The sequence below is a fragment of the Hymenobacter sp. DG01 genome (assembly GCF_006352025.1).
GTDB lineage: Bacteria > Bacteroidota > Bacteroidia > Cytophagales > Hymenobacteraceae > Hymenobacter.
On the sequence record NZ_CP040936.1, the window covers coordinates 457,531 to 513,910 of the forward strand.

53 protein-coding genes and 2 pseudogenes (1 of these 55 cut by a window edge) are annotated in these 56,380 nt (G+C 59.7%); 29 read left to right on the forward strand and 26 right to left on the reverse strand.

Annotated features, from left to right (window positions below; genetic code table 11):
- Positions 1-246: 246 nt before the first annotated feature.
- On the forward strand, positions 247-786 hold the full coding sequence (locus FGZ14_RS01900; RefSeq protein ID WP_139920638.1) for a DUF1573 domain-containing protein: 540 nt from the start codon (positions 247-249) through the stop codon (positions 784-786).
- Positions 787-862: 76 nt separating this feature from the next.
- Here the strand turns inward: FGZ14_RS01900 and FGZ14_RS01905 are convergent, their stop codons facing one another.
- From FGZ14_RS01905 to FGZ14_RS01925, 5 genes are all read right to left on the reverse strand, one after another.
- Entirely contained in the window at positions 863-1,240 is a 378-nt protein-coding gene (locus FGZ14_RS01905; protein WP_139920640.1) for a DUF423 domain-containing protein, read from the reverse strand.
- Positions 1,241-1,356: 116 nt separating this feature from the next.
- Positions 1,357-2,019, reverse strand: coding sequence for a YggS family pyridoxal phosphate-dependent enzyme (locus FGZ14_RS01910; protein ID WP_139920642.1), 663 nt, complete (start codon positions 2,017-2,019; stop codon positions 1,357-1,359).
- Positions 2,020-2,219: 200 nt separating this feature from the next.
- On the reverse strand, positions 2,220-3,269 hold the full coding sequence (locus tag FGZ14_RS01915; RefSeq protein WP_257883318.1) for a VWA domain-containing protein: 1,050 nt from the start codon (positions 3,267-3,269) through the stop codon (positions 2,220-2,222).
- A gap of 78 nt (positions 3,270-3,347) precedes the next feature.
- Positions 3,348-4,295, reverse strand: a complete 948-nt coding sequence (locus FGZ14_RS01920) for a hypothetical protein (RefSeq protein ID WP_139920644.1) — start codon at positions 4,293-4,295, stop codon at positions 3,348-3,350.
- On the reverse strand, positions 4,288-5,187 hold the full coding sequence (locus FGZ14_RS01925) for a DUF58 domain-containing protein (RefSeq protein WP_139920646.1): 900 nt from the start codon (positions 5,185-5,187) through the stop codon (positions 4,288-4,290). The genes FGZ14_RS01920 and FGZ14_RS01925 overlap by 8 nt, the downstream gene beginning before the upstream one ends.
- A gap of 37 nt (positions 5,188-5,224) precedes the next feature.
- Between FGZ14_RS01925 and FGZ14_RS01930 the strand changes: the two genes are divergently transcribed.
- Positions 5,225-5,641: a DUF4296 domain-containing protein gene (locus tag FGZ14_RS01930; RefSeq protein WP_139920649.1), complete on the forward strand. Its 417-nt coding sequence runs from the start codon at positions 5,225-5,227 to the stop codon at positions 5,639-5,641.
- Here the strand turns inward: FGZ14_RS01930 and FGZ14_RS01935 are convergent.
- The 6 genes from FGZ14_RS01935 to egtB form a co-directional block, all read right to left on the reverse strand.
- A complete protein-coding gene (locus tag FGZ14_RS01935) occupies positions 5,638-5,970 on the reverse strand; it encodes a tRNA-binding protein (protein WP_139920651.1) in 333 nt (110 codons plus the stop codon). The two genes, FGZ14_RS01930 and FGZ14_RS01935, sit on opposite strands and share 4 nt — an antisense overlap.
- Before the next feature lie 214 nt (positions 5,971-6,184).
- Complete coding sequence (locus tag FGZ14_RS01940) at positions 6,185-6,751, reverse strand: DUF922 domain-containing protein (protein ID WP_139920663.1); 567 nt, start codon at positions 6,749-6,751, stop codon at positions 6,185-6,187.
- 122 nt (positions 6,752-6,873) lie between these two features.
- A complete protein-coding gene (locus tag FGZ14_RS01945) occupies positions 6,874-8,247 on the reverse strand; it encodes an MATE family efflux transporter (protein ID WP_139920666.1) in 1,374 nt (457 codons plus the stop codon).
- A 98-nt stretch (positions 8,248-8,345) separates the two neighbouring features.
- Positions 8,346-9,467, reverse strand: a complete 1,122-nt coding sequence (locus FGZ14_RS01950) for a pyridoxal phosphate-dependent aminotransferase (protein ID WP_139920668.1) — start codon at positions 9,465-9,467, stop codon at positions 8,346-8,348.
- Between the two features lie 43 nt (positions 9,468-9,510).
- Positions 9,511-10,530, reverse strand: coding sequence for an L-histidine N(alpha)-methyltransferase (gene egtD / locus FGZ14_RS01955; RefSeq protein WP_139920670.1), 1,020 nt, complete (start codon positions 10,528-10,530; stop codon positions 9,511-9,513).
- Positions 10,531-10,616: 86 nt separating this feature from the next.
- On the reverse strand, positions 10,617-11,870 hold the full coding sequence (gene egtB / locus FGZ14_RS01960) for an ergothioneine biosynthesis protein EgtB (RefSeq protein WP_257883319.1): 1,254 nt from the start codon (positions 11,868-11,870) through the stop codon (positions 10,617-10,619).
- 305 nt (positions 11,871-12,175) lie between these two features.
- Here egtB and FGZ14_RS01965 point away from each other — a divergent pair, with 305 nt between their 5' ends.
- From FGZ14_RS01965 to FGZ14_RS01985, 5 genes are all read left to right on the forward strand, one after another.
- Complete coding sequence (locus FGZ14_RS01965) at positions 12,176-12,406, forward strand: KGG domain-containing protein (protein WP_139920672.1); 231 nt, start codon at positions 12,176-12,178, stop codon at positions 12,404-12,406.
- 187 nt (positions 12,407-12,593) lie between these two features.
- Positions 12,594-13,667 carry an o-succinylbenzoate synthase gene (locus FGZ14_RS01970; RefSeq protein WP_139920674.1) on the forward strand — a complete coding sequence of 358 codons (1,074 nt, stop codon included), beginning with the start codon at positions 12,594-12,596 and terminating at the stop codon, positions 13,665-13,667.
- Between the two features lie 84 nt (positions 13,668-13,751).
- On the forward strand, positions 13,752-15,047 hold the full coding sequence (locus FGZ14_RS01975) for an aspartyl protease family protein (protein WP_139920676.1): 1,296 nt from the start codon (positions 13,752-13,754) through the stop codon (positions 15,045-15,047).
- A gap of 158 nt (positions 15,048-15,205) precedes the next feature.
- On the forward strand, positions 15,206-16,387 hold the full coding sequence (locus FGZ14_RS01980) for a hypothetical protein (RefSeq protein WP_139920677.1): 1,182 nt from the start codon (positions 15,206-15,208) through the stop codon (positions 16,385-16,387).
- Positions 16,388-16,562: 175 nt separating this feature from the next.
- On the forward strand, positions 16,563-18,251 hold the full coding sequence (locus FGZ14_RS01985; RefSeq protein WP_139920679.1) for an AarF/ABC1/UbiB kinase family protein: 1,689 nt from the start codon (positions 16,563-16,565) through the stop codon (positions 18,249-18,251).
- Positions 18,252-18,260: 9 nt separating this feature from the next.
- Here the strand turns inward: FGZ14_RS01985 and FGZ14_RS01990 are convergent, their stop codons facing one another.
- Together FGZ14_RS01990 and FGZ14_RS01995 are read right to left on the reverse strand one after the other, a co-directional pair.
- Entirely contained in the window at positions 18,261-19,307 is a 1,047-nt protein-coding gene (locus FGZ14_RS01990) for a hypothetical protein (RefSeq protein WP_139920682.1), read from the reverse strand.
- A 162-nt stretch (positions 19,308-19,469) separates the two neighbouring features.
- Positions 19,470-20,588 carry a hypothetical protein gene (locus tag FGZ14_RS01995; RefSeq protein WP_139920684.1) on the reverse strand — a complete coding sequence of 373 codons (1,119 nt, stop codon included), beginning with the start codon at positions 20,586-20,588 and terminating at the stop codon, positions 19,470-19,472.
- Between the two features lie 267 nt (positions 20,589-20,855).
- On the opposite strand from FGZ14_RS01995, the gene FGZ14_RS02000 reads away from it, so the two are divergent.
- Positions 20,856-21,923, forward strand: a complete 1,068-nt coding sequence (locus FGZ14_RS02000; RefSeq protein WP_139920686.1) for a hypothetical protein — start codon at positions 20,856-20,858, stop codon at positions 21,921-21,923.
- A 91-nt stretch (positions 21,924-22,014) separates the two neighbouring features.
- On the opposite strand, the gene FGZ14_RS02005 is transcribed toward FGZ14_RS02000, so the two are convergent.
- Positions 22,015-23,751 carry a phospho-sugar mutase gene (locus FGZ14_RS02005; protein ID WP_139920688.1) on the reverse strand — a complete coding sequence of 579 codons (1,737 nt, stop codon included), beginning with the start codon at positions 23,749-23,751 and terminating at the stop codon, positions 22,015-22,017.
- 439 nt (positions 23,752-24,190) lie between these two features.
- Between FGZ14_RS02005 and FGZ14_RS02010 the strand changes: the two genes are divergently transcribed.
- Positions 24,191-25,504, forward strand: a complete 1,314-nt coding sequence (locus FGZ14_RS02010; protein ID WP_139920690.1) for an APC family permease — start codon at positions 24,191-24,193, stop codon at positions 25,502-25,504.
- Between the two features lie 79 nt (positions 25,505-25,583).
- Positions 25,584-26,753, forward strand: a complete 1,170-nt coding sequence (locus FGZ14_RS02015) for an LLM class flavin-dependent oxidoreductase (RefSeq protein WP_139920693.1) — start codon at positions 25,584-25,586, stop codon at positions 26,751-26,753.
- Positions 26,754-26,957: 204 nt separating this feature from the next.
- On the opposite strand, the gene hppD is transcribed toward FGZ14_RS02015, so the two are convergent.
- Complete coding sequence (hppD, locus tag FGZ14_RS02020; RefSeq protein WP_139925985.1) at positions 26,958-28,091, reverse strand: 4-hydroxyphenylpyruvate dioxygenase; 1,134 nt, start codon at positions 28,089-28,091, stop codon at positions 26,958-26,960.
- A 321-nt stretch (positions 28,092-28,412) separates the two neighbouring features.
- Here hppD and FGZ14_RS02025 point away from each other — a divergent pair, with 321 nt between their 5' ends.
- The 4 genes from FGZ14_RS02025 to FGZ14_RS02040 all read left to right on the forward strand — a co-directional run bounded on the left by FGZ14_RS02025 (position 28,413) and on the right by FGZ14_RS02040 (position 30,765).
- Complete coding sequence (locus FGZ14_RS02025) at positions 28,413-28,799, forward strand: hypothetical protein (protein ID WP_139920695.1); 387 nt, start codon at positions 28,413-28,415, stop codon at positions 28,797-28,799.
- An 88-nt stretch (positions 28,800-28,887) separates the two neighbouring features.
- On the forward strand, positions 28,888-29,238 hold the full coding sequence (locus FGZ14_RS02030; protein WP_139920697.1) for a DUF952 domain-containing protein: 351 nt from the start codon (positions 28,888-28,890) through the stop codon (positions 29,236-29,238).
- A 106-nt stretch (positions 29,239-29,344) separates the two neighbouring features.
- Positions 29,345-30,115, forward strand: coding sequence for a hypothetical protein (locus FGZ14_RS02035; protein WP_139920698.1), 771 nt, complete (start codon positions 29,345-29,347; stop codon positions 30,113-30,115).
- 293 nt (positions 30,116-30,408) lie between these two features.
- Positions 30,409-30,765 carry a DUF952 domain-containing protein gene (locus FGZ14_RS02040; RefSeq protein ID WP_180754458.1) on the forward strand — a complete coding sequence of 119 codons (357 nt, stop codon included), beginning with the start codon at positions 30,409-30,411 and terminating at the stop codon, positions 30,763-30,765.
- Positions 30,766-30,980: 215 nt separating this feature from the next.
- Here FGZ14_RS02040 and FGZ14_RS02045 read toward each other — a convergent pair whose 3' ends face one another.
- The 6 genes and pseudogenes from FGZ14_RS02045 to FGZ14_RS02060 all read right to left on the reverse strand — a co-directional run bounded on the left by FGZ14_RS02045 (position 30,981) and on the right by FGZ14_RS02060 (position 35,497).
- Positions 30,981-31,508, reverse strand: a complete 528-nt coding sequence (locus FGZ14_RS02045; protein WP_139920702.1) for a DUF2911 domain-containing protein — start codon at positions 31,506-31,508, stop codon at positions 30,981-30,983.
- A 167-nt stretch (positions 31,509-31,675) separates the two neighbouring features.
- Positions 31,676-32,086, reverse strand: a complete 411-nt coding sequence (locus FGZ14_RS22290; protein ID WP_374221711.1) for a hypothetical protein — start codon at positions 32,084-32,086, stop codon at positions 31,676-31,678.
- Positions 32,087-32,236: 150 nt separating this feature from the next.
- Positions 32,237-32,554: pseudogene (locus tag FGZ14_RS22295) on the reverse strand (ATP-binding cassette domain-containing protein); the annotation flags it as partial.
- 204 nt (positions 32,555-32,758) lie between these two features.
- Positions 32,759-33,574: pseudogene (locus FGZ14_RS22300) on the reverse strand (ABC-F family ATP-binding cassette domain-containing protein); the annotation flags it as partial.
- A gap of 78 nt (positions 33,575-33,652) precedes the next feature.
- Complete coding sequence (locus FGZ14_RS02055) at positions 33,653-35,176, reverse strand: hypothetical protein (protein WP_139920707.1); 1,524 nt, start codon at positions 35,174-35,176, stop codon at positions 33,653-33,655.
- Between the two features lie 87 nt (positions 35,177-35,263).
- Positions 35,264-35,497, reverse strand: coding sequence for a hypothetical protein (locus tag FGZ14_RS02060; RefSeq protein ID WP_139920709.1), 234 nt, complete (start codon positions 35,495-35,497; stop codon positions 35,264-35,266).
- Between the two features lie 109 nt (positions 35,498-35,606).
- Here FGZ14_RS02060 and murI point away from each other — a divergent pair, with 109 nt between their 5' ends.
- The 11 genes from murI to FGZ14_RS02115 all read left to right on the forward strand — a co-directional run bounded on the left by murI (position 35,607) and on the right by FGZ14_RS02115 (position 49,370).
- Positions 35,607-36,437: a glutamate racemase gene (gene murI, locus FGZ14_RS02065; protein ID WP_139920711.1), complete on the forward strand. Its 831-nt coding sequence runs from the start codon at positions 35,607-35,609 to the stop codon at positions 36,435-36,437.
- Between the two features lie 146 nt (positions 36,438-36,583).
- Positions 36,584-37,276 carry a hypothetical protein gene (locus FGZ14_RS02070; protein ID WP_139920713.1) on the forward strand — a complete coding sequence of 231 codons (693 nt, stop codon included), beginning with the start codon at positions 36,584-36,586 and terminating at the stop codon, positions 37,274-37,276.
- Between the two features lie 59 nt (positions 37,277-37,335).
- Positions 37,336-38,520, forward strand: a complete 1,185-nt coding sequence (locus FGZ14_RS02075; RefSeq protein WP_139925986.1) for a glutathionylspermidine synthase family protein — start codon at positions 37,336-37,338, stop codon at positions 38,518-38,520.
- A 446-nt stretch (positions 38,521-38,966) separates the two neighbouring features.
- Positions 38,967-39,593, forward strand: a complete 627-nt coding sequence (locus tag FGZ14_RS02080; protein ID WP_139920716.1) for a CsgE family curli-type amyloid fiber assembly protein — start codon at positions 38,967-38,969, stop codon at positions 39,591-39,593.
- A gap of 77 nt (positions 39,594-39,670) precedes the next feature.
- The gene (locus tag FGZ14_RS02085) at positions 39,671-40,096 is read left to right on the forward strand and encodes a curli production assembly/transport component CsgF (RefSeq protein ID WP_139920719.1); all 426 of its coding nucleotides are present in this window, start codon (positions 39,671-39,673) and stop codon (positions 40,094-40,096) included.
- Between the two features lie 19 nt (positions 40,097-40,115).
- Entirely contained in the window at positions 40,116-41,513 is a 1,398-nt protein-coding gene (locus FGZ14_RS02090; RefSeq protein ID WP_139920721.1) for a CsgG/HfaB family protein, read from the forward strand.
- Between the two features lie 233 nt (positions 41,514-41,746).
- On the forward strand, positions 41,747-42,715 hold the full coding sequence (locus tag FGZ14_RS02095) for a hypothetical protein (RefSeq protein WP_139920723.1): 969 nt from the start codon (positions 41,747-41,749) through the stop codon (positions 42,713-42,715).
- A gap of 239 nt (positions 42,716-42,954) precedes the next feature.
- Positions 42,955-43,500 (forward strand): hypothetical protein, encoded by a 546-nt coding sequence (locus tag FGZ14_RS02100; protein WP_139920724.1) that lies wholly within the window; start codon positions 42,955-42,957, stop codon positions 43,498-43,500.
- Between the two features lie 160 nt (positions 43,501-43,660).
- Entirely contained in the window at positions 43,661-43,999 is a 339-nt protein-coding gene (gene csgH, locus FGZ14_RS02105) for a curli-like amyloid fiber formation chaperone CsgH (RefSeq protein ID WP_139920726.1), read from the forward strand.
- A 43-nt stretch (positions 44,000-44,042) separates the two neighbouring features.
- Entirely contained in the window at positions 44,043-45,572 is a 1,530-nt protein-coding gene (locus FGZ14_RS02110) for a carboxypeptidase regulatory-like domain-containing protein (protein WP_139920728.1), read from the forward strand.
- 648 nt (positions 45,573-46,220) lie between these two features.
- On the forward strand, positions 46,221-49,370 hold the full coding sequence (locus FGZ14_RS02115) for a T9SS type A sorting domain-containing protein (RefSeq protein ID WP_139920730.1): 3,150 nt from the start codon (positions 46,221-46,223) through the stop codon (positions 49,368-49,370).
- A 420-nt stretch (positions 49,371-49,790) separates the two neighbouring features.
- Here the strand turns inward: FGZ14_RS02115 and FGZ14_RS02120 are convergent, their stop codons facing one another.
- From FGZ14_RS02120 to FGZ14_RS02135, 4 genes are all read right to left on the reverse strand, one after another.
- Positions 49,791-50,117: an iron-sulfur cluster assembly accessory protein gene (locus FGZ14_RS02120; RefSeq protein ID WP_110978003.1), complete on the reverse strand. Its 327-nt coding sequence runs from the start codon at positions 50,115-50,117 to the stop codon at positions 49,791-49,793.
- Between the two features lie 96 nt (positions 50,118-50,213).
- Positions 50,214-50,624 (reverse strand): hypothetical protein, encoded by a 411-nt coding sequence (locus FGZ14_RS02125; protein ID WP_139920732.1) that lies wholly within the window; start codon positions 50,622-50,624, stop codon positions 50,214-50,216.
- Between the two features lie 94 nt (positions 50,625-50,718).
- On the reverse strand, positions 50,719-51,135 hold the full coding sequence (gene iscU, locus FGZ14_RS02130) for a Fe-S cluster assembly scaffold IscU (protein ID WP_054412183.1): 417 nt from the start codon (positions 51,133-51,135) through the stop codon (positions 50,719-50,721).
- Between the two features lie 94 nt (positions 51,136-51,229).
- Complete coding sequence (locus FGZ14_RS02135) at positions 51,230-52,444, reverse strand: IscS subfamily cysteine desulfurase (protein WP_139920734.1); 1,215 nt, start codon at positions 52,442-52,444, stop codon at positions 51,230-51,232.
- A gap of 154 nt (positions 52,445-52,598) precedes the next feature.
- Between FGZ14_RS02135 and mce the strand changes: the two genes are divergently transcribed.
- The 4 genes from mce (at position 52,599) to FGZ14_RS02155 (ending at position 55,639) form a co-directional block, all read left to right on the forward strand.
- Positions 52,599-53,003 (forward strand): methylmalonyl-CoA epimerase, encoded by a 405-nt coding sequence (mce, locus tag FGZ14_RS02140; protein ID WP_139920736.1) that lies wholly within the window; start codon positions 52,599-52,601, stop codon positions 53,001-53,003.
- 93 nt (positions 53,004-53,096) lie between these two features.
- Positions 53,097-53,678: an L-threonylcarbamoyladenylate synthase gene (locus tag FGZ14_RS02145; protein ID WP_139920739.1), complete on the forward strand. Its 582-nt coding sequence runs from the start codon at positions 53,097-53,099 to the stop codon at positions 53,676-53,678.
- A gap of 145 nt (positions 53,679-53,823) precedes the next feature.
- On the forward strand, positions 53,824-54,105 hold the full coding sequence (locus tag FGZ14_RS02150; protein ID WP_139920741.1) for a hypothetical protein: 282 nt from the start codon (positions 53,824-53,826) through the stop codon (positions 54,103-54,105).
- A 118-nt stretch (positions 54,106-54,223) separates the two neighbouring features.
- The gene (locus FGZ14_RS02155) at positions 54,224-55,639 is read left to right on the forward strand and encodes a CCA tRNA nucleotidyltransferase (protein ID WP_139920742.1); all 1,416 of its coding nucleotides are present in this window, start codon (positions 54,224-54,226) and stop codon (positions 55,637-55,639) included.
- Positions 55,640-56,196: 557 nt separating this feature from the next.
- On the opposite strand, the gene FGZ14_RS02160 is transcribed toward FGZ14_RS02155, so the two are convergent.
- A protein-coding gene (locus FGZ14_RS02160) for a PspC domain-containing protein (protein ID WP_139920744.1) crosses the window boundary here: on the reverse strand, positions 56,197-56,380 show its end. It continues 2,453 nt past the right edge of the window; only the last 184 of its 2,637 coding nucleotides appear in the window; its start codon lies off the right edge, out of view — the gene reads right to left on this strand; it ends in the stop codon at positions 56,197-56,199.

Here is a 56,380-nt window from a genome sequence, read left to right on the forward strand (position 1 = left end):
TCAACACGCTCAAACCCTGCCGGGCAGGCGCCCGTTCGGAGCCAACTGGTCGGATGCCTTTGGTATTGGACCAGGGGTAGGGCACAAGGCGAAAAACTCCGGCTGAAAAGAACGGAACAACGTCCCTCGTGCGTTGTTATTCGTGTCGGCTGCGGAGGGGCTGGGGCGAAAACTGGCACGTAACTTGGCGCAGCCCCCGAAACTTGTATTTTTGACTACTTCCAACGCTTTTCAGCAGTTCAACCCATGAAAAAAGCACTTCTTCTGGCTCTTTCCCTGTCCGTGATGGGTTTCGCGGCTCAGGCGCAAACGGCGGCCGTGAAGCCGGCCAACGCTCAGACCAAAGTAGCGGGCCCGCAAATCCAGTTCGAGGAAATGAAGTACGACTTCGGCTCCATCCGCACCGGCGACGTGGTAGAGCACACGTTCAAGTTCAAGAACGTAGGCACCCAGCCGCTCGTGATTTCGAATATTGGTGTAAGCTGCGGCTGCACTACCCCCGACTGGACGAAAGAGCCCGTGATGCCTGGCAAAACCGGCACCGTAACGGCTAAATTCAACAGCGCCGGCAAAATGGGCATGCAGAACAAAGTGCTGACCATTGAGTCGAACTCGGCTGGTGGCAACGCCATGGTGGCCCTGGTAGGCGACGTGAAAGACGCTAACGCCGCCATGACGGCCGCCCCGGCTTCCACCGACGTATCGGCCCCCGCCGACACTAAAGACGCCAAGCAGAAAACCAAGATTGGCGACAGCAAGATCAAAGCCAAGAAGAAAGCTTCCTAAGCACTGGGCTTCCATAGAAAAGCAAAAAGGCTTGCCATCTGGCAAGCCTTTTTGCTTGTAACGGGGGTAGGAAATGCTACACCTGCCGGGCGGCCAGCAGCAGCACAATCCAGCCGGCAATAAGCAGCACGCCGCCGATGGGCGTGATAGCGCCCAGCTTGGTAATGCCCGTCAGGCACAGCACGTACAGCGAGCCGCTGAACACCAGCACCCCGCTCAGCCACAGCCAGGCCGTGGTGCCCAGGCTCTGCAGCTCGGGTTTCACGTGCCATAAAATGCCCACGGCCAGCAGGGCCAGCGCGTGGTAAAACTGGTAGCGCACGGCGGTTTCAAAGGTTTCGAAGCGACCGGAGGCTTCCAGCATCTTGCGCAGGCCGTGCGCCCCAAAGGCCCCGATTCCGACGCCCAGACCGCCCAGTAAGGCGGCCAGCTGAATAATAAGTCGAGCTGTCATGTAGTTGAATTGTCAGGTGTGAGTTGCCCGTTATCAGTTGCCAGTTGCCAGTTCGTTCTTGCAGCTCTGATGACTCAGTACTGGCAACCGGCAACTGATAACGGGCAACTAATAAGTTACCGTGAGCCAAAAATAGCGCTGCCGACCCGAATCAGGGTGCTGCCTTCGCGCAGGGCCAGCTCGTAGTCGGAGCTCATGCCCATGGAAATTTCCCGGAACGACTCATCTTCAGCGAAGTACAGGGCTTTCAGCTTGTCGAAATAGCCGCGCAGCTGCCGGAACTCGCGGCGCAGCTGGTCCTCGTCGGGGGTGTTGGTGGCAATGCCCATCACGCCGGCCAGGCGCACGTGCCGCAGGGCCCGGAACTCGGCCGACTGCAGAATTTCTTCCGCCTCGGCCAGGGTCAGGCCGGTTTTGGTTTCCTCATCGGCAATATGAAACTGCAGCAGACCCTCAATTATGCGGTTGTGCTTAGCCGCCTGGCGCTCAATTTCCAGCAGCAGCTTCAGGCTGTCGATGCTCTGGATGGTGTGCACGAAGGAGGCAATGTACTTTACCTTGTTGGTTTGCAGGTGCCCGATGAGGTGCCACTCAACATCGGGGGGTAGCTCGGGCTGCTTGGCGGCCATTTCCTGCACCCGGTTCTCGCCGAAGATGCGGGCGTCGGCTTCGTAGGCCTCGCGCAGGCGCTCCACGGGGTGGGTTTTGGTAACGGCCACCAGCCGGGCGGCCGTGCCGGTGAGGCGTTGTTGAATGCGGTGCAGGTTGTCAGAAATCACGGAGGTATGCTGATTAATTGTGATTTCGCTGATGCAGATAATCAGGCAAAATCAGGAGGTAAGAGAAGATCGGAAAAGCCGGAGAGCAAAACTAGGCTCTTAGAAGGTAAAACCCAGCCAACGCCTGATTGTCTGCCGCCAAAGCAACCCGACCGAAAAATCAGCGAAAAGGAATCTGTGTAAGCAGAAAAATCCGTGATTCAATCTTCCAGAGCATTCGTGAGGAAGGTGTTTTTCAGGCCTAGCCACACCAGCCACAGGCCCAGGCACCAAAACAGGTAAATGCGGTAATAGTCGCGGGTGTTGCGGTAGCGGGTCTGCTTGATTTCTGACTTCTCGTAGCGGTTGATCTGGGCGAAGGTCTGCTGCAGGGCGGCGTTGTCGGTGGCGCGGAAAAAGCGGCCCTCCCCGGCCTGGGCAATCTGGCGCATGGTCGTCTCATCGAGGCGGGTGCTGACGTAGGTGGGACGACCCGCGTCGTCGGTGCCGTAGGGTACAATGCCATCCTGACCCAGCCCGATGGTGTAGAGCTTGAGGCCGTAGGCGTGAGCCAACTGGGCGGCCGTGAGCGGATCGAGGGAGCCAGCCGTGTTTTCCCCGTCCGAAATCAGAATGCAAAGCTTGGTGCGGGAGCGGGAGTCGCGCAGGCGGTTGGTTGCCACGCCCAAAGCGGTGCCGATGGCCGTGCCATCGTTCGGAATCATGCCCAGGCGCAGGCCCTGCAGATTGTCGCGCAGCAGGTCGTAGTCGGTGGTGAGCGGAGCCAGAGAATAGGCGTCGCCGGCAAATACCACCAGCCCGATCCGGTCGCCCTGGCGGCCATCAATAAACTCGCGGGCTACCCGCTTGGCGGCCTCCAGGCGGTTGGGGCGCAGGTCCTGTAGCTCCATAGAGCCCGACACGTCCAGCACCAGCAGAATATCAATGCCCTCGCCGGTTTGCACTACCCGCTCATCGGTGCGCTGGGGCCGGGCCAAGGCCAGAATACCGAACCCCAGACTCAGGGCCAGCACCACATCGGGCAGGAAGCGCAGCACCGTGCTCCAGTCGCGGGGGAGCTGGCCGGCCACGAAGGCTACGCCGAGGCGGGAGCGGCTACGGCGGGCCAGGGCCCAGCGCACCACAAACAGCAGGGGCACCAGTGGCAGCAGCAGCAGCAGGCGGGGCTGCTCCCAGGTGTAGCTGGCCAGGGTAGCGTAGCGCACGCTATCCAGCACGGGAGCCAGTACATCAGTCCAGAGCTGAGGCATGCGGTAAAAGTAGTGAATACGGGGTTAGAGCTACAACCAGGCCGGTGTAGCCCCTTAGAGCCCGGACTAAACTCCGGACTACACTGAGCCGCTGGGTGCGGGCTCGCCCAGCCGCGTCAGTACCTGCGTGTACTGGCGCTCGGCAAAGCGCCGCAGCAGCTCGAAGGCCAGGTCGGTTTCGGTGTCGTCTTCGGAAAACTGGTTGCCGTAAATCACCCGGTCGGCCAGGCGCAGGGCCAGGCTCACATCAGCGTCGTTCTGATAATGAGCCACGATTTCGCGGGTGGTAAGGCTGGTGATGTTGCTGTCTTGAAGGGTAGAGAGGTAGTTTTTCCAGAGCGTGATGGCGCGCTCCATGTTAGTAGGCGAGCGGGACAAGGTGAAACGCTCTACGTGGCGGGCATACTGGGCCAGAAAGTACGCGTGGTTTTTGCGCAGCCGGTAGCGGCGGTAGCGCTGGCGCAGGCTGCGCCGGAAGCCCAGCACGATGCTGCCCGCCAACCCCAGCAGCACGGCCGCTCCGGCCAGCCAGTACGGGTAGTTGAACTGCGGCTCAACGGGTAGCAGCCGCAGGTTCTGGCGGAGCGGGGGCGCCGTGCCACCCTGGGCCGGCGGGGCCGTGCGCAGCAGCCGGACTGCCGCCGGAGTGGTAGGCAGCAGCAGCGTATCGCGGCCGCTGAGCACAGTAACCGGCAGCACCAGGCGCTGCACCGAGTCGAGGGCGAAGGTGCGCAGCAAGTACACGGCCCGGTCGAGGCTGCGGCCTTGGCGGGTGCGGGTAGGGTAGTAGCGCCGACCCACGTACTCGAAGGGAGCAAAGTCAGCAGCTGAATCGGGGAAGATAACCTCCAGGTCGGGGGCATGCGTGTACGTCAGCTCGTAGGCCAGAACTTCGCCGACCCGCACGCCGGGCCGCTGAAAGCGACCCGTGGGTGCGGGCTGCGCTACCCCCAGCGCCGGCAGCAGTAGCAGGACCAGGAGCCACGCACAGCCGCGTAGCCTCAGGAAAGCAGGCGGGCTACCCACGGCCGCCGCGCTGGTTACGCCGCCGGAACAGATTGACCAGCTGGGGCACAAAATCGGTATCGGTGGCAATGGAGAGGTACTCGGTGCGGTGGCGGCGGCAGATCTGCCCGATCTGCTCCCGGTTTTGCTCGTAGGTGGCGCGGTAGCGGGCCCGGAACGCCGCCGACGACGTATTCACCCACACCGTGCGGCCCGATTCCTGGTCGTGGAGCGGAATAATGCCCAGGGGCGGAAACTCCCGCTCCCGCTGGTCCAGCAGCTGCAGCACCACCAGATCGTGCTTGCGGGCCAGCATGGTCAGCTCCCGCTCGTAGTCGGCATCAATAAAGTCGGAAATCAGCAGCACAATGGTACGGCGCTTCAGTTGCCCCAGGGCCTGCTTGATGCCCGCTGCCACGGCTGTGTGCCGGCTGCGCGGCTCTAGCTCGAACAGGCGCTTGATAAGCGTGTAGGCGTGGCGTACGCCCTTGCCCGGAGCCAGGTACAGCTCTTTCTGATCGGAAAAGGCCAGAATACCCAGCTGGGCGTCCTGGCGGGCCGCGGCCAGGGCCAGCACCCCGCATATTTCGCGGCCTACATCAATCTTGCGGCGGGTGGTGGCGCCTACTTGCTGCGAGGCGCTGACGTCCAGCAATAAAAGCACCTGCTGCTCGCGTTCTTCCTTGTAGGTTTTCACGAAGGTGCCGTGTCCCTTGCTGGATACGGCCCAATCAATGGCCCGCACCTCATCCCCGTACTGATACAGCCGTACATCATCAAACTCCAGGCCGGTGCCTTTGAAGACGGAATGAAAATCGCCCTGCAGCTGGGCATCCACGGCTTTCAGAATGCGGATTTCCATCTGCCGAAGCTTGCGGACGAGGTGCTGAAAAGGCGAATCGGCGGGTTTCATTCCGACTAAACTACGGGTTCCTCCTAACTTTGCCGCCGTGAAAAAATTTTCGTTTCGAGTAACAACGTGGGTAGGGGCGCTGGCCCTGCTGCTGACGGCCTGCCAGAAGGCGGAGGATATAGCGCCGCCCCGCCAGCTTATTGCCCGCGACAAAATGGTGAGCCTGCTCATTGAGCTGCACACGCTGGAGGCCCGCGCCGACGCCGCCGGCCTACCCCTCGACTCGGCTCGGGCCTTGTTTCTTGAGGCGCAGAAAAACCTGTACTGGCGCTACGAGATCAACGACTCTTTATTTATGCAGAGCTACCGCTACTACGCCGTGCACGACAAAGACCTGGACGGAATTTATGCCCAGGTAGTGGACAGCCTGGCCCTGCGCGAAGTGCAGCTGCAGGCGGCCAATGCCGCCGCCGCGGGAGCTCCCACGCCTGCCCCCATACCGCCCCGCAACTAAACCAGGCGGCTGCCATTGGGCACGGGGGCGGCCACGGTGGCCAGCACAATATGGCCCTCGGCATCGGGGGTGCCCGTTACCAGTACTTCCGACATAAACTTGCCGATTTGCTTGGGCGGAAAGTTGACCACGCACAGCACCTGGCGGCCCGGCAGCTCGTGGGGCTGGTAGTGGTGGGTAATCTGGGCGCTGGATTTTTTCAGGCCAATTTCGGGGCCCAGGTCAATGAGCAGCTGGTAGGCCGGCCGCCGCGCCCCTACAAACTCGCGGGCTTCCAGTATCGTCCCAACGCGCAGATCAACACGCTCAAATTCGGCCCAGGTTAGCATAAGGTCAGATAGTAAAATGGTGAGAGGGGGAGGTGGCGTTTCGGCGACAACAAACCCACCGCAACCTAGCGCATATAGCGGAAAAGCCCCAGCGGGGCGGCCTGAACCAGTCAACGGTTCGTGCCGCCCCGCTGGGGCTTTAAGCAAAATAGAGGGGTAGGGCGGTTAACGGCTTCCTCTGCCAGAACCAACGTCGAACCCACCCATTCACTACTTACTTCAGGGCAAAGGCTTCGAGCTGCTGAAGGCGCTGCTGCGTCTGCTGCTCCCAGGCCTGCTGGCGGGGTAGGTTCAGGCCGTGGTTGGTTTCCTGGTCGTAGCGGGCTTCTTCGCGCTGCCAGGTCAGGAAGGCTACCTTGGTGAGGTTGTTGAAAGCGGGCTGCAGCTTCTCGCAGTCGAGCTTGACCAGGCTAAGCTTCTGGCGCAGCAGGCGGGCGTGCACTTCCGTCAGGTCGAAGTGGAGCTGCTCGTGGCGGAGCAGCTGGGGGGTAGCCCGCTTGGGATCCCGCACCCACGACTCCATGGGCACGAAAACCGCCTGCACCTGCGCGGAAAACACATAATCGACGCAGCCTACCTTGGCATCAATGCTGGAGGAAGTCAGCGCAGCCAGCTGATCGGTAGCGGGGCGGCTCCGGAAGTCGTCCCAGGTAAGGGGGCGGTTGGCGCGCCACTCAATTTTGGCGGGCGGCTGAACTCGGGCCGGAGCCGGCGACGACGGACCCTGGGCCGCCGCAGAAAACAAGCCGAGGATGAAGGGCAGCGAAAAAGAAAACAGCATAGAGCGCTATAGCTATAGAAAAGACCAGTGGAAAACAAAATGCAGCGGGGTAACACAAGCGCTATAATCGGGCCAGCCGGGCGCAGGCTTCTGCCTTGCGGCTACCACACCTACTGCGCCGCTTAACGCACGGTGAGGGCGGCTTCGTTCACTGGCACAGCCGTTGGGATGGGTCGGCGCCAGAAGCGCAGCAGCAGCACACCCGCCACCAGGCTCAGGCCCGTGAGCAGGCCTACCCATACGCCCGTAGCACCCCAGCCCAGCCGGAAGCCCAGCACGTAGCCCAGCGGTAGGGCTGCGGCCCAGTAAGCCAGCAGGGCCACCACGGAGGGTACCTTCACATCTTCCAGGCCCCGTAGCGCCCCCAGGCCCACTACCTGCAGGCCATCGGAAACCTGGAAAGCGGCGGCAATCAGTAGAAGGGAGGCGGCCTGAGCTACCACGGCGGGGTCGTGGTTATAGTACAGCGGAATGGTGTGCCGCCCCAGCACCAATAGCACACCCATCAGGCTCATAAAGATGAACGTGAGCAGGTAGGCGGCCAGGCCGGCCTGGCGGGCCCCGGCGGCATCCTGGCTGCCCAGGTGCTTGCCCACCCGAATGGTGGCGGCCGCCGCAATGCCACTGGCGGCCATGTAGGTAACGGAGGCCACGTTGATGGCAATCTGGTGGGCGGCTAGGTCGGTGGCGCCCAGCCAGCCAATCATGATGGCCGAAAAGCTGAAGGCGCCCATCTCAAACATCATCTGCACGCCAATGGGGGAGCCCAGCCCCGTCAGGCGGCGCAGGCCGGCGGCATCGGGGCGAAGATTTTCGCGGGCGGCTTCGCGGTAGGGCTGCAGGCGCACGGCGCGCAGCACGTAGCCAGCCATGAGCACGGCCATGAGTACGCGGGCAATCAGGGTGGCCCAGGCGGCGCCCATCATGCCCAGCTCCGGCAGGCCCAGCTTGCCAAACACCAGCCCGTAGCACAGCACCGCGTTCAGCACGTTGGCCTGCACCGACAGCAGCATGGCCTGGCGGGTGAGCCCCAGGCCTTCGGCGAACTGCTTGAAGCCCTGAAACAGCATCAGGGGCAGCAAGGAAAGAAACATTACCCGCACCCAGGGCGTGGCCAGTGCCACTACTTCCGGGGGCTGGTGCAGGTAGGGCAGCAGGGTCGGTACCAGCAGGCCGCTCAAGGCCAGCACTACCCCGGCTACCAAGCTCAGCCACACCCCGTTTACCAGCAAGCGGCCCAGGGCGGGTACGTCGCGGCGGCCGTCGGCGGCCGCTACCAGCGGGGTGATGCCCATGGTCAGGCCCATACCCAGCACCATCACCACCGTATTCACGCTCACGCTCAGCGACACCGCCGCCAGGGGCACCTTACCCGTTTGGCCCACAATCATACTGTCGCAGACGTTGACCAGCACGTGGCCCAGCTGGCTAAGCATGACGGGATAAGCCAACTCAAGGGTGGGCAGCAGATGAGAGCGAAGCGCGGAGCGAGACATGGGCAGCGGTAAAAAGAACCACAAAGGTACAACACCCCGCCCCGCGCGCCTTTATATACTCCACTGCCGTTACGCCGGCCCGCATATTTTTCCTGTTCTTAGTAGGGCAACGTACTCAGGGCCTGTTGCAGGCGGGCCAGGGCCTCGCGCAGCACCGGCTCCGGCACGGCATACGTCAGGCGCACGAAGCCCGGCGCCCCGCAGCTGGCCCCATCTACCACGGTCAGCCCAGCGGTGTGCAGGTGGGCCACCAGTTCCCGGGAGGCCACCAGGGGTTCAGCCTTCGGGCGGAGGTAGGCGCGCAAATCGGGGAAGGCGTAGTACGTGGCCTCGGGTTGCGGCGGCGGCACCAGCGGAAGGTCGGTGAGGGCCGCAAGCATGAGGCGGCGGTTAGGGTGCAGCTGCTCTACCAGGTCCCGGGCAATGGCGGAAGCTTGTCGGGTAACGGCAAGGGCCGCGTGCTGCAGCGGGGCCGGCACGGCGCTGCCCGTGGCGTGTTGCCAGGCCGCGCAGGCCTGGGCAATGGCGGGCGGTGCAATCAGGTAGCCCAATCCCCAGCCAATGAGGGCCAGCGACTTGCTGAAGCCGTTCACGACCAGGTGCCGGCCGCCAGGGTCGGGGAAGCTAAATAGGGTAGGCGGCGCCTCCGCCCCGAAGCTGATGCCGTTGTATATCTCGTCGCTGAGCACGAACAGCTCCGGGTACTCCCGGGTTACGGCAAGCCAGGCTTCCACTTCAGCCCGCGAGTACACCCGGCCCGTAGGGTTGTTGGGGTTCGAAAACAGCACTATCCGGGTGCGCGGCGTGAGGGCCGCCCGCAACTGCTCGGGGTCAAGGGCGTACCCATCCTCCGAGCGGAGGGGCAGCTCCCGCACGGTGCCGCCGGCCTGGGTAATCAGCTCCCGGAAGCCAAACCAGTTGGGGGTAGGCAGCAGCACCTCGTCGTGGGGGCGCAGCACGGCCCGGAGCAGGGCAAACAAGGCGGGCTTGACACCGGGCGTTATTACCACCTGCTCCGGAGCTACGGTTCCGCCGCCGGGGAACGTGTAGGTGTCGGCCAGGGCCTCCCGGAGCCCCGGCAGACCAGCCACGTCCAGCAGGGGTAGGGCACCTGCCTGCAAAGCCCGGACTGCCGCTTCGGTGGCAACCGGCGGGGGCGTGAAGGTGCCGTAGCCCGAGGCCAGACTAAGCATCGGGGAGGGAGCAGGGTTGACGGACATAGCAGGGGTAGGCCGAACGTGGAACAAGCTGCACCGGGCGCAGTTAGCGCGCCGGCCGCAGAATTACGTCCGCAAAATAGTCCTGCTCATCGGTAAAAAACTCCTCCACAGCCAAGCCGCTGGCCTGGGCGGCGGCACTAATGCCGGGGCGGGTAAATTTGTAGGAGTTTTCGGTGTGAATCATTTCCCAGGCGGCAAACTCTGCCTGCCAGTCCAGGGCCGTGAAGTGCACCGTCTGGGCCTGGCTGCTCACCAGGAACGAGCGCACGGCCCCGCTGAGCGGGTCATAGTCGGTGTAGTGCTGCCACTGGCCCAGGTCGAAGTCGGCGCCCAGCTCCTGGTTCAGGCGGTGCAGCAGGTTCAGGTTAAAGCGGGCCGTAACGCCCTGGCTGTCATCATAGGCCGCCCGGATCAGGCGCGGGTCTTTCTGCAGATCGAAGCCTACCAGCAGCCGGTCGTCGGGGGTGAGGGGGCGGGCCAGGCTCTGCAGAAAGCGGTGCCGGTCGTCGGGCAGGAAGTTGCCGATGTTGGAACCCAGAAACAGCACCGCCTTGCGGCCGGGCCGGCTGGCCATCAGGCGTAGGGCTTCGGCATAATCGGCCACCACGGGCTCTACCCGCAGGGTGGGCAGCTCAGTGCGCAGGCTGGCGGCCAGGCCCTCGAGGGCGGCACTGGAAATATCGACGGGCACGTACGTAAACCGGGCCCCGGTAGCCAGCAGGTGGCGCAGCAGAATCTTGGTTTTCAGCCCGTCGCCGGCGCCCAGTTCCAGCAGGAAAAACGGCTCATCGGGGCTGCTGGGGCGCAGGGCCTGCCCGATAGCCTCCTGGTGGCGGCTCAGCAGGCCGAACTCAGTGCGGGTAGGGTAATACTCCGGCAGAGCCATGATCTGCTGAAACAAGCGGCTGCCCTCGTCATCATAGAAGTACATCGACGACAAGGTTTTGAACGGGCGGCTCAGCCCCTCGCGCACATGGCGGCCCAGCGGGCTGGTGGCCGCCGGTGGGGCAGAATGCCCAGCGGGCAAGGTGGAGGCAGAATTGGGAGCAGCAGGAGCAGGCATAAGACAGAGGAAAGGAGAGAAGCTGGCAGCAGGCGGGCCCCGGGACAGAAGCCCCGGCGGCGTTCAGCACCAGAGCAGGGGTAGGGTTAGCGGGCCAGCCGGATGCCGGTAAACTGCCAGCGCTTATCGGGGTGGAAGAAGTTGCGGTAGGTGAGGCGGATGTGGCTTTGGGGCGTGGCGCAGGAGCCTCCGCGCAGCACCAGTTGGTTGAGCATAAACTTACCATTGTACTCGCCTAGGGCTCCGGCCGCGCGCTGGTAGCCAGGGTAGGCGTGGTAGGCCGAGTAGGTCCACTCCCAGGCGTCGCCGAGAAGCTGGTGGCACTGGTTGGCGGGGGCAGAGGGGGGTAGGGGCTGCGGGTCGAAGAGGTTGCTTTCAAGAAAGGTGCCGGCCGGGGTAGCGCCAAAGTGCCGGGCCGCAATTTCCCACTCTTGCTCCGTAGGCAGGCGGCAGCCCCGCCAGTGCGCATAGGCATCGGCCTCGTAAAAACTGATGTGGGTAACCGGAGCGGCCAGGTTCACGGGCACCAGGCCGTGGTGGCTGAAGCGGTGCCACTGCCCCTCGCGCAACACCCAGTACAGAGGGGCCTCCCAGCCCTGCTGCTGCACCAGGTCCCAGCCTTCGCCCAGCCAGTAACGGAAGTCGCGGTAGCCGCCCGCCTCCATAAACTCCAGGTACTCGGCGTTGGTTACCAGCCGGTTCTGCAGCTCAAAATCGGCTACGTACGTATCGTGGGCTCCCAACTCATTATCGAAGTGGAAGCCCTCTTCCTGAAACCCGATGCGGTGCACCCCGCCAGGTACCGGCAGCCAGCTTGCGGCCGGTGCTGCCGTAGCGGCAGCCGGGGCAGGAGCGGGCTGATAAGCCGGGGCCAGCGGGCTGGTGCTCAGGATGTACTTGATATCGGTAACCAGCAGCTCCTGGTGCTGCTGCTCGTGCTGCAGCCCCAACTCAAACACCTCCTGAAACGCGGCCGGCAGCGTATCCTGCAAGGCCAACAGGCGTTCCATCTGTGCATCCACGTAGGCGCGGTAGGCATACACCTCGGCCAGCGGCGGGCGGGACAGTGTGCCCCGGTCGGCGCGGTTTACCCGGGAGCCCAGGGAGTTGTAGTACGAGTTGAACAGAAACGCGTAGTCGGGGTGGTACACCGCGTAGCCCGGCAGGTACTCGCGGAGCAAAAAGGTTTCGAAAAACCAGGTGGTATGCGCCAAGTGCCATTTGGGCGGGCTCACATCGATGATGGGCTGCACGACGGTATCCTCAGGCAGCAGGGGGCGGCACAAGGCCTCTGTTTGCTGGCGCACGGCCCGAAAGCGGGCGGGCAGGGAGGCGGACAAACCAGGGGCAAGCCGTTGTGCGGAGGCCGGATCAGAGTTCATAGCAGGCAGAAATATGGCAAAGGCACCATTAGCATAACGGCAAACGGGGCGGGTAGTTTAAGCAGGTTCGGCAATTAAGCTCAGCGGTACGTGTTTAACGTAGCCCGTGCGTATTACTACGGGGGTAGCTCCTCAGTACAAAGCGGTATTTTACGATTGGAGGTAGGTTTTTGCCTATTCCTCCGGCATCTTCGGTCATACTCAGGGTGTTAGAAATCAACTGCCGCCCTGTCAACCATCACCCTCTTACCCTACTACGAGCTATGAACACCAAATCCGCCAACCGTACCAATCCCGAAACGCCCGCCGCCAAACGTCCCCGGGGCTTTGCCGCCATGGACCCCGCCACCCAGCGCCGCATCGCCAGCGAGGGAGGCCGCGCCTCACACCAGAGCGGCCGGGGCCACCGCTTTACCTCAGAGGAAGCCCGGGCGGCCGGCCGTAAGGGGGGCCAGGCTAGCCGCGGACGCGGCAATCAGGGCACTGCCGCATAAATAAGCTGACTGCTGAGGAGTAACGACGAGGCGGGTATTGCCGGCTGAGTCGTCTGAACGGTGCCGCTTCTGCTTGGGGTTTCCCGGGCCGGAGCGGCGCTTGTGATTAGGGCCGGGCTGCACCGGCTGCCGGCCCGTATATTGGTGCCCCAACCAGCCCGGTGCCTGCCACCTCGTCTTCGTGCCCATGCTTCAGCTTCGCCTTTCCCGCCGTGTTCTGCAGTTCAACTTTCCTGCCCGTACCTCGCGCGGTGCCCTTACCGAGCACGTAGCCCACTATCTGCATCTGCACAACTCCGCGCAGCCCCACCTGGAAGGATTGGGCGAAGCGGCGCCGCTGGCCGGGTTAAGCCCCGACCACCGCCCCGACTTTGAGGCCACCCTGGAGGGCTTTGTGCGGGAGTTTAACCGCCGCCAGCTGCGCGAACTGCTGCCCCAGGAAGCCACCGAGCTGGTGAGCCCCGAGTGGCCTGCCCTGCGCTTTGCCTTGGAAACGGCCACCCTGGATTTGCAGAACGGCGGCACCCATTGCCTCTACAACAACGCCTTCAGCCGGGGAGAGGCCGGTGTTCCCATCAACGGGCTGATCTGGATGGGTGACCAGGCCTTTATGCGGGAGCAGATTGAGAAAAAACTGGCCGAGGGCTATAGCTGCCTGAAGCTGAAGATAGGCGGGCTGGACTTCGATACCGAGCTGGAGCTGCTGCGCGAAATACGCGCCGTGGCCGGGCCCGAGCGGCTTACCCTGCGCGTAGATGCCAACGGCGCCTTCGCCCCCCACGATGCCCTGGCTAAGCTGGAGCAGCTGGCCCGGTTCAGCCTGCACTCCATTGAGCAGCCCATCCGGGCCGGGCAGTGGCAGGCCCTGGCCGAGGTATGCCGCCACTCGCCGGTGCCCGTAGCCCTGGATGAGGAGCTGATTGGCCTGACTGCCCCCGACCAGCAGGACGCCCTGCTGGACCAGACCCGCCCGGCCTACCTCATCCTGAAGCCTACCCTGCTGGGAGGGCTGCAAGCCAGCCTCGACTGGGCCGCCAAAGCCCAGGCCCGCGGCCTGGGTTGGTGGCTTACCTCGGCCCTGGAATCCAACGTAGGGCTGAACGCCATTGGGCAGCTGGCCGGCTCCTACGCCCAACCCGGCTTCCCACAAGGGCTGGGCACCGGACAGTTGTATCATAACAATGTAGCCGCGCCCCTGCACATCCGGGCCGGGCAGCTGCATTACAGCCCACGGGGCACCTGGGAGCACCCTGAGGGCTAGGTCCGGTCGGGCGCCAGGCCGCAAAACCCGACGTGCACGGAATAGGATTTTTGGTTATCTTACCAAGCCCACTTCCGTACTGCCATGCTTACGCGTATCTGCGTTATTCTGCTGTTTTCGGGCCGCGCGCGGGCGGTAGGGGCGGCCGTATTGCTGGGTTTGCTGCTGGGAGTGGCCGCACCCCGGCTCGGGTGGGCGCAGCAGGCCGCCTTCCGGTTTGAGAAGCCCCGGCAGCGCCAGGTACGCACGCCGTTTCTGCTGCAGCGCAACCTGATTATTCTGCCCATTCAGCTCAACGGTAAAGGTCCCTACAATTTTATTGTGGATACGGGCATCAACAGCTGCCTGATTACCGACCCCCGCCTGCGGCAGGAGCTGAACCTAACCGTAGGGGGGCGCTTTCTGGTGGCCGGTGCCGGCGAGGAAAACCCGCTGGAAGCCTTTCAGATACCAGCCGTAGCCGTGGGGCTGCCCGGTGGCATCACGGCACCCAGCCTGAGCTTTCTGATGCTTTCCGAGGATGTGCTTAACCTCTCGGGCTACGTGGGTATTCCTATTCATGGCCTGTTGGGGGCCGATGTGTTTCGCAGCTTTGTGGTGGAGGTGGACCCCGTAGCCGAAGCCCTTACCTTCCACGACCCGGCCACGTTCCGGGCGCCTCGTGGACGGCGCTGGGCCCGTTTGCCCCTGGATATGGAAGGCCGCAAGTCCTACCTTACCCTGCCGGTGCAGCTCAACGACTCCCTCAAACTGCCCCTGAAGCTGGTGCTGGATACCGGCGCGGGCCATGCCCTGTCCCTGGAAACCACCTCCGATGCCCGCCTGCAGCTGCCCCCCCAGCGCCTGCGCAGCCAGTTGGGGCGCGGCCTCAATGGCAACATCAACGGCTACCTGGGGCGGGTGCCGGCCCTGGAGCTGGGGCGCTACCGGGTGCCGGCCCTGCTTACCTCGTTTCCGGATGCGGCCGATGTAGCCCAGCGCGCCGACGTGCCCCGCAACGGCAACCTGGGATTTGAGCTGCTCAAGCGCTTTACCGTGGTCATCGACTACACCCATAACCAGCTGCTGCTGCGTCCCAACGAGAAGTTCCGGGACCCGTTCGAGCACGATATGTGCGGGTTTGAAGTGCTGGCTACCGGCCCCAACTACCGCCAGTACCGGGTGCTGCGGGTAGAAGCTGCCGGGCCCGCCGCCGAAGCCGGTATTGAGCCCGGCGACGAAATACTCTCCATTAACCTGCTGCCAGCAGAGGCGCTCAGCCTGACCCAGCTGAGCCGTCTGCTACACTCTGCCGACGGGCGGCAGCTGCTGTTTGTGCTGCGCCGGGCCAGCACCGGCGACCTGTTTACGACCACCGTGCGCCTGAAGCGCCAGATTTAGCCGCCCCGGAGCCGGCGCGGTAGTGGGCCTGCCAGCAGCCATTGGTGGGCTCGGGCCGTAAGCACCGAGGCCGGCTTGCCCCCGGCGGAGCGCAAAACCCCTACATTAGGAGCCGCCCGCCGTTTCGGTAGCTTTCCCACTCTCCGCCCATTCCCCGCATGGCTCTCCCTTCGTCGGCCGCGCAGGTGCAGCTGCCGCCCCTGCTCCAGGCTAATCAGCATATCTACTCCGATTACTTTGATGAGAACTTTGTAGAAGCCCTGGACCGCAACATTCTGCAGCTGCTGGACCGGGTGTGGTTTCGCTCGGAGCTGGTGGGGTTTGAGAACTTTCCCCAGCGCAACCGGCCCGACCGGCCCCTGCTCTTCGCCTCCAACCACTCGGGCATGGCCTTTCCCTGGGATGCCATGGTGGCCCTCTCGCACCTGTGGCGGCGCCTGCCCAGCCTCCGCAACCTGCCCCGGCCCCTCTCGGCGCCCATGCTTTCGCAGTCGGTGCTGATGAATCCGTTTCTGCTTAAAAACTTCTGGAAGAAGTGCGGGTGCGTGGACGCCACGACCCTGAACTTCGAGACGATGATGTACTACCAGGACCACAACCTGATGCTCTACCCCGAGGGGGTAGCCGGCATCGGAAAGGGGTTTAACCGCAAGTACCAGTTGCAGCGCCTGGCCACCAGCATCGTGCGCCTGGGCATAGAGCACCGCACCGACATCATTCCGTTTTACACCATCAACGGCGAGTACCTGAACCCCTATGCCTACAGCTGGGACTGGGTTAACCGGCTAAGCAAAAAGATAGGTATTCCGTTTATCCCGATGGGGCCGATTCTGCTGCTGGTGCTGCTGCAGCCCTGGTTTTTCTACATGGCCTTTCCAGCCAAGCTCACCTTTGTGCTCGGCCGCCGCATCCGGCCCTATGAGCTGACCTCCACGCCCGCCGCCGAGCTTACCCGCCCGGAGTACGAGGCTTTGTCGGGCCAGATCAGGGGGCAGATGCAGCAGGAGCTGGATGCCGCCGTGCAGCAGTACGGGCAGCGGCCCTACCGCTGGCGCGAGCTGTGGCAGCGCATCAAGGAAAACTGGCGCTACTTTCCGTTTTTTCTGCCCTGGGCCTGGCCGGCCTTGTTCCGGGAGTTCGAGCGCCAGTACGTGCACCTGGGCCGCCGCGACTTTAATTTAGACCTGCGCAGCCCTGGCGCTTACTTGTGCATGCTGTGGCGCAACCCGTTCACCATTACCTTCTTCGTGCCTATTCTGGGCTGGATTCCGATTGCCATTCGGGGCTACAAGGGCCACCGGATCGGGAAGCGCTCCGCCGCGCCGGATAAAGCGCGTTGAGGCAGAAGCGCATGCCGGGAGGCTCGTTAGGCCCCTGGATGCTACCCCGGCTTCGGCTTTGTAGGCTGAGGCTTTCCGGCCCCGGAGGGGGTAGGGCCACGCTGCAGGCTGACTTCGGAAATCAGTGAAGCAGCATTCCTTTATTGAGTTTATTTCCTGAAGCACTCCAGGCTCCATGTTCAAGAATACCATTTCCAACCTCACGCGCATCCGGCAGGTAGCCGAAGTGCTTATCCGTTACGGTTTCGAGGACGTGGTAACGAGCACCGCCCTGCGCCGGCTGGTGCCCCAGAGTAGGCGCCGGGCTAGGGCCGATGGGGAGCCGGCCGTGTTTGAAACCACGCGCTGGCAGCGCATCCGCATGATTATTGAGGAGCTGGGCCCTACCTTTATCAAGCTGGCCCAGGCCCTGAGCAACCGAGCCGATTTGCTGCCCCAGCCCCTGATTGACGAGTTTGAAAAGCTGCAAAGCAACGTACCGCCTTTCCCGGTAGCACAGGCCCGCCAGATTATTGAGCAGGAGCTAGGTTGCCCCCTGGAAGAAGTATTTACCGAGTTTGACGAGGTACCCCTGGGCTCGGCCAGTATTGGGCAGGTGCACGGGGCGCGGCTGCTGTCGGGCGAGCGGGTGGTGGTGAAGGTGCAGCGCCCCGACGTGCAGGAGAAAGTGCGCACCGACCTGAGCCTGCTGCACGAGCTGGTGCGCCTGACCGCACCCTTCCTGCGCCGCCACGGCCTGGCCAACCCCCAGGACATTGTGGATGCCTTCGAGCGGAGCATGACCAAGGAGCTGGACTACACCTCCGAGGCCCGCAGCATGGAGCAGTTTCGCAAGCTCTATGCAAGCTACGAGACGTTCTATATCCCGCGGCCTTACCGGGAGCTGAGCACCAGCAAAATTCTGGTGATTGAGTTTGTGAGCGGCTGCAAAATCACCGACAAAGCCCAGCTGCTGGCCTGGGGCCTCAGCCCCGAGCAGGTGGCCGAAACGGGCATGGACATCTACCTGACTCAGATTTTCGAGTTTGGAGCCTTTCACGCCGATCCGCACCCCGGCAACGTGCTGGTGCGGCCCGACGGGACGCTGGTGCTCATTGACTTCGGGATGGTAGGGCGCCTGACCAGGCAGCAGAAATACGCCTTTGCCGGCGTGTTCATTGGCATGGCCCGCCAAGACCCGCGCGGCATGGCCCTGAACTTCCGCCGCCTAGCCCTGACCTCGGAAATACCGGACATGCGCTCCTTCGAGGCCGACCTGGCGCAGCTCATTGAGGATTTTGCTACCCTCGATGTGAAGGAAATGAGCATGTCGGATCTGGCCGATGCGCTGCAGGGCGTGATTTACCGCTACAAGCTGCAGGTGCCCGGTGCCGTGTTCCTGATACTGCGGGCCCTCGTGATTCTGGAAGGCATTGGCAAGGTGCTGCACCCCCACTTCAACACCTTCGAGTTTGTGCGGCCCTATGGTGCGCGCATCATCGCCGAGCAGTATTCGGCCGAAAATATCCAGAACGAAGCCCTTTACACGGGCACCCAACTGCTGGCCCTGCTGCAAACCCTACCCACCGATGTGCGCCAGATCATGCGCAAAATTTCCCGCGGCGACCTGCGGGTGCGCGTGGAGCTAAGCGGCTACCAGCAGCTCCTGCGCAAAGCCGACCAGCTGGTGAGCCGCGGTATTCTGGCGGCCGTGGCAGTAGCCATGATTGTGTTTGCGGGCCTGAGCTTACTGGGCCACTACCCGGCCTCCATGCCCTACCACCGGGGCCTACCCATGGTAACCTGGTACAGCCTGGGCGTAGCGGCGTTCCTGCTGCTGATCCTCTTCATTCTGGGCACCAAAAACGAGCGGAGCCGGGAGTAGCCCCCTGGCTTACTTCCAGAACCAGTCATAGGCCAGCTGCAGCCCCACGGCACCCCTCTTGATGTCGAGGCCAAAAACGTAATACTGGTAGAAAGCGGCCAGGCGCACTTCCTGCTGGGCGCCCAGCGGCAGAACAGCCCCCAGCACCGCCTCGGCATGCATCAGAAAACCCGTACGGTCCTGATACACGGCAACGGTTTGCAGAGGAGCGCTGCTGCCGCGCGGACGCTCCTTTACCGTTGCTTCGGAGCGCAGGTTGTAGAGGCCGCCTACCCCTATGCCCGGCACCAGAGCCAGGCGCCCGGGCCGCCCCAGGCGCCGCCCAATACCAACGGTTATGTCCAGCGTCCGCTGCCGAAGGAAAACCTGCTCTTCCGTTAGGGCCTGCGGGGAAGTAGCTCGGAGTTCCGTTTTGCCTGACGAGGCCGCATAGCTGGTGCTCAGGGTGGTTTGCAGGCCGCTGGCCCGCACATGTATCCATTCCAGCCCTACGGGCAAGCTGTTCTTATTTAGCAGATTATCTGAGCCATTCAGCTGATGCCTAGGGGTTAGCAGCAGGCCCAGGCCATTGCGCCACACCGTGCGGGTAGGGCTGGGAGTTGATTTCCAGGCCGGGTCGAGGCACTGGTTGTACTCCATGAACACCTGCCGGACGTTGCGCTCGGTGAAGCTCAGCTGAATGATGCGGTTGTTGGAGTGGTCGAGGGTAGGGCAGCCGGTCAGGTAGCGGTTCAGCAGCACGTGCCAGTTAATGGCCGTCAGCTCCTGGAGCGTATCGGCGGCCGGGGGTAGCAGCAACATGCCGGTTTCGTTGGGGTAGGCGTACAGGCTGGCCCGCCCCAGCTGCACCGGTACCACGAAAAAGGTGGAATCCTGACCGGCGGCCAGGCGCACAACCCGGCTCCGGATGGCCGCCCGCCCGCGCAGGCCGTAGCCCTGCACTTGCGCTGGCCGGAATATCTGCGGGGCTGCCTTCGGGGCGCTGTGCAGGGCCACAAGCTGCTGCCCGCGCTCCACCACAATACCGCGGAGCGTATCGCCCGTCAGGGTCAGCACATAGCCCGGAAGCCCCTGCGCCCATCCCGTATGGCCAACTAACAAACACAACAGCAGCGTACAAAAACGAAGCATTCAGGTAGAGAATAAGAAGGAAAGGCCAGCTATAGGCCAAGGATAAAATCGGTGACTCACCACTAGACGGAGGCCGGGCGGGTAGGCTTACTTCCGAAACCATACATAAGCCACCCGCAGCCCGATGGTGCTAAAGGAAGTGAAAACGAATTTCTGGTAGATACCCGTCAGGCGGATTTCGTGCCGGGGACCTATCGGAGCCAGCAGGCCCGCCTGGGCCTCCAGGTGAGGCAAAATGGCCTCGCCGCCCACACTATAGGTTTCCGTGGTCTGGAAGGGCATGGTGCTGCCCGCCGGGCGCTGCTGGGTTTGGCCTTTTTCGTGCAGCAGCACCGTGGAGCCCGCCCCAGCACCCACGTAGAAACTCGGCCGCGTAGGGCGCCCCAGCCGCCTGCCTGCCGAAATGGCTAAAGTCAGAAGCTGGGCGGTGGCGCTAGTGCGCCGCTCTGCCTCCGCCTGCCCCGTTAGGGTACGCACGAGGTACTCCGGGCTGCTCATAGGCAGGTAGGTAAATGTGCCTACTACCCCCATCTGCAGGCCGCTGGCCCGCACGGCCGTCCACTCCAGCCCCATGCGCTGGCCCCAGCCCGCCGTGGTAATGGTTCGCTCGGCCCATACGTTATCATCCGTGAGGCTCCCGCGCAAGGCCTCGGCATGCAGGCCCAGTCCGTGCCGCCACGGGGAGTGCTTGCGGGCCGCGGTGGGTTGCCAGGCGGAATCGAAGCAGCGGTTGTAGCGGCGCAATACCTTTTCCACGTTTTCGGCCGAAAAGCGCATTTCCAGCATCTCCTCACTATACGGAACCAGGGTAGCACACCCACCCAGGTACCGGTTGAACAGCAACGACCGGGTAACTGGCGTCAGCTCATATAGGGTGTCGAGGCCGGCCGGTTGCAGCAGCAGCCCGCCTTCACTGGCGGCGTAGCAGTACAGGCTGGCCCGCCCCAACTGTACCGGCAGCACAAAGCACACCGAGTCCTTCCCGGACGCCTGGTGCACCACCCGGCTCCGGATAGCCGGCCGGTCGAGCAGACCGTAGCCCTGCACCTGCGCCGGCCGGAACACCTGGGGCTTACCGCCGGCCGCCGGGTACAGGTAAATCACCTGATGCTTCTTCTCGGCCACAAAGCCCGATACCGTGTCGCCGACCGGGGTCAGGATGTAGCCCGGCAGACCCTGGGCCCGGGCGGCAGCACTTGCAATCAAACAAAGGAATAAAAGGTAAAGTCGCGGCATAGGCAGGAAAAGCAGCGGGAGAGGATGAGCAGCGAAGGCGGTAATAGCGGTTGTTTGGCGTTTTGTAAAGTCTGGATAAGTCTAGGGTTATAGCAAGTAGTTTATTGGTAATTAAGAATATATGGATTACTGTGGGAGGTGGCGAAAAGTCTGCGAAGATAGAAAAGTGGTGCGCGAGGTTGCACAAGCAGGCTTCAATTTAGCACCGTCTTCCACTTACCAGAGACGCCATCTGCTATGTCTTTCTTTTTACTACCCCCCGCTACCCGCTGTATCCTGACCGCCGCCTTGGCCGCTGCCGCGCTGCCGGTCCTGGCCCAAACCGACCGGGAAGCCGACACCTACGAAACCCAGAAGCGGCTGAGCGTGGGCGTGACCAAGTACACCGAAGCCCGTACGGCCCTAACCAGCTTTATCCGGAGCCGGGCTACCCGCGTGCAGAAACAGGAAGAAACGCCCGAGCAGCTCACAGCCGAATTCAGCGTGCCCGCCAACCTGCTACCCCGCCTCGACTCGCTGACTGCCAGCCTGGGCTACGTGCTCGAAAATAACCTGAACTCTTACAACCTGAGCCCCCGGCGGCAGGAGCTGGAGGCTGAAGCCCAGCAGTTGGTAATTTCCATCGGCCATGTGCAAACTCAGCTCCGCGAGGCCAGATTAAGCAAAGAGGAGCGGGAAAAGCTACAGGAAGAGCAGGAGCGGAGCGAGGCGCGCCTGCGCCGCACCCGGCAGCAGCAGGAGCTGCTGCAGAGCCACGCGGGGCAGGCTTATGTAACGCTTCGGCTGTTCGATGAAATCAGCTTCCCTACCGGCAACCGCCGGGTAAGCTTCGTGAATATGCCGGGGGTAGAGGTGGGCTACCTGCGCCTCGACAACCCCAAGGTGGGGCTTACCAGCCCGGCCTACCGCGGCTACGCCATCAAGTATTTGTTTACGCGGGGCAAGAGCTACTTCAACCTGGGTGTGTACAAGCCTACCACAACCAATAAGTCCGATTCGGCCTTCGTAAATGAGCTGTTCGTTATCAATTTCGGGCAGGATTTCTACCCGCGCAATTTCGGCCGGGGCCGGCGGCGCTACCTCAACCTCTACACCAGCTACCAGGTAGGCGGCTTCATCCTGAACCGCAACGACGACCAGAAAAACGACTTCATCCCGAACGTGAACCTGGGGCTGGGGGTAGAGCTGATCAAAACCCGTCACATCCTGCTCGATACCAAAGCCAGCTACTTCGTGCCCCTCAACAGCCGCAGCCGCGACCTGCGAGGCGTACTAGGGCAAGCCTCCTTCAACTTTGTGTTCTAGCAATTCCAGCCAAGCATAGTCATAAGAATGCACCAAAAAGAAAAAGCCCGGCCAATTGTTGGCCGGGCTTTTTTGTGCTTACTCTGACAGCTTATTTCAGCTGCATATCATCAATGATGGCTTGGATTTTCTCGCCGGCGAGGCGGTCGGCCAGGTCGAAGTCCACGACGGAGGCCAGGGGCTGGCGTACGCTGAAGTAGAACTTGATTTTGGGCTCGGTGCCGCTGGGGCGGGCCGAGATTTTGCTGCCATCTTCCAGGATGAACTGGAGCACATTGGAGCTTTCCAGGCCGGTTTCGGTTTCCAGGTTGGTGCGCAGGTCGCGGATGCGGCCGGTTTTGTAGTCGCGCAGCTCCACCACGGGCTGGCCGGCAATGGTGCGGGGCGGGTTGGCGCGCAGTCCGGCCATCATTTCCTGTATTTCCTCGGCTCCGCGCTGACCCTTTTTGGTCAGCGAAATCAGGTGCTCCTTGTAGAAGCCATAGGTGGCGTACATGTGCACCATTTCCTCATAGAGGCTGTGGCCGTGGTCCTTGGCCACGGCGGCCATTTCGGCCAGCACGGCGCAGGCCGAAATGGCGTCTTTGTCGCGCACGAAGGAGCCAATCATGTAGCCGTAGCTTTCCTCGCCGCCCCCGATATAGTTCTGCTGGCCTTCCAACTCCCGGATGATGCCGGCAATGTACTTGAAGCCCGTCAGGGTGCGGTAGGCCTTCACGTTGTTGGCGCGGGCAATGTCGCCCAGCACCTCACTCGTGACGATGGTATAGACAATAAAGTCCTGCTCGGTCATCTTGCCAGCCTGTTTGCGGGCCGAGAGGAGGTAGTGGGTGAGCAGCGCGGCGGTTTGGTTGCCGTTCACCAGCACCCACTCGCCTTTGTTGTCCTTCACGGCAATACCCACGCGGTCCGAGTCGGGGTCGGTGGCCAGCACGAGGTCGGCGTCGAGGGCTTTGGCCTGGTCCAGGGCCATTTGCATGGCTACTTTCTCTTCGGGGTTCGGCGACTGTACCGTGGGGAAGTTACCATCAGGAGTAGCCTGGGCCTCCACTACGTGCACATTCGTGAAGCCCAGCTGAGCCAATGCTTTGGGCACCAGTGTAATGCCCGTGCCGTGCAGGGGCGTGTATACAATCTTTAGGTCGTGCTGGCGCTGGATGGCGGCCGGGTTGATGCTCAGCTCCTTGACCTTGGCCAGGTAGGCGGTGTCTAGTTCGGCCCCAATCAGGTGAATGCGCGACGGCTCCGGCTGGAACTTCACCTCACTTACCGACTGAATGGCTTCTACTTCCCGAATGATGTTCTTATCGTGCGGGGCCACTACCTGGGCGCCGTCGTTCCAGTACACCTTGAAGCCGTTGTACTCCTTGGGGTTGTGCGAGGCCGTAACTACGCAGCCGCTCTGGCAGCCCAGCTGGCGGATAGCAAACGACAACTCGGGGGTAGGGCGTAGGGCCTCGAACAGGTACACCGTAATGCCGTTGGCCGAGAAGATGTCGGCGGCAATGCGGGCAAACTCGGGGCTGTTGTTGCGCGAGTCGTGGGCAATGGCCACCTTAATTTCCTGGCCGGGGAAGTTCTGGAGCAGGTAGTTACTCAGGCCCTGGGTAGCCATGCCCAGGGTGTAGCGGTTCATGCGGTTGGAGCCGGGGCCCATGATGCCGCGCAGGCCGCCGGTACCAAACTCCAGGTTGCGGTAGAACGCGTCGGAAAGGAAATCCTCCTGATTTTCCGCCAGCATCTGGCGAATGGCCGACTGAGTTTCGGCGTCGTAGCTACCCGTAAGCCAGGTATTGATTTTCTCGTGAATGTCAGGCGTCAGGGCCATACGCGGGAAGGTTTGAACGGTAGGATTCGAATAACGGGAGTAAAGAAAACAGGTTTCCTGCGGTGTTGGGCATAGAGCGTTAAACTTCCCCGCTATAGGCCCTAGACACTGCTAGTTGATTCCTGCCTAGAAATAGTTGAACCTGAGCAAGGTGACAGATCGGGTTGTGCCTTAGTCAGGGGGTAGGAAAACTACCCGGCCACTGCCATAACCCAGCGGCGCCTACCCCTGCCTGAGACGCTAACCCTTTCTCTTGCCCAGGAAAGCCGAAGAAGTATCTTTGCCGCCGCTGTTCCCGCCCGGGAGCCTTCTGTATTGCATGATGCCAGCCAAGCTGATAGGAAACTGCCCGTGTTGTTGTCGCCCCACCGCGACTTGCTGACACCCTGTGCCCGCGGCTGCCCGCGGCCCGTTTCCTTCCGCTTTCCTGCGCTGCTGCATGACTTCTTCTACTCTGGCTACCTCGCCTGCGGGCCTGGTGCGCGGCATCCGCCGCTGGGACTTTGTCGCCCTCATCATTAACATTACCATCGGGGCCGGCATTCTGGGGCTGCCTTCCAAGCTCTACGCCCTGGTAGGCGCTTACAGCTTGGTGGCCTACGGCGTAAGTGCCGCCATCGTCACGCTGATTGTTCTGTGCTTTGCCGAGGTCAGCAGCCGGTTTAATGGCACGGGCGGGCCGTATCTGTACGCTCGTGAGGCCTTCGGGCCGCTGGTGGGGTTTGAAGTGGGGTGGCTGCTCTGGATTTCGCGCCTGGCCAGCTTTGCCTCCATCTGCAACCTGCTGGTGAGCTACGCGGCCTACTTCTGGCCGGCGGTAGGAGCGGGGCTGCCCCGGTTTATGCTGATGGCCGGGCTGATTGTGGGGCTGACGGCTATCAACTGGGTAGGCGTGCGCACGGCCTCGCTCGTGAACAACCTGTTTACTGTGAGCAAGCTGGTGGTGTTGGGCCTGTTTACGGGGGTAGGGCTGTTCTTCGTCGATTGGCAGGCCTTCTCGTTTGCCGTGCCGCCTACTTACGTCAGCTTTTCCAGCGCGGCGCTGCTGCTCATCTTCACCTTTTCGGGGTTTGATGTGGCCGCCATTCCGGCCGGCGAAATTCAGCAGCCTCAGCGCACGGTGCCGTTTGCCTTGTTTACGGCCATTGCCACGGTAGCGGGGTTGTTTGTGCTGGTGCAGGTAGTGTGCATTGGCACGCTGCCGGGCCTGGCTGCCTCAGAGCGACCCCTAGCCGATTCCAGCCAGCAGTTTCTGGGGCCGGCTGGTGGGGCCTTTATTGCCGTAGCGGCTCTGCTTACAGCTTTAGGTACGCTCAACGCCCTCATGCTAACCGGTCCGCGCCTGCTGTTTGCGTTGGCTGAGCAGGGTCAGATTCCGGCGGTGTTTGGCCGCCTGCACCCGCGCTACCACACGCCTTACGTAGCCCTGCTGGTATCGGCGGCGCTGAAGCTGGTGCTGGCGGTTTCGGGCACGTTCATCTACGCCCTTACCCTGAGCACCATCATCCGCCTGGCCTACTTCGCCCTGACCTGCGCCGCCCTACCCGTGCTGCGCCGCCGAAACCCGGAGCAACCGGCCCCTTTCCAGGTGTGGGGTGGGGTAGTGGTGGCCGTGTTGTGCGTGCTGCTCTGCCTCTGGCTACTCTCTAACAGTGCCGCCACCGAAGCCCGCGACGTAGGCATTGCCGCCGTGGTGGGGCTAGGGCTGTATTTCCTGTCCCGGAAGAAGCCTAAAGCCATAGCTGCCCCCTGACTTTCCTACCCCCTTGAAGCTCCTCAACCCTTCGAGCTGAGTTGTCATTAACCTGATCTGATACGTAGTTTCGACCTTAATGCCTCTTTCCCTACCCATCACCACCGTGCCCATCCGGACCCCGGAGCGGGTGGCTGAAATATCCTGGTTTGATGACCTCTGCGGCGGCGACACCCAGTACCTGAGTGTGCTCGACGGGGCCTACCGCAGCTCTTGGGCCCACTGCCGCGACATCGTGCTGAAATCGGAGCAGCTGGGCTACTCCAATATTCTGCTGCCTACCTCTTACACGGTGGGGCAGGATGTTATGACGTTTGCCGCCGGCATGGCGCCCCAAACCTCACGCATTAACCTGCTCACGGCCATCCGGACCGGTGAAATTCACCCGCCCATGCTGGCCCGGGCCCTGGCCTCGCTCGACCACATGCTGGAGGGCCGCCTGACCATCAACATCATTAACTCCGACCTGCCGGGCTTGCGCGAGGACCCAGCCCTGCGCTACCAACGCTGCGCCGAAACCATTGAGATTCTGCGCCAAGCCTGGACTCAGGAGCGCATTGTGCACAAGGGTGAACTGTACCAGTTCGATATGCCCTCTGACCCCGCTAAGCCCTACCAGCAGAACGGCGGCCCGCTGCTCTACTTCGGGGGCACTTCGGAAGGCGCGCGGGAGGTGTGCGCCCAGTATTGCGACATGTTCCTGATGTGGCCCGAAACCGAGGAAATGCTCTACGAAACCATGCAGGACATGAGTGCCCGCGCCGCCCGCCACGGCCGCCAAATCGACTTTGGCCTGCGCATCCACGTCATCGTGCGCGAAACCGAAGACGAGGCGCGGGCCTACGCCAAAAAGCTCATGTCGAAGTTTGACCCCGTGAAGGGTGCCGAAATCAAGAGCCGGGCCCAGGACTCGTGGTCGTTGGGGGTGCACCGTCAGAACCAGTTGCGCGAGCACGCCGATATGGAAGGCTTCGTGGAGCCCCTGCTCTGGACCGACATCGGCAAGGCGCGCTCCGGAGCCGGTGGCGCCCTGGTCGGCAACCCCGACCAGATTGTGGAGAAGCTACAGCGCTACATGGACATGGGCTTCCGGGCCTTTATCTTCTCCGGCTACCCCTTGCTGGACGAAGCTGAGTACTTCGCCCGCTACGTGCTGCCACGTCTGCCCAACATCAGCATGCCCGATTACCAGGGCCGCCGCCCCGCCACTACCCCCGTCACGCCCCTGACCACTGCGCTGCTGAAGTAGGGAAGAGGCAAAAAGAAGTGAGCTAAAATGTATCAAGAACGTCATGTCGAGCTGGCCGAGACATCTCGCATGCTGATGTTGTAATAGTAACCTTGCGTCAGCACGCGAGATGTCTCGACAAGCTCGACATGACGTTCTTGGTATAAAAACAAAGGCCCGACACTGCTGGCAGCGTCGGGCCTTTTGCTTATCTAAATCAGCGGTTTACAGGTTGCCGCGCAGGGCCTGCTCCCGCTCAATGGCTTCGAACAGGGCCTTGAAGTTGCCTTTGCCGAAGCTCTTGGCGCCTTTGCGCTGAATGATTTCATAGAACACGGTGGGGCGGTCTTCTACGGGCTTCGTGAAGATTTGCAGCAGGTAGCCTTCCTCGTCGCGGTCCACCAGCAGGTTCAGGGCCTTGATGCTTTCCAGGTCCTCATCAATGGCTCCAATGCGGTCCAGCAGGTCCTCGTAGTAGGCAGCGGGCACGGTCAGGAACTCCACGCCACGGCGGCGCAGCTCCGTCACAGTGGCCCGGATGTCCTTGGTGGCAATGGCAATGTGTTGCACGCCGGGCGAGTGGTAGTAGTCGAGGTACTCCTCAATCTGCGACTTTTTCTTGCCTTCGGCGGGCTCGTTGATGGGGAATTTCACGTAGCCGTTACCATTGCTCACTACCTTCGACATGAGGGCGGAATACTCCGTGCTGATGTCGTCATCGTCGAAGGTCAACAGCAGCTTAAAGCCCATGACGTCCTCGTAGAACTTCACCCACTGGTTCATCTCGCCCCAGCCCACGTTACCTACGCAGTGGTCAACGTGCAGCAGGCCTACCACCTCGCCCTGGGGTACAATGCCGGTTTTGGCTACGAAACCCGGCATGAAAGCGCCGCGGTAGTTGCTTCGCTCCACGAAGGTGTGGATGGTTTCGCCGTAGGTATAAATGCCCGACAGCGTAACCGAGCCGTTTTCGTCCTCAATGGTATAGGGCTCGAAGGCCGGCTTGGCGCCGCGCTTGGTGGTTTCCTCGAAGGATTTGCGGGCGTCGTCCACCCACAGGGCCATCACCTTCACGCCGTCGCCGTGCTGGGCTACGTGGCGCGTGATGTCGGAGTCGGGCAGCAGGGAAGTGGTCAGTACAAAGCGGATTTTGTTTTGCTGCAGCACGTAGGAAGCCCGGTCGCGCACGCCGGTTTCGGGGCCGGCGTAGGCTACCAGCTCGAAGCCAAACGCGGCCTGGTAGTAGTAGGCCGACTGCTTGGCGTTACCAACGTAGAACTCAATGTAGTCGGTGCCGTTGAGGGGCAGGAAATCCTGGGCGGGCTGGGCCAGAACGGCCGGGGAAGTCATGGTTTCCATGGGCGGAGGGGGTAGGGTGGGCATGATGGGTTACCGGGTAAAAATACGGGTTTAGGTTAAATCATACCCCACCTGCTGCCCCACGGCGCCCGGCCCTACCCCCGCCCAGGGTCCGAAAGCCGGAATAGGGTAGGGTGCTGCTCACTGGCAACCGTTGGAAACCACAGGAAGCTATAGGAGGCTATAGTAAACCGCCGGAAAGCCCGCTGCTATAGACGTGGATCAGGCATTCTTCGTAGAATTGAGTCAAAAGCCGGAAGAGGCATACGAAACTGCCAAATCCTCTTCACCTTTGTAGCCATAACCCATTGCTTTACGCTTATGAATTCGGAAGAGCTAAACCGCGCCCTCGTGGCCCTCATCGAGAAGAAAGCCGAGTTGCAGACCCTCACCTATGATGATGCCCGCTACGATGACGTAGAGGAAGAGCTGCACGACCTGGAGGACGATTTCAACGAAGAATATGGCTCCTTCCTGGAGGCAGCCCTGGAGAAAGTGCACGATGCCTTAGGCTCCGACACCGACGTGCTGCTGCCTACGGCCTACCTCCCGGCCAACATCAGCGGCAAGCCCACCCCGAAGGAAGGCGTCTGGATTGACTCCGAGAAATACTCCGGCAAAGAAGCCCGCCTGACCCTGGTACCCAACCCCACGCGGCTGGTACTCACGGTGGGCAAAGCCGTACAGGAAGAGGTTTGGAAAGCCTAAGCGGTACCACCCGCATCTGGAAACAGGCCATTTGGTATCACGCACAGGTGATGCCAAATGGCCTGTTTTTCTTTTCTGAATAACGATTATGCTCTACCGCATTGCCGAGCCTGCTGATTGGGCCCAGGCCCAACAAACCGGCATTTTCGCCAGCCCCAACTTAGCCGCGGAAGGTTTCATTCACTGCTCCGAGCAACACCAGATTCTGGAAACCGCCCGGCGCTACTACCCCGGCCGCATGGGTCTGTGGCTTCTGGAGTGGGACGAGGCCGCGCTGAAAGCAGCCGGGGTGCGCGTGGAGCGGGAGTGGGTAGAAAGCCGGCAGCAGCATTTCGCGCATGTGTTTGGCCCGGTGTCGCTTCAGGCTATCCGGCGGGTGTGGCACCTGGGCGCTGACGCGACGGGCGAGTTTCACCTACCGCCCGAACTGCGGGGCTGAGAGTTGGAATTATTGTTGCTTAAAGAAAATACTATATAGTTCGATCCTAATTGTACGCAAGCCGGCCGGGCTGCCACTGTTCCAACTACTTTGCTTATCGGCTTCAATGACTACCCTATCTACGCTTATCCGCCTGGTGCTACCTGCTTTGGTAGCGGCCAGCCTAACGGCCTGCTCGGCCACTTCCTTTCTGAGCCTGACGCCCACCCGGCCCGATGGCCCCTGGGTAAATGGCCACCCCACCAGCCTCACCCAGCACCCCGACAGCGTGCAGGTGCGCGTAGGCTTTATTCGCTACGAGCCGACGGAATTGGTGTTTGAAACGGAAATCAGCAACTACTCCGACCGGCCGATTCTGGTAGCCCCCGAAACCTTTTACTACCTCATGCTGCCCACCGACTCAGTAGCGGAAAAGCAGTTGGCCAAAGGCATATTTGAGAGCCGGGTGCCCGCTCTGGATCCGGAAGTGCAGCTGCAACAGCTGGCCGCCAAGCTCGATAAGCAAGCCGCTAAAGCAACCAATGTAAGCTGGTTTGAGCTTCTGACCACCGCCACCCACATTGCTGAAGATGTAGCCAGCATTAAAAAGAAGGAAACCGCCGAGCAGGTTGCTGAGCGCGACTACCGGCACCAGAGCGACGATGCCTTCTTCGAGGAGCAACGCGAACAACACGCCCAGCAAGCCGATCAGCTGTATGACCAGCAAGTAAGTATGGAGGTCACAGTGCTGCGCAACACCACCCTGGAGCCCGGCCAGCGGGTGGTAGGGCAGGTGCATTTTCCGCGCCGGGACTACGCCAAGCGGCTGCGGCTAGTCGTGTTCTTCGATGAGCGCCCGGTGCAGTTTGACTTCACTCAGGCTACGGCCAAGCGCTAGTTGCCTAGCGGCGCTCAAAAATTCCTGTTCGGGTTCGTTAAAACCCTTCCGCATAGCCGATGGGCACCAGCACTTCGCCAAGCAAGTAGGAAGCAGTTTCCTCTGGCTAAAGCGTAACTCGGGTTTGATACAGGGTAATTTGTTAGTGGGGCGAGGTAAGCCAGAACCAGGCTTAGCGCAGTACCCAGCAACTAGCAACGGCCTACCTAATAGGCTAACAAAAACTGGACAGTAGTGGTTAGCGTACTAACTACGGGCAGTATTGTTGCTAGTCCTATTGCTGTCTTATCAACGTGCAATTTTATTACCGCATCACCGAAGTCAAGACTTGGCTTACCGCGCAGCACACCGGGTTTTTTGCCAGCCCTGACTTAGTAGTCACTGGGTTTATCCACGCTTCGCCCCGCCATCAAGTGCTGACGACAGCTAATCTATATTTTCCTAACGAGTCAGAGCTTCTGGCCCTGGAAATTGATCCGGTGCTCCTGCGCGAGGCAGGAGTGGAGTTAGAGCTGATTTGGCGAGGAGAGCGGCAGGAAACCTTCGCGCACATCTTCGGGGCTATTCCGATAAGCGCTATAAGGCGGGTGTTGGAACTGCGTCGTAATGCTGCCGGTGAGTTTAGTATTCAGACAGAGCCTTCCGGGTAGCCACCAGCAGTATGGCTTCTAGATAAGAGCAAAACTACTCCGGGAGCCGGCTAACAGACTTCTTTACTGGGAGGTACATTTGCTTTAACTGCTCATCGGAGTGGATTAATTGCTGGTGTAGCAAAATTGCCAGTGCCGGGCATAAGGCTATATATCAAAAAACAGCCCCGCCCTACCGGAGTAGAACGGGGCTGTTTTGTGCGTAGAGGAAGGACTTATTTCATCGCCACGGGTAGCTCAAGGTTTTCCCAGCGCAGCACCAGGCCCTGAGGCGTTACCTCGTATACCAGCTTTTCCTGCAGGTTGGCCGCTTTGCGAGGGGTAGCGGTTACGCGCAGGGCATCCTGCTTCTGGTCGTACTTATAGGCGCCCCACTGCTGGGCGGTTTTGTTGAAGATGACCGTCCACTGCTTTTCCGTCGGGATGGTGAACAGGCTGTACGTGCCAGCTGGTAAGGTTTTGCCTTCCACGGTTAGGGGCTGGTCGGTAGTGAAGGTAGTGGCCTCGTTGGCTCCTGCGCGCCACACTTGCCCGTAGGGCACCAGCGGCGAGCCCCAAATGGTGCGGCCCTTCACGGAGGGGCTGCTGTAGGCTACGGTTACGTTGGCCTTGCCAATTTTGCCGGTAGCCGTAGCGGGTGGGCTGGGGCGCTTGGACGGGTCATCCTGGCCCTGGGCGAAGGAGGTGTGAGCCCACAGCAGGCTCAGGAGCAGCAGCAAAGAGAACGTGCGAATTGATTTCATGGGTAGGAAATAGTAGAAGTGGAAGAAACAGACAGCCGCTAAACCTGCTCGGCTGCATTAAGTTAGCACAGGCGCAGAATGCTACCCCGCCATAACGCCCGAATGCCCGACAAAAGCATAGCTTCTGCCGGGCATTCAGTGTTTGGTCATCAGATGTTAGCGGAGCGCTATACGAACTCAGCCAGCTCCAGCCACCGTTCCCCTTTGGTGTCCAGGTCCTGGTCGGTGCGCTTGAGCTGGGCGGCCCAGTCGGTTAGCTCCTGGTGGGAGCCGGTGCCGGAGTTGAGCTTTTCAATGAGCTGCTGCTTGAGGGTTTCCAGCTGCTCCAGCTCCTTTTCCAGGGTTTCGTATTCTTTCTTTTCCGCGAAGGTAGCCTTGCGCTTAGCCGGGTTGGGCGCCGCCGCGGGGGTAGGGGGCGCGGCCACCGGCGCCGCCGATACCGTGCCTTTGGGCGGACGGGCAGCCGTTTCGGCGTCCTGCTCCTTCTGCCACTCGCGGTAGTCGGTGTAGTTGCCGGGGAACTGCCGGATTTTACCACCCGGTTCCAGCGCAAACACCTGTTCCACCAGCGCATCCATAAAGTACCGGTCGTGCGAAACGATAATTAGGCAGCCCTGGAAGTTGAGCAGGAAGTCTTCCAGAATGTTGAGCGTGATGATGTCGAGGTCGTTGGTCGGTTCGTCGAGAATCAGAAAATTCGGATTCTTGATGAGCACGCGCAGCAGCTGCAGGCGGCGCTTTTCGCCCCCGCTCAGCTTGCTGACCAGCGTGTACTGCTGAGCCGGCGGAAACTGAAAGTGCTGCAAAAACTGCGAGGCCGTCACGCTGCTGCCGTCGGCCATTTCTACCACTTCGGCTACCTCCTTCACAATGTCAATCACGCGCTGCGAAGGGTCGAAGTCCAGCTCCGTTTGGGTGTAGTAGCCGAACACGGTGGTCTGGCCGGCATCTACTACCCCCGAGTCGGGCGCGAGCTTGCCCGTGAGCATGTTCAGCAGCGTGGATTTGCCGGACCCGTTGGGACCTACCAGCCCGATGCGGTCCTTTTTCTTGAACACGTAGCTGAAATCATCCAGCACCACCTTGCCGCCAAACTGCTTGTGCAGGTGCTCCACCTCAATGATTTTGCCACCCTGGCGCGTGGTTTTCACCGACAGCTCCATTTCCGGACCTTTCACGCGGCCCTTAGCTTTCTCCTGGGTTTCGTAAAAAGCGTCGATGCGGGCTTTTTGCTTGGTGCCGCGGGCCTGGGGCTGGCGGCGCATCCACTCCAGCTCCTTGCGCAGCAGGTTGCGGGCCTTTTCCACCTCGGCGGTTTCCATCTGCTCCCGCTCCGATTTCTTCTCCACGAAGTACGAGTAGTTGCCCTGGTAGCGGTGCACGCGGCCCTGGTCCAGCTCCACAATTTCGTTGGCTACCTTGTCCAGGAAATACCGGTCGTGGGTTACCATCAGCAGGGTGAGGGTAGGGGAAGCCAAGCGGTTTTCCAGCCACTCAATGGTAGCCAGGTCCAGGTGGTTGGTGGGCTCGTCGAGAATCAGCACGTCGGGTTCCTCAATGAGCACGCGGGCCAAAGCCACACGCTTGCGCTGCCCGCCCGAGAGCTTGCTCACGGGCCGCTCCAGCAAGTCGCCCAAGATGCCCAGGCGCCCCAGAATTTGTTTTACCTGCGCGTCGTAGTCCCAGGCATTATAGGTGTCCATCAGCTCCATTACCCGCTGCAAGTCGGCGGGGGAATGGTTGGGGTCATTCACAACGTGCTCGTAGTCGCGGATGGCGGCGAGGGTATCATTCTGGCTGGCGAAAATGGTTTGCTCCACGTTCAGGGCCTCATCGAACACCGGCTGCTGCCCCAGGAAGGACACGCGGATGTCTTTGCGCACGCTCACCTCGCCCGTGTCCGGCGGCTCCAGCCCGGCCAGAATGCGCAGCAGGGTGGTTTTGCCCGAGCCGTTGATGCCCACCAGGGCCACGCGCTGCCCCTGTTGCAGCCCGAAGTTTAATTCCCGGAACAGCCACCGGTCGGCGTAATTTTTCGAAAGATTCTCAGCAGAAAGCAGATTCATACCGCAAAGGTACGAGAAGGCAAAATGGCGAGATGGTGAAATTGTGAGTTTGGTGCCGGACGGGCTACTCACTACTCCTCATTTTGCCTTTTCGTACACGCGGCACCGGAAGCGGCACTGCCCGAGCTGCTCGCGCATAGATGGGCTGAAGCCTTCGAAGCCGTAAGCGGGTAGGGTCAGGAAGTGAGGCGCGTCGAAGACCCGCCGGTACGCCGCGGGCAGTTGCACGGGCTGACAGCCGGGGCTGAGCAATGGATAAAGAAAGGTGCAGTTTACGAGCACCAGCGAATCGGGCCGGGCGGGGGGCGCCAGGGGGCCAACCGGGGGCACGTCGTAATCGAGGGTTGCGTTAAGGCCGCCCTCGTTCAGGTAGCGCAGGCGGCCGGGAGCTACCCCCGAATAGGTTGCCAGCACATCACGCGGGTAGGCCAGCGCGAAATAGGCCGGTACAAAGCGTGCCAGCCCCCCGAGGGCCGTGACAACCAGCGCCGAAGCCGCCAGCTGCTGCAGTCGGTGGCGGCGTAGCAGCGGCAAGGCGGCCCCGGCGTACAAGACCAGAAATGGCAGAAAGAAATGAATGATCCGGCCGTAAAACACCAGCGTATGCGCAAAGTACCCCAGGCAGGCGTGCCCCAACCAGGCCGCAACGGGCACCACTGCCACCACCCGCGCTACGGGGGTAGAGTGGCAGGTAAGCAGCGCCCATAGTCCGGGTAGGGCCGCCAGCAACAGTAAGGCACCCGTCAGACCCTCTACCTGCCAGAGGTAGCGGGGCAGAAAGGAGAATCCTTCGGAAAAATCGCCCTGGATGACGGTGGCCGGCAGGTGCTGCAGGGTGCGCAGGTAAGAAATATGCCCGAAACGGGTAAGCACTTCCAGGGGCACTACCACTAGCCCTGCCCCAGCCCCGAATCCCCAGAGGGCGCGCTTCCAAGCAGATTTCGGTTGGCTGGCCAGTAGCAGCGCCCCCGGCAGCAAAGGCGCGAAATAGTAGCCTGGGTACACGGCAAATGCCAGCAAACCCAGCCCCCCAGCCAGCAATCCGCTACGCCAGGGGCTACGGGCAGCGGCGGGTGCCGAAAGCAGTACCAGGCTTAGTAGCACTACCCCCAGGGCCGTATCATAGGGCAACAGGTGGCGCACGTACAGCTGGGTGCTACTCAGGGCCGAATACACTACCAGCACCATTGTGGCCGATGCGACCGGCAGCAGGCGCCGGGCCAGCCGCCACAGCAGCAGCAGATTCAGCAATAGCACCACCCAGTTCAGGAGTTGCGGCACTAATAGGGAGGTAGGGGAGGTAGGAGGAATTTGCCAAATGCGGTGAAGTCCTACCTGCACCAACGCCACGGGCAGGCGCAAAAGCGCATCGGCGGGGCGGCCCTGGGTGTTGGCCAGGTGCAGGCAGAGGCGTTCCACGTCACCCTGAAAGATGGCCTCCACGGCTTCCACGGACTTCAGATGCCGTTCTTCATCGGGGAAGGCCAGGGCGCCGCCCGCCTGCAGAGCACCCAGCCGAATAAGCAGAATAACGAGCAGGGGCAGCCCCGGCCAGAGCCACCAGCCCCGCCCAAAACGGGTCGGGGCAAATACATTGGGCATACGCAGTAAAATGAGCCGCTACCGGACCCGGAAGCAGCAAAGAAAGCCCAAAGATGCGCCAGCCGCCGCAGGAAAGCAGCCCGGGCGCTAAATCACGCGCACCCGGTCGCGGTTGGTATCGTCGCGCAGGATTTCCAGGCCCCGGTAGGCCAGGGGGCGCCCGGTGTTATGGGTCAAGGCGCCGCCATCGGCGTACAGATGAGCCACATCGAGTACCAGCTGGGTGTACTTCCGCTCGCCCAGCTCAATCGCAACGGGGCGGCCTTGGCTGGAGTCGAAGGTGGCCAGGGCCTGGTCAATTTCTTCCAGAATTCTGCTCATAGCTCAGGATAGGACGGGTGTGAGGCCGGGAAATATATAAACTTGTCAGAATTGTGCTGCAGCCCGCCGCGTATTCTTCCCCGTTCAACACTCGTACCTTCGCGACGCTATGGCATTACTTTCTTCTGATCTGAGCACGCGCCCCATTGGCGTTTTCGATAGCGGCATTGGGGGCCTCACCGTGGCCCGGGCCGTCAGCCGCGTGTTGCCCCACGAGCGCCTGGTGTACTTCGGCGACACGGCCCACCTGCCCTACGGCGATAAAAGCACGGCGGCCATTCAGGCTTACGCGGTCAAAATCTGTGATTTGCTGCTCAAGCAGCAGTGCAAGGTTATTCTCATTGCCTGCAACTCCGCCTCGGCGGCAGCCTACGAGCTGGTGCGCGAGTACGTGGGCTCGAAGGCGCGGGTACTCAATGTAATTGACCCCATTGTGGCGCACGTAGGCCAGCAGTACGCGGGCCGCACGGTTGGCCTGATCGGGACCAAGCAAACGGTCAACAGCAACGTCTATCGTAAGAAAATAGACGACCTTGATGCGGGAGTGCAGCTCCAGAGCCTAGCCACGCCCCTGCTGGCGCCCATGATTGAGGAAGGATTCTTCGATAACTCCATTGCCGGCAACGTCATCGAAACCTACCTGTCGAACCCGGCCCTGGAGGGCATTGAGGCCCTGGTGCTGGCCTGCACGCACTACCCCCTTATCAAGCAGCAGATTGCTGCCTTTTACCAGGGGCGGGCCGAAGTGCTGGATGCTTCTGACGTGGTAGCCGCCCACGTGCAGCGCTACCTGACCGAGAACGGCCTGGCCGCCCGGCCCGGCAGCGCGCCGCCGGTACATCATTTCTACGTCTCTGATTTTACCCGATCTTTTGAGGAAAGCACCCGTATTTTCTTCGGGCAGCAAGTGCACCTGGAGCACTACCCCCTCTGGGAGTAAGCCGGGGCGGCCGTACGGGCAAAACCTGCGGCTGCTTTTCACCGGCCGCTACCAGCTGTTGCGGGCCCATCCAACCCTTACGGCGTCCGGTGGGGGCTTACTACCTTGCCGGCTGCCTTCTAACCCTTAGCCCTACCCCATTCGCCATGAACAAACCCTACTACCCCCTCCGCGACTGGCGGCGCAATGTGCTGCTGGTAGCCGCTGCCTCCAGCCTGGGCCTGCTGCTGCCCGCCTGCTCCGACAATTCCGGCAACCAGGCCCAAACCACAGAAGGCGACTGGAGCCGTGCCGCTGATTCCTACTCCGAAGGCGTTATCACGGAAATGACCGAGGTAAAGCCCGGTGAGTGGAAAATTACCGCCGAGCGGCCCGCCGGCAAGGAAGAGGTAGCCGCCGTGCTCCACCACTTCGATGGCAAGGTAGATACGTTACAGGGCCAGGCCCTACAGCGGCAAATGCAGGAGTACAGCCGCGTAAATCCGGAAAACCGGGTGGGCGGCACCAGCATGATGGATGTGCTCATGTGGGGAGGCATTGGCTATATGGCCGGCCGCTTCCTGACGCCTAATGTGGGCGCTTATGCCAACCCCGGCCTGATCCAGCAAAACAATGGCTGGCGCGCCCGCGTCGCTAACGAGCGGGACCAGGGGCGGGGCTTCTTCGGGCGCGGCTTTTCGGGCAGCCGCACTTCTCCCGCGTCATCGGGCATCCGGCCCAGCACCACCGTTACGCGCAGCACCGGCTACGGCCGCAGCACCATCCGGAGCAGTGCGCCCAGCTCGGGCCGCAGCTCTGGTTTCGGCAGCCGCGGGGGTAGCCGCGGGTTTGGGGGGTAGGGCCCGGGCTCTTACCGCAAACCCCTTAGTTATTTTCTCTACCTGTTTTTCGTGTGCTGATGCAGAATCAGATTAAGCTGCTACCCCTCTCGGGTAATGTGGAGCCGGCCGTGCGTGCCCTGGGCTGGGAGTGGGCCGTAGAAGAAGCCTGCCAGAACTATGTAGCCCGCGAAGCTGTGCAGCTGCCCGAAGCTACCGCCGATGAGCTGCTACAGGCCGCCGACACCCTCTACGACCTGTTGGTACAGTCCATTCCGGATCCTATTCCGGACGCGCTGCTGCGGGAACTGTCCATCCCTGACGTGCTGTGGGAGGCCGTGCGCCACTCCTGGAACGACGAGCGGCACTGGCACCTGTACGGGCGCTTTGATCTGGCCCAAACCCCCGATGGCCCCAAGCTGCTGGAGTTCAACGCCGATACGGCTACCAGTCTGCCCGAAACGGCCGTGGTGCAGTGGGCTAGCCTGGTAGCCGCCGGCCTGGCCGACGAAGACCGGCAGGCCAATGGCCTGGTGGAAGGCCTGCAGGAGCAGTTGCAGCAGTGGTTGATGCTGAACGAAGACCTGGAGCCCAGCCTGCTGCTGGTGCATTTGCCCGGTAGCGCCGAGGATGCCACCAACTGCGCCGTGGTGATGGAAGCAGCCCTGACGGCTGGCTTCACGCAGGTGCACATCTGCCCCGTAGATGATATGCAGGTGGCCACTCAGGGCGAGGAGCGCGGGGTATGGGCCCAAACCGGACCGGATGAATGGCAGCGGTTCGGGTTTTTGTTCAAGCTGGTGCCCTGGGAGCTGCTGGCCGAGGAAGAGCCTGACCTCACCCGCAACCTGACGGACCTGTTGCGTAGCCGCGACCTTATTATTGCCAACCCGGCCTACTCCCTGCTGTTCCAAAGCAAAGGCATGCTGGCCTGGCTCTGGCGGTGTTTTCCGCACCACCCGCTGCTGCTGGAAACGGCCTCTACAGAACTCGTGGGGCACCAGGTGCGCAAGCCAGTACTGGGCCGCGAGGGCCAGGATGTAGCCGAACTAGGTGGCGCGGATGGCCCCGTGCTTCCCGAGCCGGGCGAATACGCTGCCCAGCCCGTCATTTTTCAGCGCTTTGCGGAGCTGCCGCACGATGAGGCCGGCCGCCTCTACCAAGCCGGTGTCTTCTGGGCCGGGCAGGGTTGCGCCATCGGCTTCCGACGCGAAGCAGGAGTCATAACCAACCTCTCAGAGTTTGTGCCGCATGTGCTGGCATAAACTGTTCCGGCGTGGGGCCTTGTAAGCCCTAGCGGGGGTAGCGTAAGCAGGCTCAGCTACATGGCGCTTTTGTGGGGTAGCCAATTCTACTTGTCGCCCAGCCCAATGAGCGTGCCCGGTTCCGTAGGTGGCTTCCCATGAGGCAGCCGTTACCGGCCGGGTAAAGTGCTACGTGCCTTCGCGTTAATTTCAAAAAAGCCCCTGCCGGTAGCGGCAGGGGCTTTTGCATTATTAGGTTGTCTAGACAGTAAGTAACGGGCGTTTGAACTATTTCAATTTAGTTAAATATTAACATGAATAAATTCAAATAGTGGATTTATTACTTGTATTATTTTTGTAAATATTTACATTTATGCCACTAATTCATTTCTGTTGCTGAGTTCTGCTTTTTGAGCTTTACTCAGCTTCTTCTTCCGGTTCATTTTTGGTTTTTACCTGATACGCGCATGGCCGCCGCTACCAAGCCCCAGTCTCAGCCACCGCAGCCCATCTTTTGGTGGCGCCCCTGGATGATGGCCCTGGGCTGTATCCTGCTTCTGCTTTTGTGCCTTGCGTCTGAAAGCTATGCCCAGGCAGAGCGCAAACGGCCTGCCCGGGCCGATGCCACCGGCAAGTCCGGAGAGCAGGTGCCAACCCGCGAATCAACCTCCGGGGCAGAGTCGCCGCGCAACCTGGAGGAAAACCTGCGGCTGCTGCTGCGCCTCGACTCCCTGCAGTCGGCGCGGCGTAAGGTGGCCGCCGGCGCCGAAACCAGTGAGCTGGTGATGGACCAGTCTATTACCAAGCCCGGGCGCGACTTCTACGATTTGTTCTATAGCCAGTGGGAAGCTCCGGCCGATGTAAAGGAGTACACCATCATCATTGGGGAGAAGCCTGGCCGGGTAAACTCCACTTTTGTAACGGTGCGCGTCAACGACAACGACCTGCTGGAATTCCCGCTTCAGCCCAATTACGACATCATTCAGGAAACCGCCCGCGAGGCTATCGGCTACGTCCAGGAGTACCTGGTGCAGCAGCTGAACCTGAGCCGGCAGCTGGAGCGGGGCGAACGGGTAAGCACGGAGCTGTACTGACCAGCCCCGCTACCTACCACCGCATCGAAGCTTTTGATATTCTCTTTCTCTGCTACTCACCCTTCCTTCCCGCCTATATGAAGCACATACTTTTACTTGTCTGCGGCTTGTTTCTGCGCGTAACGGCTGCCTCTGCCCAGGATTTCGTGTATGAACCCAAAAACCCGGCTTTCGGGGGCGGCAACACATTCAACTACTCCTGGATGCTGAGCGCCGCGCAGGCCCAGAACTCCATCGACGACCCAAGCGCGGCCGCCGCGAAAACCTCCTTCCAGGTTGATCCGCTCAAGCAGTTTGAGCAGAGCCTCAACCAGCAGATTCTGGGACAGCTGGCCCAAAAGCTGGTCGGCAATAAGTTCGGCAACGGCAGCACGTTGCAGGAAGGCAACTACACCGTGGGCAGCTACCAGATTGCGGTAACGCCCAATGGCGGCGGTTTCAGTATCCAGATTACGGATTCCAATACCGGCAATCAGACGACTATTACTATTCCTAGTCTGTAAGCATTAATCCAGCACCATCATGCGTGTTTTTCTCTCAGGCTGCTACGCGCTGCTGCTGAGCCTGGCCAGCTGTGCCCCTTACTTTCACCAGCCTCTCACCACCGAAAAAGCCCGGTTGGGGGCCGAGGTACGCGCCACCAGCGACCTGAAGCAGCTGCCTACCCCTCCCCGAGACCGGATTGTGGTAGCGGTGTACAAATTCCGCGACCAGACCGGCCAGTACAAACCCTCACAGGCCGGTTCCAGCTTTTCTACGGCCATTACGCAGGGTGCCACCAGCATTTTGCTGCGGGCGCTGGAAGAGTCGCGGTGGTTTAACCCCATTGAGCGCGAAAACCTGGGCAACCTGCTCAACGAACGTAAGATCATTCGCTCCAGCCGCGCCGAATACCAGGAGCTGACGGGTAAAAAAGAGCCCATGCTTCCCTCGTTGCTGTTCGCGGGGGTAATTCTGGAAGGTGGCATTATCTCTTATGATGCCAATGTGGTAACCGGCGGCGCGGGCCTGCGCTACTTCGGGGCCGGCGCTTCGGGCCAGTACCGGCAAGACCGCGTTACGGTGTATCTGCGGGCCATCAGCACCAGCACCGGCGAGATTCTGAAAACGGTGTACACCAGCAAAACCATTCTCTCGCAGCAGGTAGATGCCAGCTTGTTCCGGTTTGTAAACTTCAAGCGCCTGCTCGAAACCGAAACCGGCTTTACGTACAATGAGCCCACGGAAATGGCCGTGAAAGAAGCCATCGAAAAATCGGTGCAAGCGCTGGTGTACGAGGGAATCCGGGACAATTTGTGGGTGCCGGGCAATCCAGCCGAGCGCACGGGTGCCGGCATTACCCAATATTTCAAGGAAAAAGATGAAAACCAGGATATTGATGTGCTGGGCCGCGTACAGCGCGACCGACGTGCGCAGTTGGGAATTGGCCTCAGCGGGGCTACCGTGCGCTACGTCGGCGACCTGAAAAACTCCCAGTTGCGGGCTAATGGCCAACTGGCGGTTTACTACCAGCCTACTCCGGCCGCCAGGCTGGGTGCTGTTTTCCACCTGGGTCGCTTCGAGTTGGGCGCCGGCGACTATTTCCGGCAAACCTTTAATTATGCGGAGCTGGCCGCCCACTACCGCATTTTCCCGCGCGACCGGTTTACGCCCTACCTGCTGCTGGGCGGCGGAGCCACCACGCGCGCCGACCAAAGCGTGGGGGCCAAAGTGCTACCCCACGTACTGGGTGGAGCCGGCGTAGAAGTGCTCTTGACTGATAGGGTAGGGCTCAGCCTGGGCAGCGATGCGCGCTACTACTTCTCCGACAACCTAGACGGAATTCAGCTGGGTAAATACAACGACTACTTCTGGACGGCCCGCCTGGGTGCTACTTTCTACTTCGGCCGTACTCCCAAGCCTGCTACCGTCATACGGTGAGCTAGCTCAGAGGGCACCGAAAGCCTGATGCCTGGGTACAATTTGATGATACAAATAGCTGATAGACAGGTATTAGCGATTTATGTAACTTTATAAATAAAAAATTTAATTATTCTTTCTACTTATATATTGACTTTTAACTTAATCAATATATATTTGTACAGTTCCTCCGGAGGGAATAAGAATTTATTGAAAAAGTCTCACCCTTCCCAACAACCCTAATTCCCCAATTCATGAAAAAGGTATCTTTCCTCGTAGCTGCTCTGTTGGCCACTGGCGGCGCTTTTGCCCAGGGTAATATCCAGACTTCTTCGCAAACTGGCACCGACCATGGCGTATATGTAACCCAGACGGGTAGCGCTAGCGAAGCCTACACCACCCAGGCTGGTGTCAGCAACAGAACTTACCAGACGCAGTCGGGAACCAGCCAACTGGCCGTTTCGGATCAGCGCGACAACAACCAGCAAGCTTACCAGACCCAGTCGGGCGACAATAACTCGGCCTATGTAAAGCAGGGCGATAATATCCCGGTTGATGGCAACAACCAAGCTTACCAGACGCAGTCGGGTAATAACAACCGCGCCAGCTCTACGCAGCTGAGCGGCAGCAACATCTCGGTGCAAACTCAGGAAGGCTCGCGCAACCAGGCCGACATCTTCCAGAGCGCCAGCGAAAGCAACCAAGCTTACCAGACCCAGACGGCCGCTTCCGGCTACCCCGGCAGCCCCGCTGACAACCGCGCCAACATTCTGCAATTGGGTTCCAGCAACATCGGCAGCCAGATCCAGCGTGGCAACGAGAACGTAGCTAACATCAGCCAGACCAGCGGCAGCGGCAACCAGGCTTACCAGGATCAGGGCGCCAACTTCGCTGGCAGCTACCGCTCATCGGCCTCCATCACGCAGACCGGCAACGGCAACACCGGCGTGCAGAATCAGCGTCTGGACTATAACAACGCGGTAATTGAGCAGTCGGGCGGCGGCGGAAACCTGGCCGTACAGGATCAGGAAGGTGCTGGTATTTTCGTAAGCCCAGGCAACACGGGTTACATCAGCCAGAACGGTGGTGGTGGACACATTGCCACTCAAACCCAGCTTGGCTCGGGCAACCAGGCTACTACGCTGCAAGGTTCTTCTATGAACCAGAGCTACGTAACCCAGTCGGGCACCAACAACGTGAGCGTAGTTTCGCAGAACCGCTAGTAGCGCACATTTCCGGGGCAGATTATTCCCCATCTGCCCAATAACTTGGTAGCATCTCGCGGTACCTTCTGGTCTGTGAGATGCTACCAGTTTTTTTATGGATATCCTTTATTTTGCATTTTTTTATTAAAAAAATTAAACTTATTTTTATGAGGTCGAATTCTATCCGCCCAGTTTTCAAGGGCCCGGCCTCCCGTATTAGCTTCTTATCTACTTCTTCCATCTTAGTCTGTTTGCTCATGAAACGAAGTATCTATGGGCTCATAGTAGCTCCCGTGCTGCTATGGTCGCTGTCGGCGCAAGCCCAGAGCGAAAAGCCGGAAGGCAAGAGCGAGGAGCAAGCCCTGATTGAACAGCTCGGGGCCCAGCCGGCCGCTACTGAAAGTATAGCCTTGCCGGTGGCCAACCGCACGACACTGGTACAGGTAGGGGCCAGCAACGAGGCCCTGTTGCGCCAGAGTGGCGTCAACAACGTGATTAACGCTTCGCAGAGTGGAGCCTTAAACCAGTATGAGATTATTCAAAACGGCGTAGCCAACTCCGTTAACTCCCTCATTGTAGGCAGCAACACCTCATCGGCCATCCGGCAGGAAGGCGACTACAACAAGGTAGAGCAGGAGTTGCGGGTAGATGGCCGCCAATACACGGTGCAGCAGTTGGGCAGCAACAATGAGCTGACGCAGCGCGAAACTGGTTCGGCGGCCCCGGCGGGGTACGACATCAAAATGCAAGGCAACGGCATCCGGCTGACTATTGAGCAGGGTGTCAAAACCTTCCAGCCGTAACCCAGGACCGGGCAGCTGACAAAAACGCCGGCTGCCCGATCCTACTGGCTTTTGAGGTGCATGGCACCCCGGTTTTATCCTATCTGTTTTCAGCCTACCCCCCACACCTATGATTTCTTACTGGCTCTGTTTGCTGCCGCTTGCTACTCTTCTGTCGGGCGTGTCTGCCTGGTCCGGCAGCGCCGATTGTCAGGCGCGGCTTACTACCCAGCAGCAGGGCGGAATGCTCCTGATTACGGGTTTCTGCCGCAACCAAACCACTAGTCCCCTGCTGGTCCGCTACGAACTGCTGACCAGCCGGCAAGGAGAAAGCGGAAGTACGCAAAACACTCAAATGGGAAGTTTCACGGTTGCCCCCGCCCAGGAAAAAGCCCTGTCTCAGACCAGTGTAAGCTTTTCCGGCTCTGATGAATGCCAGGTGCACCTGCGGCTTTTTAATCAGCAAGGGCAGTTGCTGGCCCAGGACTCCCTGACTCACTACCCCGCCAGCCGCCCCTAAGTCTTTCCGCGCCCTTCCTTTCCCACCTCTTTCTTTTTCCCCTATGCCTGCTCTGTTACGCACTAAACTAAGTGTGCTGGTAGCGTTTGTGTTGTCTTTATGCCTGTGGTCTTGCGAGGAGACTACAATTGAGCCTACCCAGAATGGTAGTTTATCGGGAACTGTAACCGACAGCCGGGACAATTCTCCGGTTGCCAACGCGGTAATCACCACCACGCCGGCTACCTCTTCCATCACCACTAATGCCCAAGGCCAGTTTCAGCTTTCTGGGCTGGTAGTAGGCAAATACACCCTGAACGTAAAAAAGGCCGACTACAAGACGGAGGCTGTGAACGTACAGGTAAATCTGAGTTCTGCCACTGAAGTACGGGTAGTGCTGGAAAAAGCATCGGGTAGCAACCACCGCCCCAATGCCCCGTTCAATCCTAGTCCGGGCAACCAGGCCACCGGGCAGCCGGTCAATCTTACCCTGCGCTGGCGGGTAACGGACCCCGATGGCAAAAGCGACTCGCTGCGCAACGACGTGATTCTTTACGAAGGAAACTCCACTGATCGGCGCCAGCTCCTCAATAACTCCAAGGACACGGCAGTAGCAGTAACCGGCCTGCGCTTTAACACCACGTATTTTTGGCAGGTGACCGTGCGAGACTTAGCCGGGGAGGTAGTAAAAAGCGACGTCTGGAGCTTCCAGACCCGGGCCCAGCCCGACAACCGCTATTTGTTTGCCCGCGAAGAAAACGGCAACACGGATATCTACTCTTCCGACGAAACCGGCACCAATCTGCTCCGCCTGACTTCTTCGCCTTTCATAGAAACGGCGCCCCAGCTCAGTCCTAACCGCGACCGGGTGGCGTACACGTCTAATGCTACGGGCCAGTTTCAGTTGTACACCATGAACCGGGATGGGTCTGATGTGCGCCAGGTTACCCTGTTGCCGGTAGATGGCTATTTCAACCAGGGCATCGGGTACCGCTGGTCGCCGGATGGAGCCCAGCTGATTTACAGTAGCTACAATAAGCTGTACCGCATTAACCGCGACGGAACTGGTCTGACGCTACTGGCCACGGCTCCCGCTAACCGGCATTTCCGGGAGTGCGACTGGACCGGGCAGGGGAACCGGCTAGTAGTGCAAACGGTGGGTGTAAGCGTGTACGAATCAGAGCTCTACCTTTATAACGCCGACGGCTCTAACCCTACCTTGCTGGTTGCTAACCTACCCGGCCGTCTCGACTCCCCATCCTTCAGCGTAGATGGGCGACGCGTCCTGTACACCCGCGACCTGGATGCCTTTGACGATGGAACCGGCCGGCAACTCAACGCGCACATCTTCTCCCAGAACCTGGACGGCACCGGTCTGGTAGATGTTTCCGCTGGCCAGGGTACCTCCGGTAGCTCCATTAAGCCTATTGGCTTCAATGACATTGTGCCCCGGTACGCTCCCGACGGATCTAAAATTATTTTCGTGCAGGTTAACAACGTAAGTCGCTCCGTGCCCGATGTATATACCATGGACCTGGATGGACGCAACCGCACCCGGTTGTTCCAGAATGCCACCTTGCCGGACTGGAAGTAGGTGCTTTGAGTTCTACTAACACAAAAAGAGAGCAAGGCTACATGCCTTGCTCTCTTTTTTTAGACCCTTACGAGCGGTGGTTATCTTTCCAGATCTATGTAAGATAGTAGAGATAATCAAGTAAGGCAGAAGTAAGCATACAAGCCAGAACATCCCCAGGTATATGCCAATGGTTTAGGCCCATTAAAGATATTTAAGTATATAAGTTATTAGATGTTAAGTTATTAAGGATGTGTTTTTATTAGTCTGACTTGCTATACCTTTGCGACTAATTACCGGGATGTGTACCATAACTCCCCCAGAAATATGCACCTTTACAGATAATGTCGGCTCTAAGTCACTTAAGGGAAGTCATAATATAGTTTGTCTTACTCTATTAAGATCCTATAAAATGCGTGTAATCTGTTTCTATGCCGTGGAATAGCATTACATACATATAGAATTGGCATGAATTGTGAAGAAGGAGGAACCCACGCCAAAATTTTTGATATGAAATGTTTTATACAATCATAAAAAAATACTAATCTAATTGATTGACTCCCCCGTATGTGAGGCTGACTGCCACATTTTACTTCGTATTAAGTGCTAAATGTGTAATGGCATCTCTTTCACTTTTTCCGTTTGCAAACATTCTCCTTTCAATAACTCATGAAAAACAAATACTTGAGTAACCGAGAGTCGGGCCACTTAGGCCGATTGTGGGTTTTTCTGGTAATGGTCCTGTTAGCTCTGCCTTTCATCGGGCAGGCTCAATCCATTACGGTTTCCCCTTCTACCGACCCAGATAACCCCACCGAGTTTGGGACTGTTCCGGTTGGACAGGTTTCTTCTCCGGCAAAGCAGTACGCTGTTACGGCTACGGGTATATCGGGCAACCTTACGGTCAGCTTTGGTAACGCCGCTTCCTTCGAGGGCAGTACTGATAATAGCAACTTCAGTAATGCTGTTGTGTTGCCTGCTGCAGGCGGCACCCTGTATGTGCGTTTCAAGCCGACTGCTGTTGGTACAACCAACGGGGAGTACATCCAAGTGACTGGTAACACTGATGGCCGTAATGGCACCACCCTCAATGCCTTCATCGACGTGCGGGGCACCGGTGCCCAAGGCCTACCTACGCTTACTGCCACACCATCGGCTCGTGGATTCGGGAATCAGGTAATTAACACTACCTCATCACCAATGACCTTCACCGTAACAGGTACCTCACTTACTGGCGATGTTACCGTTACGGCACCGGCTGGCTTCTTGGTAAGCAATAGCGCTACGGGCACTTATAACCAAACCACCACGGTAGGACAGGGCAACACGGGCAGTGTAAACGAAACGGTTTATGTAGTGTTCAACCCTACAGTTGCCTCAAACTACGTAGGCAACGTTACGTTTACCAGCTCAGGCACCAGCACTACAGCTAGTGTGGCAGGTACGGGTGTATTGCCTCCAGCTACCCTCAGCGTTACGCCTACCTCCCTCACGTTTGCCGACACCCAGGAAGGCCTGGTATCCTCTCCGAGTGGCTTCACCGTATCGGGTTCTAACCTGACGGCAGTTGTTACGGTAACGGCTCCTACGGGCTTCCTGATCCGTCAGGGCACCACGGGCACCTTTGTTCAAACGGTAACTCTGACTCCCGTTAACAACTCGGTTAATGCCAGCCTGCAAGCTGTATTCGCCCCCGCAACGGCCGGTTCTTATAGCAGCAACATCACGATTTCCTCTGCCGGCAACGGTAACCCGTCTATCAATTTGGCGGTAAGTGGAACAGCTACATCCGCCCCGCGTGGTCCGTTTATCGTAGTGAACCCTGGGTCGCTTGACTTCCAGACAGTTTCCAGCAGCGGATCTGCTCAGACGCTTTCCTTTGAAATCAACGCTGGTAACCTTACTGCACCGTTGGTACTTACCGGCTCGAACAACAACATCCTGTTCCGCGAGGCGGCCTTGGGAGGAAGCTTTGTGAATGGTCCCATCACCATCAATCCGGTGAGCGGCTCTGTTTCCAGCCGTATTATTGAGGTGCAGCTGACCGGCCCGATTGGTGCTGGTGAGTTCACCGGCAATATTACTGCTTCCAGCACGGGAGCTGCTTCGCGAGTAGTAAGCATCACGGCTAACAGCACCGGGGGCGAATCAGTAGTAAACGTATCGTCCAGCGGTCTGAATCTGTTTTCCACGGTTCCTGGCGTGCCTTCCGCTGTACAGAGCTACCAGCTTTCGGGTACCAACCTGCTGCGCGACATCACGGTTACTGCTCCGCCGGCTTTCCAGGTTTCCTTGGATGCTAACTTTACCAACGTTACCACCACGAACAACACCATTGTGGTGCCGCGCAACAACGGCTCTGACGTAACACCGACCACCGTTTATGTTCGCTTCGTACCTACCTCGGCTTTCTCAACCTCGGGTAGCGTTCTGAACTCCAGCCGTCCGGCCCTTGGGGTAGCAGTACGCGTACAGGGCACCAGCGAGCCTTCCATTCAACTGCAGAATGCTTTCCAGCAAGTGAAGAACGTCGAGATTTACACCCGTTCTTCCTCGCAGGCAATTACAGTCGTCGCTGAGCGGGTATTGCAGCCAGTTACTATCTCGCAGCTACTGAGCGCGAACACCACGTTCAACCCGGATAACACGGCCCAGTTTGAGATTTCGCGCGACAACGTAAATTTCACTATTGATACGGTAAAGCTGAAGCCTAATACTTCCACTTATAGCATCAATCAACAGATTTACATTCGGTTCCGCCCCACCAACCTGGGTAGCGCGCAAGCAACGCTGCGTTTCCAGAGCAACGACTTCGATGACAAGACGACGCAGAACTTCACTGCTAACTCTTTGCTTTCGGGCTTACCGATTGATAATCAGCCCAGCCTCCGGGCAACGGCAAACGTGGTGCGTAACAACACTACGGCTACGGTATCCTTCACCCTGCCCGCTAACTATGCTGGCTTGGGTTACGGCGAAGGCCGTCTGATTGTAGCCAGCGAGAACCCCACGCTGCCTTCCGGCAACCAGCCTTCCGATGGTATCTCCTACCAGACGGGTAACCAGATCTACGGTCAGGGCCCGCAGGTTGCACCGGGTTATTTCGCAGTATTTGCAGGCCCCAATGCTTCTGTAACGATTGAAGGTCTCGACATTCGTAAGACCTATTACTTCTACACGTTCGAGTACAATAACATCGACAACAACGTTAATGTAATTGCCAGCGGCGCTGAGAACTACCTGTCGCCTCCTACGCCCAACACGATTCCCGGTATCATTGCTCCTTCGCCGCTACCTGTTACGCTGGTTTCCTTTGACGCCAAAGTTCGCGGCAGCCAAGTAGCTCTGACCTGGGTTACCTCTACAGAGCTCAATAACAAAGGTTTTGAAGTGGAGCGTAGCCGCGACGGTCGTTCGTTCGAGACAATCCTCTTCCGCGCTGGTAAAGGCACGACCTCCAGCAGCAGCACCTACACCGCTGCTGATGAGAAACCGCTGGCTGGTACTTCGTACTACCGCCTCAAGCAGATTGACCTCGACGGTACCGTATCGCACACCCAGCCCGTAGTAGTTAACTTCCTGCGTAGCGGTGATGTGAATATGTATCCTAACCCCGTTGAAGACATCCTGACCATTGAGTTGGGAGGCACGACGGAAGGTGTAACGGTTACCATCACCGACAGCAATGGCCGCCTCATCCGCAGCCAGAAGCTTGGTGCTAACGGTACGCTTAATATGGGCGACCTGGGTACCGGAACTTACATGGTAACGGTAGGTGAAGGCAACTCTAAAGTAACCCGTCGCATCGTGAAGAAGTAGTCACTGACTTTCTTCCCACAAACAAAAAAGCGCCACCCAAACAGGGTGGCGCTTTTTTGTTTGTGGCAGCCAGTTACCAGCAGATACTGGTAGTGTAGCGTGACTAGAGGAATCAGGATATGTGGGTAGTAAGTAAGAAGAGTGCTCTGCTAAGCCTTCTCCCATTTCGTCCGCACAGATTACCTGAAGGAGTGCTTAAATAGTCTCAACAGAACGTCCTAACGCCTTACGGTGAGCCTTGAGGTTGTTCGGTTCATACGGCCTGCGTGAGCAACCGTGTAATTGCGCTGGGTGAGCTTAAGCCGTTCCTTAGCGACCCATGATGGCTAGGTCTGACGACCACACCTGAAGAGTCAGTAGAAAAACATAAGGCCTCTGCACTTAATAGTGCAGAGGCCTTATGTTTGAAGGATGGCAAGCTTATACCGAAAAGCTTTCCCCGCAACCGCAGGTGCGGGAAGCGTTTGGGTTATCAAAGAAGAACCCTTTGCCATTAAGACCGTCCGAGAAGTCGAGCTGGGTGCCGGCCAGGTATAGGAAGCTTTTCATATCAACCACTACCCGAACGCCCTTGTCCTCAAATTCCTGATCCATGGGTTTCACTTCATTGTCGAAGTCCAGTTTGTAGCTGAGGCCTGAGCAGCCGCCACCGGCCACAGAAGCCCGCAAACGATACGTAGCGTCAAGCTCGGCGTCCTGCATGAGCTTTTCAACTTTCTCTTTGGCTTTGTCAGAAACGGTAATCATGGGTCAAAAAAGCTAGTCCAAGCGCCGATGTGCGCCGCCTGAAAAGGAAATGTCAGATGTAGAACACCAAAGATACGGTCCTTGTTCAGAAACATTCTAAGAACTAGGATTCAGAACCACACTAAATACGGTAATGGTGGTTAAGTCACGACCGTAATAGAGTTTATCGAGGGCCTCATACGCGTTGTGGGCCCGGAAGTAAGAGGTCTGCAGCTCCTTGTCGCCGCGCGCGCGCCACTGAATGGTATAAGAGCTTTCTTCGTCACGGTAGCGCTGCACGTACGTCAGCATCTTGCGGAGGGCCTCTAGGCGGTCAGAGCCCGTTTCATAACGGAACAGAAAGCTCTGGTGGTGGCGCGGGTTAACCGTAATCAGGTCCAGGCGCGTCTGTCCCTCCAGCTGCCGAAATTCAAACAGCAGGTTCCCCGGCCCCAGACCAAGGTAGTCCTCGATTTGGCGCTGAATACGGGCACTTTCTACGTGTACGTCGGAAGGGGTAACATCCATTGGCGTAAATGGGGTAGGGGCAATAAACAAGATGAGTGACCGGCAGCCGTTGTGCACAGCTTCCAGTCACTCATCTTCTTTACCAGCTCGCTGATTAGTGGTGCGACTTAGCTACTTCCAGCTCCGGCAGACCGTTCTTCACGCGGTAGTCGTTGATGGCCGACTTGATAGCGTCTTCGGCCAGTACCGAGCAGTGGATTTTCACGGGCGGCAGAGCCAGCTCTTCCACAATCTCCATGTTGTCGATGGCCAGGGCCTCGTCAACCGTTTTGCCTTTCAGCCACTCCGTTGCCAGCGACGACGAAGCAATGGCCGAGCCGCAGCCGAAGGTTTTGAATTTGGCGTCGGTGATAGTGTTGGTGGTTTCATCCACCTCTATTTGCAGACGCATTACGTCGCCGCACTCAGGCGCACCTACCAGACCAGTACCTACGTTCTTTTTGCTTTTATCCAGCGTGCCCACGTTGCGAGGGTTGCTGTAATGGTCGATTACTTTATCGGAGTAAGCCATGGCTTTTGAGAAATTTGATGTCAGATTTTAGAACTCAGAACCTAGACTGAGCACCAAAGCTATAGTATTGGCGCTCAGTTCTAAGCTCTAAAAATTAATGCTCAGCCCACTCAATCGAGTTGAGGTCGATGCCCTCTTTGAACATTTCCCACAGCGGCGACATTTCGCGCAGCTTGGTAACAGCTTCTTTTACGTGGTTGATAGCGTAATCGATCTGCTCGTCGGTGGTGAAGCGCGAGAGGCCGAAACGCAGGGAGCTGTGGGCCAGGTCGTCGCTGAGGCCGAGGGCCTTCAGCACGTAGGAAGGCTCCAGAGAAGCGGAAGTACAGGCCGAGCCGGACGATACGGCCAGATCTTTTACGCCCATCATCAGGCCTTCGCCTTCTACATATTTAAAGCTGATGTTGGCTACGTGGGGCAAGCGGTGCTGCACTGAGCCGTTTACGTAGCTTTCTTCCAGGGTCAGCAGCTCGCGCTCCAGCCGGTCGCGCATGGCGCTCAGGCGGGCGGTGTCAGCGGCCATTTCCTGCTTGGCCAGCTCACAGGCTTTGCCGAGGCCCACGATGCCGGGCACGTTCAGGGTGCCGGAGCGCATGCCCCGCTCGTGTCCACCACCATCCATCTGGGCGGTTACTTTCACGCGTGGGTTCTTGCGACGCACGTATAGAGCGCCTACCCCTTTGGGGCCGTACATCTTGTGGGCCGTGAAGGCCATCAGGTCGATGCCGTCAGCAATAACGTCCACCGGAATTTTGCCTACCGCCTGGGTACCGTCCGTCATGAACAGGGCGCCATGCTTGTGGGCAATCTGGGCAATTTCGCGGATGGGCTGAATGGTGCCGGTTTCGTTGTTGCCGTACATGATGGTCACCAGGATGGTTTCCGGGGTCATGGCGGCTTCCAGCTCTTCCAGGCTGATGAGGCCTTCGGCGTTAACCGGAAGGTAGGTTACACGGCCACCCAGCTTTTCAATGTGCTTGCAGGTGTCGAGCACGGCTTTGTGCTCGGTGGTAGCCGTGATGATGTGGTTGCCCTTCTGCGAGTACATCTCAAACACACCCTTAATGCCGAGGTTATCGGATTCGGTAGCGCCCGAGGTGAAGATAATTTCTTTGGGGTCACAGTTAATCAGGCCGGCAATCTGCTCGCGGGCGTAATCCACGGCTTCTTCGGCAGCCCAGCCGAAGGGGTGGTTGCGCGAGGCAGCGTTGCCGAATACCTCGGTCAGGTACGGCATCATCGCCTCCAGAACGCGCGGGTCGAGGGGCGTAGTAGCGTTGTTGTCGAGGTAAATAGGTAGCTTGAGCATGGCTCGGGGGTCTGGTTTCAGCGGAGAATCATTCGCAGGTAGAACACAAAAAACCAGCAACTGGTTTTACTTTCTTCCCACATTTGTGATGCAAAAGTAGAACAAATACAAAGAAGCCGCGCTATGCGGCTACCCCGCTTTTTCGATCAAACCTATGCTCACCAACCTCGAACACCTCGGCCTTGCCGTTAAAGACCTGGAAGCCGCCACGGCCCTCTATACAAAGCTGCTGGGCCAGGAGCCCTACAAGCGCGAGCATGTGGCCTCCGAGGCCGTAGATACCGTGTTTTTTCAGGTGGGAGGCTCCAAGATAGAGCTGCTGGCCGGCACCTCCCCGGAAAGCGCCATCACACGCTACCTCGACAAAAAGTCCGAAGGCATCCACCACGTAGCGTTTGAGGTGGACGACATCCGGGCGGAAATGGCGCGGCTGCGGTCCGAGGGCTTCACGCTGCTGAATGAAGAGCCCAAGCTAGGCGCCGACAATAAGCTCGTGTGCTTTATACACCCCAAGTCGGCCAATGGCGTGCTGGTCGAGTTGTGCCAGACAATCAAGTAGAAGCCCGGAATGAAGACTGGGATATTGTCTTCGGTAGTTACCAGTGTTGAGACTGCCAGGCCAACGCTTACTTAGATTATAAGAGACTGACCAATGAGCACGAAATTCTTTCGGGAAGAAGTAGAGGCTGCCGTGGACGCGCTGCTGATGCAGCAGGTACTTCTCTACCCCACCGACACGGTCTGGGGCCTGGGCTGCGACGCCGAGCTGCCGCGGGCCGTGGAGCAGGTGTACAAGCTCAAGCAACGCCCCGCCGAAAAAGCCTGCATTGTGCTGGTAGCCGACGAGCAGATGTTTGCCCGCTATGCCGAGGTAGTGCCTCCTAACCTGCCCGAGCTGCTGGCCACCCAGACGCGGCCTACTACCTACGTGGTGCCCGGTAGCCGCCACCTGGCCCCCAACCTGCTGGCCCCCGACGGCACCATTGGCCTGCGGGTGGTGCTCACCGACGAGTTTTGCCAGAAAGTGGTGCGCCGCCTGGGCCACGGACTGGTTTCGACTTCGGCTAACCTGAGCGGCGAGCCTACCCCCGCCATTTTCTCGGAAGTAAATCCCGTGCTGGTTCGCCAGGCCGACTATGTGGCCCGCTGGCGGCAGGACGATGAAACCCGCTCCCTGCCCTCGCGGGTGGTGCGGGTGCTGCCCGATGGCAGCCTGGAAGTGCTGCGCGACTAAAACATGCCTGCGCCAGGCACAGGGTTGCTGCTAAGAGGCCGTGCCGAAAGCCCAACAAAAAAATATGGGATGGCAGCAGGAACTAGGGGTTACCTTACAGAGGGTAAGCGTATAGAAGGAAAGTTTCACCCTGAATGTCTTCGTCATGAAATTCTCTTTCAAATCTCTGCTTGTTCTGGCTGCTTTCGCTCCTTTCGCTCTGGCTTCGTGCTCGGAGAAAACCCAGGAAAACGCGGAAGCCACCGCTGAAAGCGCTGCCAATGATGCTGCTGCTAACACCGAGGCTGCCGGCGACGCCATCGAAAATACCACCGACAAGGCGGCTGCTGAAGTAAACGAAGCCACCACGCCGACCACCGGCGACACGGCCGTTGTACGCAACCAGCCCGCCAACGGCGCGGTAGAAGAAACTCCGGTTAAGCATTAATTCAGCCCTGCGGCTACCACATGCAAAGCTCCTTCGGCCCGGCGCCGGAGGAGCTTTTTGCTGCCCGATGCGGCCGGTTTTGGCTCTGCCGTAGCCCCGCTCGTGCTACCTTTGTCGCATGAATCAGCCTCAACTGCCCGCCCTGCCTTTATTTCAAACCATTGCCGAAGCTGCCGGTGAACTGGGCTACCCCGCCTACGTTATTGGAGGCTACGTGCGGGATTTGGCCTTGGGCCGGGAAAGCAAGGATGTGGATGTGGTGTGCGTAGGCGATGGAATTGAGTTGGCTCAGGCCGTTGGCCGCAAGCTGCCGGGCCGGCCGCGCGTGACGGTGTTTAAGAACTTTGGCACGGCCATGCTGCCTACCCCCGAAATTGAGGTAGAGTTTGTGGGTGCCCGCAAGGAAAGCTACCGCGCCGAAAGCCGCAAGCCGGAGGTAGAAGCCGGCACCCTGGAGGAAGACCTAGCCCGCCGCGACTTCACCATCAATGCCCTGGGCCTGAGCCTGAACCCCGTCGATTTTGGGGCTCTCGTGGACCGCTACGACGGCATAGGCGACCTGCGGCGCAAGCTGATCCGCACGCCGCTAGACCCTGATATTACTTTCTCCGATGACCCGCTGCGCATGCTGCGCGCCATTCGGTTTGCTACCCAGCTTGATTTCGACATTGAGCCTGATACGTTTGATGCTCTGGCCCGCAATAAGGAGCGTATCAAAATTGTGTCGCAGGAGCGGATTACGACGGAGTTGAACAAGATTATTATGGCCCCGAAGCCCAGCTACGGCTTCAAGCTGCTGTTTCAGTGCGGGCTGCTGCAGCTCATCTTCCCGAAGATGGCCCAGCTGCACGGGGTAGAGAAGGTAGGCCAGCACGCCCACAAAGACAATTTCTACCACACCCTGCAAGTGCTGGATAACGTGGTGGCAGCCGGCGGCGACCTGTGGCTGCGCTGGGCCGCCATCCTCCACGATATTGCCAAGCCCGCAACCAAGCGCTACGACAAGCGCGTGGGCTGGACCTTTCACGGCCACGAAGACAAGGGTGCGCGTTGGGTGCCCGGCATTTTCACGGACCTGAAGCTGCCCCTGGGCGAGGAAATGCGCCAGGTACAGAAGCTGGTGCGCCTGCACCTGCGGCCCATTGCCCTGGTCAAGGAAATCGTGACGGACTCGGCGGTGCGGCGGTTGCTCTTTGAAGCCGGCGACGACATCGACCGGCTGATGCTGCTCTGCCGCGCCGATATTACCAGCAAAGACCACCAGCGCGTGGCCCGCTACCTGCGCAACTTCGATGTAGTGGAGCAGAAGCTGAAGGAGGTGGAGGAAAAAGACCATCTGCGCAACTTCAAGCCCGTTATTACCGGCGAAATCATCATGGAAACCTTCGGCCTAAAGCCTTCCCGCGAAGTAGGTGAGCTGAAGGAAGCCTTGCTGGAAGCTATTCTGGAGGGCAAGGTCCGCAACGAGTACGCCGAAGCTTTCCCGCTGCTGCTGGAGCTAGGCAAGCGGAAAGGCTTGGAAGTAGTGAAGTAACTGCGTTGGCGCTTGGGTTGAAGGGTAGCCCCGGAGGGGCAGCCGAGTAATAGAGAAACAGGCAGGTAGTAAGGATTAAAGCCCGAGCGGGGCGACGCCCAATCGTTCAACGATTGGGCGTCGCCCCGCTCGGGCTTTGGTTTCTTGAGGGGGTAGGGTTTGCTACCGATACGTCGCCCCACCGGGGCTACCTAACTATAAGCGGCCAAGATGACCAACTCACCGTTTTCCTATCTCCCCACAAAAAAATGAAGGAAGCCCCGGCCTTCCTGTTGCAGCAGGGGGTAGGCCGTAGCTTCCTTCGGGTCTCACCTTTTCACTCACTCAGATTGACCCTTTATGCGCGTCGTGCTGACAAGGCAATAGATGCAGGTTCGAGGAGGATAGTTGCCTGAGGCGGCTCAGGCGCGATAAATATTGTGCTACTGTGATGTAAAACGGATGCAGAGAAGGAGGGTTACAGCAAGCCTGAGGTAAGGCCCTGATTAGCAAGCCAAGACTGTAAGTAAACCACCTAGGCCGGGAAGTGAGGTAGCTTACCTCCCGGCCCCTGCCGGCTAGTCGATGGCGCGGATGCTGGCGGCACCTACCGCGTCGCGGCGTACGGTGCCGGGCTTGCCGCTATACTCAATCAGGCTGGCACCTACGGCGTTGGCTTCGAGCTCATCGGTAACATGCAAGCGTACTTTGCAGCCGGCCACCGCGTCAATATCGGCGCGGCGGGCCGTGAAGTTGGCAGCG

Bases quoted from the DNA above. Each gene is read 5' to 3' on its own strand.
- FGZ14_RS01900 (WP_139920638.1), top strand. From the start codon at position 247: ATGAAAAAAGCACTTCTTCTGGCTCTTTCCCTGTCCGTGATGGGTTTC.
- FGZ14_RS02095 (WP_139920723.1), top strand. From the start codon at position 41,747: ATGAAAAAGGTATCTTTCCTCGTAGCTGCTCTGTTGGCCACTGGCGGC.
- FGZ14_RS02135 (WP_139920734.1), bottom strand. From the start codon at position 52,444: ATGCTCAAGCTACCTATTTACCTCGACAACAACGCTACTACGCCCCTC.
- FGZ14_RS02010 (WP_139920690.1), top strand. From the start codon at position 24,191: ATGACTTCTTCTACTCTGGCTACCTCGCCTGCGGGCCTGGTGCGCGGC.
- FGZ14_RS02075 (WP_139925986.1), top strand. From the start codon at position 37,336: ATGCAGAATCAGATTAAGCTGCTACCCCTCTCGGGTAATGTGGAGCCG.
- FGZ14_RS02125 (WP_139920732.1), bottom strand. From the start codon at position 50,624: ATGGATGTTACCCCTTCCGACGTACACGTAGAAAGTGCCCGTATTCAG.
- FGZ14_RS02025 (WP_139920695.1), top strand. From the start codon at position 28,413: ATGAATTCGGAAGAGCTAAACCGCGCCCTCGTGGCCCTCATCGAGAAG.
- FGZ14_RS02090 (WP_139920721.1), top strand. From the start codon at position 40,116: ATGCGTGTTTTTCTCTCAGGCTGCTACGCGCTGCTGCTGAGCCTGGCC.
- FGZ14_RS02035 (WP_139920698.1), top strand. From the start codon at position 29,345: ATGACTACCCTATCTACGCTTATCCGCCTGGTGCTACCTGCTTTGGTA.
- FGZ14_RS02055 (WP_139920707.1), bottom strand. From the start codon at position 35,176: ATGCCCAATGTATTTGCCCCGACCCGTTTTGGGCGGGGCTGGTGGCTC.
- FGZ14_RS02005 (WP_139920688.1), bottom strand. From the start codon at position 23,751: ATGGCCCTGACGCCTGACATTCACGAGAAAATCAATACCTGGCTTACG.
- FGZ14_RS02110 (WP_139920728.1), top strand. From the start codon at position 44,043: ATGCCTGCTCTGTTACGCACTAAACTAAGTGTGCTGGTAGCGTTTGTG.
- FGZ14_RS02085 (WP_139920719.1), top strand. From the start codon at position 39,671: ATGAAGCACATACTTTTACTTGTCTGCGGCTTGTTTCTGCGCGTAACG.
- FGZ14_RS02000 (WP_139920686.1), top strand. From the start codon at position 20,856: ATGTCTTTCTTTTTACTACCCCCCGCTACCCGCTGTATCCTGACCGCC.
- FGZ14_RS01970 (WP_139920674.1), top strand. From the start codon at position 12,594: ATGCTTCAGCTTCGCCTTTCCCGCCGTGTTCTGCAGTTCAACTTTCCT.
- FGZ14_RS01950 (WP_139920668.1), bottom strand. From the start codon at position 9,467: ATGTCCGTCAACCCTGCTCCCTCCCCGATGCTTAGTCTGGCCTCGGGC.
- FGZ14_RS02030 (WP_139920697.1), top strand. From the start codon at position 28,888: ATGCTCTACCGCATTGCCGAGCCTGCTGATTGGGCCCAGGCCCAACAA.
- FGZ14_RS01965 (WP_139920672.1), top strand. From the start codon at position 12,176: ATGAACACCAAATCCGCCAACCGTACCAATCCCGAAACGCCCGCCGCC.
- hppD (WP_139925985.1), bottom strand. From the start codon at position 28,091: ATGGAAACCATGACTTCCCCGGCCGTTCTGGCCCAGCCCGCCCAGGAT.
- FGZ14_RS01945 (WP_139920666.1), bottom strand. From the start codon at position 8,247: ATGTCTCGCTCCGCGCTTCGCTCTCATCTGCTGCCCACCCTTGAGTTG.
- FGZ14_RS02015 (WP_139920693.1), top strand. From the start codon at position 25,584: ATGCCTCTTTCCCTACCCATCACCACCGTGCCCATCCGGACCCCGGAG.
- FGZ14_RS02100 (WP_139920724.1), top strand. From the start codon at position 42,955: ATGAAACGAAGTATCTATGGGCTCATAGTAGCTCCCGTGCTGCTATGG.
- FGZ14_RS02150 (WP_139920741.1), top strand. From the start codon at position 53,824: ATGAAATTCTCTTTCAAATCTCTGCTTGTTCTGGCTGCTTTCGCTCCT.
- egtD (WP_139920670.1), bottom strand. From the start codon at position 10,530: ATGCCTGCTCCTGCTGCTCCCAATTCTGCCTCCACCTTGCCCGCTGGG.
- FGZ14_RS01935 (WP_139920651.1), bottom strand. From the start codon at position 5,970: ATGCTAACCTGGGCCGAATTTGAGCGTGTTGATCTGCGCGTTGGGACG.
- FGZ14_RS02120 (WP_110978003.1), bottom strand. From the start codon at position 50,117: ATGATTACCGTTTCTGACAAAGCCAAAGAGAAAGTTGAAAAGCTCATG.
- FGZ14_RS02145 (WP_139920739.1), top strand. From the start codon at position 53,097: ATGAGCACGAAATTCTTTCGGGAAGAAGTAGAGGCTGCCGTGGACGCG.
- FGZ14_RS02080 (WP_139920716.1), top strand. From the start codon at position 38,967: ATGGCCGCCGCTACCAAGCCCCAGTCTCAGCCACCGCAGCCCATCTTT.
- FGZ14_RS02115 (WP_139920730.1), top strand. From the start codon at position 46,221: ATGAAAAACAAATACTTGAGTAACCGAGAGTCGGGCCACTTAGGCCGA.
- mce (WP_139920736.1), top strand. From the start codon at position 52,599: ATGCTCACCAACCTCGAACACCTCGGCCTTGCCGTTAAAGACCTGGAA.
- FGZ14_RS02070 (WP_139920713.1), top strand. From the start codon at position 36,584: ATGAACAAACCCTACTACCCCCTCCGCGACTGGCGGCGCAATGTGCTG.
- FGZ14_RS01975 (WP_139920676.1), top strand. From the start codon at position 13,752: ATGCTTACGCGTATCTGCGTTATTCTGCTGTTTTCGGGCCGCGCGCGG.
- FGZ14_RS02045 (WP_139920702.1), bottom strand. From the start codon at position 31,508: ATGAAATCAATTCGCACGTTCTCTTTGCTGCTGCTCCTGAGCCTGCTG.
- FGZ14_RS02060 (WP_139920709.1), bottom strand. From the start codon at position 35,497: ATGAGCAGAATTCTGGAAGAAATTGACCAGGCCCTGGCCACCTTCGAC.
- FGZ14_RS01940 (WP_139920663.1), bottom strand. From the start codon at position 6,751: ATGCTGTTTTCTTTTTCGCTGCCCTTCATCCTCGGCTTGTTTTCTGCG.
- FGZ14_RS01985 (WP_139920679.1), top strand. From the start codon at position 16,563: ATGTTCAAGAATACCATTTCCAACCTCACGCGCATCCGGCAGGTAGCC.
- FGZ14_RS01980 (WP_139920677.1), top strand. From the start codon at position 15,206: ATGGCTCTCCCTTCGTCGGCCGCGCAGGTGCAGCTGCCGCCCCTGCTC.
- FGZ14_RS22290 (WP_374221711.1), bottom strand. From the start codon at position 32,086: ATGGATGCGCTGGTGGAACAGGTGTTTGCGCTGGAACCGGGTGGTAAA.
- FGZ14_RS01905 (WP_139920640.1), bottom strand. From the start codon at position 1,240: ATGACAGCTCGACTTATTATTCAGCTGGCCGCCTTACTGGGCGGTCTG.
- murI (WP_139920711.1), top strand. From the start codon at position 35,607: ATGGCATTACTTTCTTCTGATCTGAGCACGCGCCCCATTGGCGTTTTC.
- FGZ14_RS02155 (WP_139920742.1), top strand. From the start codon at position 54,224: ATGAATCAGCCTCAACTGCCCGCCCTGCCTTTATTTCAAACCATTGCC.
- FGZ14_RS01925 (WP_139920646.1), bottom strand. From the start codon at position 5,187: ATGAAACCCGCCGATTCGCCTTTTCAGCACCTCGTCCGCAAGCTTCGG.
- iscU (WP_054412183.1), bottom strand. From the start codon at position 51,135: ATGGCTTACTCCGATAAAGTAATCGACCATTACAGCAACCCTCGCAAC.
- FGZ14_RS01915 (WP_257883318.1), bottom strand. From the start codon at position 3,269: ATGCCTCAGCTCTGGACTGATGTACTGGCTCCCGTGCTGGATAGCGTG.